This window comes from Burkholderia sp. RF2-non_BP3, from assembly GCF_001522185.1.
Classification (GTDB): domain Bacteria; phylum Pseudomonadota; class Gammaproteobacteria; order Burkholderiales; family Burkholderiaceae; genus Burkholderia; species Burkholderia diffusa.
This window is the reverse complement of sequence record NZ_LOSU01000036.1, coordinates 279,403-334,392: the sequence shown is the minus strand read 5'-3', so window position 1 is coordinate 334,392 and position 54,990 is coordinate 279,403. Positions and strand designations below refer to the sequence as shown.

Below are 54,990 nucleotides of genomic sequence, written 5' to 3'. Positions count from 1 at the left end.
GTGCTGCCGCTCGTCGAACCGGACGTGCCGCCCGAGGTACCGCCGCCCGACGTGGAGACCGAATCGCCACCGCCCGAGCTGGAGCCGCCGCTGAGCCCCTTGCTGATGGAGCCGGAGCCGCCGCACGCGGAGAGGGAAAGCATGGCTGCCACGGTGGCCGCGATCATAGTCGTCCGGAGCGTGCCATGAGGGATAACCTGAATGTCCATTTCGTCCTCGCATTGAAGTTGATGTTGTGTTGAGTGATGCGCGGATTACTCTGCAACTGTCGTGCCATTTCGATGGCCGAGAGTTCGATGATTGGTTTTAAACGAGGCAATTCCTTGTCGGAAAAGGGATTTAGGCAAATTGAAAGATTGTTGAATCTGTTTAAGAGCAGTCAAATGAGAACGGTTTCGGCCGTTTCGTAACGTAACGTCACAACATTGGCGTTACGCGTGCGGCGTAACGTGAGGGGCGGGCAGGGCTGGCGGGCGGTCTGATTGTTTTACTGGTGGATTAGGTGTGCACATCTAACCTATCGTAAATCCTATGTGTAAATCGTACCGAAACACCGTACAAATACGTTGTGCTCCCGGAAAGTTTGTTCGGCCCGGTCTTAAAAGAGGTTGGAAGTTAAATAGGAACGGATATAGAATCCGGAGCAGGTGTAAGGAAATGTACAGTTCGGTACACGACGTTCGAGGAGGGTCACTATCGCGAATGTTAACTTGCATCAAATTGTGATACGCACCCCTCGGGGTGACATATAAAGAAAGCGCACTCGGCTGTCGTTTCACATGTGTAACGAACGGCGCGAGGCAAGGGCCAGATATACGGGGACGCACAACGTATAAAAGGCCAAAGAACGTACACACAGGCACGAGGAATTAAAAAATGAAAGCACTCATCAAGCGCTTCCTTAAGGAAGAAGACGGGGTTACCGCGATCGAGTATGGTCTGATTGCGGGGCTGGTCGCTGTCGCCATCATCGCCGGTGTATCGTCGCTCGGCACCAATCTCAATTCGATGTTCTCGACCATCGGCACGTGCGTCAGCACGGTCGGTAGCTCGGGCACGGCCGCGGCGTGCAAATTGGGTTAAGCAGTCCCAATCATTGTCTTTCGGCGTGATATCGGGCGGCTTGCTGCGGCGAGCCGCTCAACTTATATCCGCGACCGGTCTGGCGCGATGGCATATCTATTTTCTATCGGGGCGTTCCTGGCCTGGGCAGTGCTCGTCACGGCCAGTGATATTCATTCCCGGCGTATTCCGAATTTGCTCGTTGTCGGCGGGTTGGTCGCCGCATTTGCAAGCGCCTTTTACGGTGCAAATCCGTTCGGCATCGGACGCGTCCAGGCGCTGTTCGGCACGTTCGTCGGTCTGGTGGGCCTTCTCCCGTTCTTTTTCCTGGGGGTGATGGGCGCGGCCGACGTGAAGGTGTTTGCCGTCCTCGGCGCGTGGTGCGGCGTTCATGGCCTGATGTGGCTCTGGATCGCCGCAAGCCTTGCGGCGGGGATTCACGCGCTTGCCGTGCTGCTGTTGTCTCGCACGTCGCTCGGTACGTTGTGGCGGCGTGGCGCACCGGCATCGACGATTGGTCGATATCGCGCGACACCTTATGGCGCGTGCCTTGCAATCCCTGCGGCTGTATGGCTCGTCTGCCTCGTCGCGGGGGGGAGCGTGCGATGAAACGGCAGAGAAAGCGGTGCGGATACGGGCGGCAGCGCGGAGCGACCGCAGTCGAATTCGCAATCATATTTCCGCTTTTCTTCGTGATCTGCTACGGGATCATTTGTTTCGGGATGGTTTTCGTGATTCAGCAAAGTTTGACGTTCGCCGCCAGTGAGGGCGCGCGCGCGGCCTTGAATTACGCCCCGGATTTGACGACTCGAACCGCGAAGGCGCAGGCCACCGCGAAAGACGTCGTCGGCTGGCTGAATATCAGCGCGCCGAATGTCGTGGTGAAGGCGCCTGCATGCAAATACGACGCGTCGCTGTATTGCCTGTCGGTAACGGTGAGCTATTCGCCGCAAGCTTGGGTAACGACCATGCCCTTCGTGGGCACCATTCTGACCCAACCGCTGACAAGCACGGCAGTCGTCCAGATTTCGCAGTCGTTGCTTCAATGAGTTGCGCATCGCGACGAGGCGGTTTTTTTGTCGTGTTAATTGTCAGACAAAAAGATTTGCACGGACCTTATCCGGTATCCATACGACAACATGGCCAATAACGTAACGAAGATCATCGCGGGGCTGCTGATCGCGATCGCCGTTCTGCTCGGAATCTATGCATGGATGCTCGGGCGCAGTTCGTCTAGTCCTGTCCCGGCGCAACCGGCAGCGGCCGCGACCCCGGTGCCGGTCGTGGTCGCGACGCGCACGCTGTCGGTCGGTCAGCCGATCGCCGCAGACGCGTTGAAGATTCAGCCGACCGCACCAGCGCCGGCAGGGGCGTTTTCCGATCCGGCCACACTGGTCGGTCGCGTACCGGCGCGCGACATTCCGGCATCGGCGCCCGTCGTCTCGGGCGCACTGGTGTCGGGCCTTGCCGAGGACGTCGAGCCGGGCGAGCGCGCAATCGCGGTTCGCGTCGACGAGACCAATGCGGTCGGCAACCGCCTTCGGCCCGGTAATTTCGTCGACGTGTTCCTGAACCTGAAGCGGGAAGGAGGTGGCGCGATGTTCGACGGTGAAGTCTCGCAGACGCAGGCGCGGCTCCTGATGTCGAAGGTTCGCGTGCTGTCGTTCGGCGACGCGACGCCGGATCGCGACAGCGGCAACAACACGAACGGCAGCAATGGCCAGCCGAGCAACGCGCGCATCGCGGTACTCGCGGTGCCGACCGCGCAGGTCGATGCGCTGACACTCGGCGAGGCGAGCGGCCGGCTGACGCTCGCGCTGCGCAACCCGCGCGACGACGAGCTTGCGACGCAGACGGTGGCGGTGCGCACGGACAACAAGCTGTCGCCGTCGGCGCTTGCCGCGGCCGGCGTATCGCTGCAACAGCTGTCCGGCACGTCGAGGACCGCTGTGGCCAACGTGAACGTGCCGCCGCTGCCGTCGCGCCTGCCGCCTGCGATGCGAGCCGGCGGCAGCGGCAACGGGGGCAGCATCGAGGTGATCCGCGGCGGCCGGTCGGAAACGGTCGCGTATTGAACAACATCGATGGCAATCGATATCGGCGACGACAAGTAAAGGCCGTGCGACGGTCCAACAAACAATGAAAAACACACTGATTGCATTCGCGATTGCGCTCTGGACCCTGACATTCGCCTCCATTGCAAGCGCGAGCGGCACGATCGAGCTCGCCGTCGGCGCGCAGCGGCAGATTTCCGCCAGCCACGCGCTGCAGCGGGTCGCCGTGGGCGATCCGGCAATCGCCGATGTGCTGATCATGAAGGGCAGTCGTTCCGGTTCGGTGTTGCTGACCGCGAAAGCGCCGGGTGCGACGAACGTGATGTTGTGGGAGCGCGGTCGCGACGAGCCGACGGTGTGGAGCGTGGAAGTCGTCGACGCGGCGGCGCAAGCGGTACTCGACGGTTCTACGCCGCAGGTGAAGGCGTACGGCGGGACGTCGGTGCTGCGGGGAACGTCGGCATCGCTCGATGCTCACGAACGGGCCGCGGCGGTCGCCAAAAACATGAGCCCCAAAGGCACGGTGATCGATCGCTCGACGCTGGCCGGCAAGAACGTCGTGCAGGTCGATGTGCGGGTGGTGGAATTCAGCCGTTCGGTGCTCAAGCAGATCGGCTTCAATTTCTTCAAGCAGAGCAACGGCTTTTCGTTCGGTTCGTTCGCACCGGGCGGCGTGCAATCGTATAACGGCGCAGCGGGCCCGGGCACGGGCTCATACATTCCGACGCTTGGCGCGCCGGTCGCGTCAGCGTTCAATCTGGTTGTGAACGCAGCAGGACGAGGCATCTTCGCCGACCTGTCGCTGCTCGAAGCGAACAACATGGCGCGCGTGCTCGCGGAGCCGACGCTCGTCGCGCTGTCCGGTCAGAGCGCCAGCTTCCTCGCGGGCGGCGAGATTCCGGTGCCGGCGCCGCAGGGACTCGGCTCGACCGCGATCCAGTGGAAGCAATACGGCGTCGGGCTGTCGCTGACCCCGACGGTGTTGAGCCCGAGCCGGATCGCGCTGAAGGTCGCACCGGAATCGAGCCAGCTCGATTTCGTGAACAGCGTGACGATCAGCGGCGTCGCCGTGCCGGGGATCACGACGCGTCGTGCCGATACGACGGTCGAACTCGGTGACGGCGAGAGCTTCGTGATCGGCGGCCTGATCGATCGCCAGACATTGTCGAACGTGAGCAAGGTGCCGCTGCTCGGCGACCTGCCGATCATCGGCACGTTCTTCAAGAACCTGAACTACCAGCAGAACGACAAGGAATTGCTGATCATCGTGACACCGCATCTCGTCGCACCGATTGCGAAGGGGGCGGTACTGCCTGCGACGCCCGGCGAGTTGTCGGAGCAGCGTGACGGGCCGGTGTGGCGATCCTATCTGGGCGGTGCGGCGTCGCCGGATGCGGCACCGGGGTTTTCGAAATGAATCTGAAGCATTGCGCGTCGCGGCACATCGCTACGCCATGCGTAATCGGGGGTGTTCGACATGAATGCACGAACCCAATCATTGTGTGAACCCGCCGTGACCGACTACTTCGTTTGTGCGTCGACAAAGGAAGCGCATGTGCGCTGGTTGGCCGATACGCTGGTTTCGGCCGGTGCGGTCGAGGCCGCGTCGCTGGAACCGGGTGTGTTGGCACAGCGCATCACCGGGCTCAATCCGGCCCTCGTGTTCATCGACTTCTCCGAACGCAGCGAAGCGGCGAGCGTCGCCGCGGCCACGGTACGTGCGGCGCATCCGGGATTGCCGATCGTCGCGCTCGGCTCGCTCACCCAGCCGGAGAGCACGCTCGCCGCACTGCGCGCGGGCGTGCGCGACTTCATCGACGTGTCGGCATCGGCCGAGGACGCGCTGCGAACGACGCGTGGCTTGCTGTCCCACGTCGGCGAGCCGACGAGCCGCCACGGCAAGGTCGTCGCGTTGCTCGGCGCGCGCGCGGGCATGGGCGTCAGCACGCTTGCCGCGAATCTCGCGGTCTGGCTGCAGAAGCGGGCGCTCGGCCCGGGCGCGACGGGCGGCCCGGACGGCGGCGTGCCGGCCGGTCGCCAGACCGCGCTGATCGACCTGGGATTGCCTGCCGGCGACGGCGCGCTGTTCCTGAACACGCGCTGCGAATTCCACTTTATCGACGCCGTGCAGAATCTGCGCCGCATCGATCGCACGTTCGTGAACACCGCGCTCACGCGACACCAGAGCGGCGTCGCACTGACGACGCTGCCGCCGGATCTCGGCGGATTGCGCGACGTGTCCTATGCGTCGTGCATCGGATTGCTGAACCGTTTCCGTGCATTCTTCGACCAGCAGGTCGTCGATCTCGGCGGGTTCTCGAATCGGGAGTTCGTCACGCAGATCGCGGCATCGGCCGACGAGGCGTGGCTTGTCTGCGACCAGGGCGTCGCGTCGATCGTTTCGGCCGCCGACCTGCTCACCGGGCTGCGCGATGCGGGCGTCGATACCGATCGCGTCAAGCTCGTGGTCAACCAGTACGATTCCGCGCTGGATCTGATGCCCGGACAGATCGCCGAGCGTCTCGGGTTGTCGCTGGTCGGCACCTTGCCGGCACGTCGCGTCGCGATCGGCCATGCGGCAAACCAGGGGCGGCTCATTATCGACGCGGCGGAGCGCGATCCGTATGTGCGCGCGCTCGAATCCCTCGCCACGCGGCTGCCCGGCGTATCGGGCGTGGCGGGCGCGTCGCGCGCGGCGCCCGGCCTGTCGGCGCTCAAACGCTTCATTCAACCCTCGTCCAAGCGGTCATAACCGATGGCACACGACATTCAATTCGCCGACGGCGCAGCGCCGTTCTCCCAGACGCAGCAATTCCACGACATCAAGAATGCGGCGCACGAGCATCTGCTGACGCGTATCGAGGAACTGGGCGCCGAGTTCGGCCGATGGTCGCGCCAGGCGATCAATCAGTTCGTCGATCTCGAGATCGACAGCTTCGTCCGCCTGCGCCGCATTCCGCTCAACGAGAACGAGGTGCGGGCAATTGCCGAGGCCCTGACGAAGGAACTCGCCGGCTTCGGGCCGATCGAGGATCTGCTCGCGGATCCGGCGGTCGAGGACATCCTGATCAACGGCTACAACGACGTGTACGTGTCGCGGCACGGGATTCTCGCGAAGCTGCCGGTGCGTTTCACCGATAACGCGCACTTGCTGCGGATCGTGCGCCGGATCCTCGCGCCGATCGGGCGTCGTCTCGACGAATCGAACCCGATGGTCGACGCGCGACTGCCCGATGGCGGCCGCGTGAATGTCGTGATCGAGCCGCTGTCGATCGACGGCCCGATCGTGTCGATCCGCAAATTCCGCAAGGATCCGCTCAAGCCCTCGGACCTGCTCGGCAACGGCACGTACAACGACGAGATCGGCGCGCTGCTCGAGGCGGCGGTCGAGGCACGCTGCAACGTGCTCGTGTCGGGCGGCACGAGTTCGGGCAAGACGTCGCTGCTCAACGCGCTCGCATTCCACATTCCGGAGGCCGAGCGCGTCGTGACGATCGAGGATACGGCGGAGCTGTCGCTGAACCACCCGCACGTCGTGCGGCTCGAAAGCCGCCCCGGCGGATTCGACGGCAGCGGTGTCGTGACGATTCGCGACCTGCTGCGCAACACGTTGCGGATGCGTCCGGACCGGATCATCGTCGGCGAAGTGCGCGGCGGTGAAGTGCTCGAAATGCTGCAGGCGATGAACACGGGCCACGACGGCTCGATGGGCACCGTGCACGCGAGCTCGCCGCGCGAGTGCCTGTACCGTCTCGAGATGCTCGCCGGGTTCGCCGGCTTCCAGGGGACCGAGTCGAGCTTGCGTCGCCAGATCGCGAACGCGATCGATTTCATCGTGCAGATCGGCCGGCTGTCGAATGGACGCCGCCGGATTCTGTCGATCACCGAGGTGACCGGCCTGTCCGACAACATCATCGCGACGCAGGAGCTGTATCGCTACGAAGCGCGCGTGACGCCGGAAGGCGAGGAAATCGATCACTGGGAATCGCTCGGCATCCATCCGCATTCGCCGAAGCTCGCGCGCTTCCGCCAGACGCTGACGAACGGCGCAATGGGCGGGGGCGGTTTCGGTGGCGGCTTTGGTGGCGGCGGTTTCGGCCGCGGCGGGGGCTTCAATGTATAGCGCGATGATCTGGGTGCTCGCGGTCGCGATGCTGTGCGTGGCATCGGCTCTGATGCTGTGGCGACATGCGGAAACCCGGCGCGTGCGCACCGATGCGAAGCGCTTCATCGACAGTCGGCTCGAACCTGGCGTGCGCGTGGCGGCACCGGCGGCACGATCGGCGGCATCCGCCGCGTCGCGGGCCGTGCCGTCGTCCGGTGGCGCGCACAATGCCGCGTCTCGTGCTTTCTGGGCGCACTGGTATGCGCTCGCAACGGAGTATCTGACCAACCTCGTGAACCGTGCGGGGATCGAAGGCGCACGCGGCAAGGCGATCGTCGCGCTGGCCGCTCTCGCCGCGGTGGCGGCAATCGCGGGCAGCCGCGGCGGCGTGCTTGCGTGTTTCGCGGCGCTTGCGTGCGGCGGCGCGATCTTCGGCGTCTGGCTCACGTCGCGAATCCAGAAGCGGCGACTGAAAATCGTCCGGCAGATCCCGTCGTTTCTCGACGGGATCGTGCGACTGGTGACGCTCGGCAACAGCGTGCCGGCCGCATTCCAGGCAGCGCTGCTGACGACGGAGGAGCCGCTGCGGGGGTGTCTCGATCACGTGTCCCGGATGCTGCGCTCGGGTGTCGAGATCGATCGCGCGATGCTTCACATCGCCAAGATCTATCGGACCGAGGAGTTCGAATTGCTCGGCTCGGTACTGCGGTTGTCGGTCAAGTACGGTGGTCGCGCGGACGTCATGTTGGAGCGGATGGCCGTCTTCATGCGCGATCTCGAGCAAGCGGAGCGCGAGCTGACCGCGATGTCGGCGGAAACGCGGCTGTCGGCATTCGTGCTCGTGATGTTGCCGATCGGGATCGGCAGCTTTGTCGTGATGACCAACCCGAAATACCTGGAAGGGATGTGGAACGATCCGAGCGGGCAAATGCTCCTCATGTTCGCGTTCCTGGCGCAGGTTGCGGGCAGCGTATGGCTGTATCGAATGGCTCGACTCAGGTGATGCGATGACAGCAACTCAGATCGGATCGGTCGCACTGGCACTTGGCGCGCTGGGCGTGCTGTTGTTTGGAATGATCGCGTTGTTGCGTGCGAGTGCCGCGTCGCGTGCAGAACGTGCGTTGGCCGATGCGCTCGATCAGCGCATGGCGGCGCTGGAGGCAGCCAAGGCGCGGACCGCGGCGGACGAGGTTCCATCCGCGAAACCGGATACGCGCGGGCGCGAGCGCATCGAGCGCATGCTTGCGCGATTCTCGGCAACAGGGATGCGCTGGCTCGATACCGGGTTCGGCAAGCACATCGTCGCGGAAGAGGACCGTCGTCTGCTCGAGCAATGCGGATACGTCGACGCGCGTACGCGCGGGCTGTTTCTGATCGCGCGAATTGCGTGCGGGATCGCATTGCCGTTGCTGTTCGCGATATTCGCGAGCGGACGAACGACGAGAGGATTCTGGATGATCGGCATGTTCGCCGCATTCGGATTCGGTTTCATGTTGCCGAAGCTCTACCTGCAGCGTCGTGCCGCCGCGCGGCGCCAGAGTGTCATCGACGAGCTGCCGTTGCTCGTCGACATGCTGCGCTTGTTGCAGGGCGTCGGATTGTCACTGGATCAAAGCCTGCAGGTCGTGACGAACGATTTCCGCGGGATGATGCCGGTGCTGTCGTCGGAGGTCGGAATCGCGCAGCGTCAATTCGCAGCGGGCCGCACGCGCGAGCAGTCGATGCAACGGTTGTCGAGCGGATTCGACAACGAGGACTTGCGCGCGATCGCGCGGCTGATGGTGCAGGTCGACAAGCACGGCGGCGCGGTTCAGGAGCCGCTCAAGCAGTTCGGCGACCGGCTTCGGGAAACGCGCCGCGCGATGCTGCGCGACCGGATCGGTCGGCTGACCGTAAAGATGACCGGTGTGATGGTGGTGACATTGCTGCCCGCACTGCTGATCGTGACGGCCGGACCGGGGTTGTTGGCCGTGATGCGTGCGTTGACGGCGCATCATCATTGACGGACGGAAGGAAAGACGATGAAGCGGATCGGCGGAATGGCGAGGCACGCTGGCGTGGTGGCGGTGGTGGTGCTGCTCGGCGCATGTGCGACCAAGGAGGGCGGGTACGGCGTGAACGCGCAGGCAGAACGCGCGGCGCTGATTCAGGCGGCCGACCAGAAGCAGGCGGTGCCGGATACGCCTGCGATGTATCTCGGTCTGATCCAGCGGATGCAGGCGCAGGGCCTCTATTACGCGTCGCTCGCGCACATCGACGCTTACGACAAGGCCTACGGCGTGTCGCCGGACACGATTCTGCTGCGCGCGGACGCGCTGCGGATGACCGACCAGCCGGCTGCCGGCGCGGCTGCGTATACGCAGTTGCTGAAGACGCCGCTCGCGTCGCGTGGTTACCGCGGGCTGGGGTTGATTGCCGGTGCGGCCGGCGATTTCGGTCTGGCTGTACAGGCACTGACGCAGGCGTCGGAGCTTGCGCCGACCGACGCGTCGCTGCTGTCCGATCTCGCTTATGCGAAATTGCGTAACGGCGATGTGGTCGGCGCGCGGGTGCCGTTGATGAAGGCAGCGGAGCTGGATCAACGCAATCCGAAGATCGTCAGCAACCTCGCACTGTATCTGCTCGCGTCCGGGCGCACGCAGGATGCGCAGCGACTGATGAATCAGCAGCGTCTACCGGCGGATATCCGCAAGGACATCATTGGCGATGCCGCAAAGATTACGGCCGCGGCGCGTGCACAGCAGCGTGCGGTCGCGACGCCGCCGGTGGTGTCGCGGCACGCCGCGAGCGCGCCGATCACGCCGATGGCGAACAATTTCGGCTATGACCAGACCGTGCCGCTGCTGCAACGGTTTGCACAATGAACAGAACGAACAGGCGGGGGAACGACATGAACAACAATGATCGTCGGAACATGCATGCGGGGCGCGTTGCGATGCTGGCGGCGGTTGCCTGCATGGCGCTGGGAACCGTCACCGCATACGCACAGCAGGATGCGGCACCGGTGGCGTCCGACGTGGGGCGCTCGACCAGGGACTGGCTCACGATGCAGGGCGAAAATCGGGCGGCAGCGCCGACGCAACCGTTGCTTGGCGACGTCGCGTCGTTGATCTACCAGCGCTATCTCGATTCGTTCAAGAACAAGATTCCTGAGTCGATGAGCACGCAGCTCGGTTCGTCAGGTGGCATGTCGGGTAACGGACAGGGTGCGCAGTAAGCGAAATGGCGATGCGCGCGGATCAATCACGGGTGGGGCGGCGACACGGTACTGACGGGCCGGCGGGGCAGCGTCAGCGCGGCTCCATCGCGATCATGGCGGCGATCTGGCTGTCGGTTGCCGTCATCGTGCTCAGCGGGATCGACATCGGCCGCTTTTATTCCGAACGACGCCATATGCAGGCGGCTGCCGATCTGGCCGCGCTCTCGTCGGTCATGAAAGCCAGCGCGGATACGACCTGTTCGGCGGCGAAGACGGCGGCCCAGCAGGTCGCCAGCCCTTCGGCGAATTCCGTACCGGCAAACGCCACCATTTCCGTGACGTGCGGCGTGTGGACTGCGCCTCAAACCAGTGGCGGTGCCGCGCTGTTTACGCCGACCGCGGGCGACCCGATCAACGGTCAATGCGGCGGCTTGTCGGCAGGGCCGGCCGGATCAACGACCGGACAGTCGGCCAACGCCGTGTGCGTGAGCGTTTCCGAACCGGTGACAGGCTTTTTCCGCGGCGGAAAGTCGATCGGTGCGTCGGCCATGGCGAAGAGCACGCCGACCGATACCTTTACGCTGACCACGTCGCTCGCCGCATTGAATGGCGGGCTGGCCAATCAATTGCTCCAGACGCTGACCGGTTCGCCCAAAACGTTGAGCCTCAATGCTGTCGATTATCAGGGGCTGGCGCAGGTCAACCTGAAGCTGGCGGGCATTCTCGCCAATTTGCCGGTCGGCTCGAGCACGGCCGTACTGAACGGCTCCGTGACCCTTGGTCAGTTGGCCAACGCGGTGGTGCAGGCGGCGACCCAACAGAACCTCGTGGGCGCGAACCTGAACGTGCTGAATGCGATCGTCGTCGCGCTTTGTTCCGGCAGTGTCTGCGGCGGGCCGCAGATCGCGCTTAACCAGCTGGTTTCGGCCGCGGTGGCCAACGGCAGCTCTGCAGTCGATGCCAGCGTCAACGCGCTCGGACTGTTGTCGACCGCGCTTCAGGTCGCGAACGGCACGAATGCCGTTGCCATCCCGAGCATCACGGTCCAGACGCCGACCGCGCTCGCGCCGCTGCTGAACGCGACGGTGTCGGGTTCCGTATCACTCGCCGGAACGCCGCCGGCCACCGCAAGCGGACCGCCCGGGCCGTCGAATTGCGGGACGTCGAATTGCTTGACCAATACGTCGACAGCGCAGGGGAACGTGTTCCTGAATACGTCGATATCGCTGCTGTCGACGTGCTCGAACGGATCCCTTGTCTATCCGGGAGGCACCTGTCCGTCAGGCAATGCGACGCCGCTGGCCGCCGTGCGACTGCCGATTACCGCGTATGTCGCGCCGGCGAAGGCCGGGCTCGCCTCCGTCACCTGTTCCGCGAACGGCACGAAGAGCGCGACGGTGAACGTGCAGACCGGCGTGGTCGCCGTTTATATCGGTGGGACGGCGAATACGCCGATCAACCTCAATGCGTCCAGCGGTTATGTTCCGAACGGCGGCGCATCGCCGATCACGTTGGTGTCCGTCAACTTGCAGAGCCTGCTGAATCTGCTCAACCTCGGCGGCTTGACATCGGCGCTGACAACCTTGCTCAGCGTCGCCACGCTCGGGCTCCTCAACGTGAACGACATCTCGGTCAACGTCAATTTGCAGCCCGGCCAGTTGACGGTTCCGGTCGCCAATCAAAATCCGACGTCGCTGGTGTTCACCTATCCTGGGCCTGGATCATCCGCGTCGCCGAGTCCGGCATCGCCGTACATGCTTTCCGTGGGAACCGATCAGTTCCTGTCGCCCGCGGTTCAGGGTATCGCCAACGGTGGCCTGACGCTGTCACTGTCTGCCCCACAGGGCAGTCTGGCAGGATTGCTGGCCGGTATATTGAATCCGGTGGTGAGCCTCATCACCGGGCCGCTTCTGACCGCACTGGCGAGCACACTCGTTCCGCTCCTGCTGCAACCGATCGATTCGCTGCTGACTTCGGTCACCGGCTTGCTCGGCTTGAGTCTGGGGAACGCCTATGTCACAAATACACCGGACTCGATCAAATGCGGCAATCCGATGCTCGTGCAATGAAAACCGCGGCGTCCACTTGCGTCGGGAGCGCGGGCAGCGCTTCGGCCCATGCCCCGCGCCTGACCCGCAGTGCCGCATCACTCGTCAATAACCGTAGCCGCACCTGAATCATGAGAACCACCTCCGCAATCGCAGAACTCGACCTGTACGTCTGGGAAGGCAAGGCGGACATCGTCGACCGCGTTGCCCGCTGCATGGCGAGCTTCGACGTCGAAGTGATCCGCGCCGACAATGCGGAAATCTCGCCGGAGCGCGCCGCGTTGCGGCCGTCGCTCGCGATCATCAGCGTGACGATGATCGAAACCGGCGCGGCATTCCTGCGCGACTGGCAGGCCAACATCGGCATGCCGGTCGTCTGGGTCGGCGCGGCGCGCGACCACGACGCGTCGCAGTATCCGCCCGACTATTCGCACATCCTGCCGCTCGACTTCACCTGCGCCGAACTGCGCGGGATGATCGGCAAGCTCGTCACGCAGCTGCGCGCGCACGCGGCCGATACGCTGCAGCCGTCCGAACTCGTCGCGCACTCGGAGTCGATGCAGGCGCTGCTGCACGAGGTCGATACGTTCGCCGACTGCGACACCAACGTGTTGCTGCACGGCGAAACCGGCGTCGGCAAGGAACGTATCGCGCAATTGCTCCACGAAAAGCATTCGCGCTACCGGACCGGCGAATTCGTGCCGGTCAACTGCGGCGCGATTCCGGATGGCTTGTTCGAATCGCTGTTCTTCGGTCACGCGAAAGGCTCGTTCACCGGCGCGGTTGTTGCGCATAAAGGCTATTTCGAGCAGGCGGCGGGCGGCACGTTGTTCCTCGACGAAGTCGGCGACCTGCCTTTGTATCAGCAGGTCAAGCTGCTGCGCGTGCTGGAGGACGGCGCCGTGCTGCGGGTCGGCGCGACGACGCCGATCAAGGTCGATTTCCGTCTCGTCGCGGCCAGCAACAAGAAGCTGCCGCAGCTTGTGAAGGATGGCCTGTTCCGCGCGGATCTTTACTATCGGCTCGCGGTGATCGAGCTCAGCATTCCGTCGCTGGAAGAGCGGGGCGCGGTCGACAAGATCGCGCTGTTCAAGTCGTTCGTCGCGGAGGTGGTGGGCGACGAGCGGCTCGCGCAATTGTCCGACCTGCCTTACTGGCTCGCGGACGCGGTAGCGGACAGCTATTTCCCCGGCAACGTGCGCGAACTGCGCAACCTTGCGGAGCGCGTCGGGGTGACGGTGCGGCAAACGGGCGGCTGGGATGCCGCGCGACTGCAGCGGCTGGTCGCGCATGCACGCAATTCGGCGCAGCCGGTGCCGGTGGAGAGCGCGGCGGAGGTCTTCGTCGACCGCAGCAAGTGGGACATGAACGAGCGCAGCCGCGTGATCGCCGCCCTCGACGCAAACGGTTGGCGGCGTCAGGATACGGCGCAGCAGCTCGGCATCAGCCGGAAAGTCCTGTGGGAAAAGATGCGCAAGTATCAGATATTCGACGAAGAGCCCGAGACTCGCGAAAGCGAATAATTAATGAGATAAAATCGCGCTGAATTACAACGACACGGGCGGGGAATCGAAATTCATGAGCCATATGACGGGGTTGGGGCGGGCGTGTGTGTTGCTCGCCATGATGGGAGGCATGCAGGGCGCGTTCGCGCAGGGGTTGGCCGGCAATGCATCGCCGGCGGTGCAGCAGGCGTCGGCGCCGGTGGCGGCAATTCCGGTGATCGATCAGCAGGTTCAGACGTCGGTACAGCCGCAGGCGGGCGAGACGACCGGGCAGAGCACGGTCGACGAACTGCAGCGCCAGATCCAGGCGCATTCGCTGACGGAAATGCGCACCAGCTATAACGGCAGCTACGGCGCGAGCCTGCTGTTCAGCGTGAAGGACGGTTCCTATTTCGTCGCGCTGTTCCAGCAGAAGGCGTTCTGGCGGGTGATCAAGACTTACGACGAAACGCGGGCCGAGACGATCTATCGCGATTTCTCGCGTCAGGCGGAACGGCTGGCCGTCAACGAACTGCGTGCGGCGAAGCTGGAATCGCAAAAGGCGCAGATGGACCGGCAGATCGAAGTCACGCAGGAACGGGCGCGGCGTCTGCAGGCGGACATCTCGATCGCACGCGAGCAGCAGGCAGCGGTCGCGGATCGCCAGAAGAGCGTCCGCACCGAAACGGCGGCGTTGCAGGCGCAACAGGCGCAGCTTCAGTCGCAACTGCGCGCATTGCAGCAGCAGGTGCGTTCGCTGCAGCGCGAGGCCGACGCAGGCTTGCCGACGACGGCGCACTGAGCGATCACGGCACGGCCGGTGCGGCGACATGCCGCGCCGACCCACCAGAAAAAAGGGCAAGCCACTTGGCTTGCCCTTTCGTTTTACTGGCCGTCCGGCACGATTCGCCGGCGGCGCGTGACGATCACCGGCCCGTTGCCGCCGCGTGCGTCGGACGGCGACGTGTTGCCCGATGCGTCGCCGGCGTCGCGCGGTGCGCCGTAGCTTTCGCGCGGGGCGCTGTAGCCTTCGCGGGGTTCGCGCGGCGCGCCATAACCCTCGCGCGGTTCGCGCGAGCCATAGCCTTCGCGCGGTTCACGGGAACCGTAACCTTCACGCGGTTCGCGCGAACCGTAGCCGCCGCCGTCGCCGCGCGATTCGCGGGCGCCGCCGTGCGAGCCGTACGGGCTGTGGCCGCCGCCTTCGCGGCCGCCCGGCCGACCGCCGGTACGCGGGCCGCGGGGGCCGCCGCCGCCCGGGCGCGAGCCGCCCGTGTCGAGCTGGATCGTGGAAATCGCACGCTTGTAGATGCCTTGCAGACCCACGGGGGTGCGCAGCATCACCAGGTACTGGTCGAACGACTCGATACACCCCGTCAGACGAATGCCGTTGACGAGATAGATTTCAACACGCTTACGTTCCTTGCGCGCCGAATTGATGAAGTCGTTTTGCGGATGGGATTCTGCGGGATTGGCCATTGAGGTGCGGCAGGAGCCTGCGTCAGAGAATATGTTGTGCGTGTGTGGCGTGGTTGCCCACCAAGTGTTTGGCGGGATTTTACCCTGTTCGTTCCACCAGTGCGCAGTCGCGATTGTGTCGAACCGTAACCCACTATAGACGTTCCCGTGCATTTTCGCGATTCGGTCGAATGGCTAACGCCGTTTCGTTACGTCGCGTTACGACTCTCGCAACGGCGTAGCACCTGGCGGCGCGCGGCGCGATTACATTCGACGCGCGTGCCGGGCTGGCCGGCGGATCCGGGAAGGGGAACATGAACAAGAGGGGATTGGCGGTGTGGATCGGGAGTGTGGCGTTGCTCGCTTCCGGCAGTGCAATGGCGGGACACGTCGACCTGTCGGTGGGCATCGGCGTGCCGGTCGCGCCGGTCTATGTCGAGCCGGCACCGGTCTATGTGGCGCCGCAGCCGGCGGTGGTCGCCTATCCGGGTTACGGATACGGCTACTACGGCGAAGAGGACGACGACGGTTACCGGAAATGGCGCAAGCACTATTACAAGCATTGGCGCAAGCATCACGACGATGACGACGATTGAGCGCGACCTGCGCGGCGCCGGTGACGTTCAGAACGCGTAATCCGGATTCTTCGGGTCGAACGCGGATTCGTCGAGCGTCACCGGCGCGATTTTCTCGATGACGATCCGTTCGAAGATCTTGCCGTCGTTGTCATACGATTCGACGGTCCTGAAGTACGGCGCGTGCAGGTCGAGCCCGAGGGTTTCCTTCTTCGCGTAGAACTGCGGGCGGCCGGTCGGCGTCTCGTAGGTGAGCGCGACGACGCGCACGCCGCCGATCGTCTTCGCTTCCACCTGCGTCGGCCGCTGCACGCCGGCTTCCTGGTATTTCTTTCCTTCGGTCAGGTACAGGTTCGTGATGAACTCGGTGCCGAGATCCTTCACCTGGTGATTCGACTGTGCGCGTGCGAGTGCGCCGTCGAGCGCCGTCCACAGCGGAATCTTGCCGAGCAGGCCGCCGAGATGGCCGTACATCTCGTCCTTGCGCTGGGTCGTGTCGTAGATCGTCTCCTGTCCGGCATGCGCGCCGCCCGGTAGCCATTTCGCATACACCCGCAACGGTTCGCGGGTCGTCTTCACGAGCATGCGGTCGGGCGTGTCGGACCATTTCCCGCTGATGCGCTCCTGGCGCACCATCGTGAACTGGTACGACGGATAGCCATTGGGACCGTTGCGGATATAGAGCGGGACGGCGAGCGGATCGAGGGTCTTGAACAGCGCCGTGAGCGTCGCGTCGTCAAGTTGTGCGAGCGCGCCGCGCTGTGCGGCCGTGCGCAGCCAGCGCGCCTGCTGCGCGACCGGCTCGCGCGTGACCTTCGCCAGGTCCGCCGGCAGTGCGGCCTCCTGGGCCGCGCTTGCGGCGGCGGCGGTTTCCTGCGCATGCAGGCCGGCTTGCGCGAGCGACAACAAGCACGCGACGGCCGCGGCGGCGTGCCGCGTGCGGCGCTTCGTTCCTTCGTTCATCGACAGCGTCTCCCGGGGCGATGGATCGTTCAGCCTTGCTTCGCGGCCTTGAGCTTGGCGAGTTCCTCGTCGCGCAGCGCGCGGCGCAGGATCTTGCCGACGTTCGTCTGCGGCAGCGCGTCGCGGAATTCGACGAACTTCGGCATCTTGTAACCGGTCAGGTTTTTGCGGCAATGCGCGAGCACGTCGTCGACCGTCAGCGTCGGGTCGCGGCGCACGACGAAGACCTTGATCCGTTCGCCCTGGACTTCATCCGGGATGCCGATCGCGGCGGCTTCGCTGATGCCCGGATGCATGACCAGCACTTCCTCGATCTCGTTCGGATACACGTTGAAGCCCGAGACGAGGATCATGTCCTTCTTGCGGTCGATCAGGCGGATGAAGCCGCGCTCGTCCATCACGCCGATGTCGCCGGTGCCGAGCCAGCCGTCGGCGTCGATCACCTTCGCCGTCTCGTCGGGCCGCTGCCAGTAGCCGCGCATCACCTGCGGGCCGTGCACGCACAGCTCGCCCGGCTCGCCGACGGCGGCCCAGGTGCCGTCCTCGCGCCGGAAGCGCACGAGCGTCGACGGGGCGGGCAGGCCGATCGAGCCGCTGAACGCGGCCATGTCGGTCAGATCCACCGGATTCATCGTGACGATCGGCGAGCATTCGGTGAGCCCGTAGCCTTCGACGACCGGCCGCCCCGTGACCTCCTGAAAGCGCTCCGCGACCGCGCGCTGCATCGCCATGCCGCCCGCCATCGCGAGCTTGAGCTTCGAGAAGTCGCGCTTGCGGAATTCCTCGTTGTCGAGGAACGCGTTGTACAGCGTGTTGATCCCGGTGATTCCGGTGAACGTTTCGTTGCGGATGATCTTCATCACCATGTTCATGTCGCGCGGATTCGCGATCAGGATGTTGCGCCCGCCGAGCCCCATGAAGATGAACGCGTTCACCGTCAGCGAATAGATGTGATAAAGCGGCAGCGGCGTCAGCACGGTCTCGACGTCGCCCGAGACCTGGTCGGCGATCCACGCCTTGGCCTGCAGCAGATTCGCGATCAGGTTGCCGTGCGTGAGCATCGCGCCTTTCGCGACGCCGGTCGTGCCGCCCGTGTATTGCAGGAACGCGAGATCGTCGCGCGTCGTCTGCACCGGTTGCGGTTTGCCGCGTGCGCCGAGCGCGAGGGCGGCGCGCAGCCGGATCGCCTGCGGCAGGCTGTAGGCCGGCACGAGCTTCTTCACGTGCTTCAGCACGAAATTGATCAGGCGTCCTTTTGCATTGAAGCCGTCGGCGAGCAGGTCGCCGAGCGCGGTGACGACGATGTTCTTCACCTGCGTTTCCGGCAACGCGTCCTGCAGCGTGCGCGCGAAGTTCTCGAATACGACGATCGTCTGCGCGCCGCTGTCCTTCAGTTGGTGCGCGAGTTCGCGCGCGGTATAGAGCGGGTTGACGTTGACGACGATCGCGCCGGCCTTCAGTGTTCCGAACAGCGCGACCGGGTACTGGAACGTATTCGGCAGCATGATGGCGACGCGGTCGCCCGGCTTCACGCCGGTGCTTTGCAGATACGACGCGAATGCATCGACTTTTTGCGCGAGCGTGCGATAGGTCATCGATGCGCCTGCGCTCACGTAGGCGACGCGCTCGGCGAAGCGCGTCGTGCATTCGTCGAAGAATTGCACGAGCGATGCGTATTGCGTGACGTCGATTTCGTGCGGCACGCCGGGCGGATACGAGGCGTACCAGATGCCGTCGGTGTTCGGCGGGAGTTGGGCCGCTGCGGTTGCTGCGGATGAGGACATGATGTGTCTCCGGTGTCGACGAGCGTTAGCGCTTCAGCGCTTACGCTCGTCCCATGCTTTTTCGTCGACGCGCGCAAGCCAGACTTGGCTCCCGCCGCATGACATTCGTTCGGCCCGGGCCAGCGTGTCAACGCCGGCCCGGGCCGCCAAAATCGTGAATCGCCGCCTGCGCGGCCTCGTGCGATCAGCTCGCCGAATGCACCGTCGCCGGATCGGCGGCCGGCGCGCTCGAGGGCAGCCCGAACGCCTCGCTCGCACCCGCATCGTCGAGCACGGCCGCGAAGATCGACAGCTGCGCGCTGTCTGGCATCGGCGCCTTCAGCGCGGCGACGATCAGCGAGGACAACCGCGCGATCATCTGCACGTCGTTCATCGTGCGGCCTTGCGAGAATTCGTCGATGAGGCTTTCGGTTTCGGCCCCGGCCAGCGCGCCGGACAGCGCACCGATCGCGAAGTGCAGCCGCCAGCCGAGCTCCGTGCGCGGCAGGTGCGGCAGCGCGCGCTGGAATGCGTCGAAGAAGCGGCCCGCGACGCTCGCGTAGTGCGCGGTCAGGAAGTTGCGCACGAACGGCGACGGGTCGGTGTACGCGCGGCCGATCAGCCGCAGGAACGCGGGGCCGCCGCGCTCGGGGTCGCGCGACGCCTTCAGCGCGGGAATGAACATCGCGCCGAGCACGTGCTCGCAGGTGATGTGTGCACCGAGCTGCGCATCGAAGCGGTCGAGAATGCCGAGACGTTCCTGGTTGAGCTGATCGAGCCGACGCGACAGCATCGCGTGGATCAACGCTTCCTTGCTGCCGAAGTGGTAGTTGACCGCGGCGAGGTTCACCGCCGCGCGCGACGTGATCTGCCGCATCGACATCGCTTCGAAGCCATGTTCGATGAACAGGTCCTCGGCCGCATCGAGAATGCGCGCCTTCGTCCCGCCGGTCTGCCGATTTCCGGATGACCGCGTCCCGGACGGCCGTCCCGCCGACGGTCGCCCCTCCTGACTGACTGCCATGTCCCGCCTCCCAATGCCGGTCGCCCGGCCGCGAACAGGTGATTTGATTATCTGATTCAAACAGCCGTTTTTATTAAGATAAAAAAACGCGGGCGGCGCGGGCAAGCGCGGAATCTGGACAAATTCCTCTAGTTCGATGTGCGAATGCGGAAAGTCTGTCGCGCGGCCCCGGCGGGATGGGGCACGCGCGATGGTGCGATGCGGCAATGCGCGGGCTCAGCCGACGGTGCTACGCGTATTGACCGATTGCGTCATGTCGATGCCGCGCCGTTCGCGGCTGAACAGGATCAGCACGGCGATCACGACGGCCACGATGCCGGCCACGAGCGCCAGCGCGAAACCGTAGTTGTCGCCCTGGGAAACCGCGAGCGACGCCTGCATCGTCGCGTTGCCGGACGCGAGCAGGTTGCCGAGCTGGTAGACGACGCCGGGGAACGTCGCGCGAATCTCGTCGGGCGAGATCTCGTTCAGGTGGACGGGGATCACGCCCCACGCACCCTGTACGGAGATCTGCATCAGGAACGCGCCGGCGGCGAGCGCGACCGGGCCGCTCGAGAACGCCCACAGCGGCAGCACCGGCAGCGCGATCAGCGCGGCGACGAAGATCGCGCGACGGCGGCCGATCTTCTCCGAGATCGCGCCGAACGACAGACCGCCGACGATCGCGCCGATGTTCAGCACGATCGTGATCCACGACACGGTATGCGGATCGAAGTGATGCTGTTCGCGCAGGAAGGTGGGGTAGAGGTCCTGCGTGCCGTGCGAGAAGAAGTTGAACGCGGTCATCAGCACGATCGCGTAGATCGTGAGTTTCCAGTTCTGCTGGATCGTGGTCGCGAGACTCGGCCGCGGACGCTTTTCCATCTGCTTCCAGGCCGGCGATTCGGGCACGTGCGTGCGCACATACAGCACGAGCAGCGCGGGCAGCACGCCGACCATGAACATGCCGCGCCAGCCGATGTACTGGTAGAACAGGCCGAACACGACGGACGCGAGCAGGTAGCCGCTCGGATAGCCGGCCTGCAGCAAGCCCGACACGAAGCCACGCGCGTGGGTCGGCACGGTTTCCATCGTCAGCGCGGAGCCGACGCCCCATTCGCCGCCCATCGCGATGCCGAACAGCGCGCGCAGCGCCAGCAGCGCGGCGAGGCTCGGCGCGAAGCCCGACGCGAGTTCGAGCAGCGAATAGCACGCGATGTTGACCATCAGCGTCGGACGGCGGCCGAACCGGTCGGCGAGCCGGCCGAAGATCAGCGCGCCGATCGGGCGCATCGCGAGCGTGAGCGTCAGCGCGAACGCGACCGCGGGGATCGTCGACGCGAATTCGGCGGCGATGTCCTTCAGCACGAAGACCATCAGGAAGAAATCGAACGCGTCGAGTGTCCAGCCCAGGTAGGCGGCGATCGTGACGTTGCGTTGTTCGCGGGTCCAGCTCATGTCCGAGGTCTCCTCGTAGGCTTGCGCGCTCACGATCCGCTGGCGGATGCCGGCCCGGCTTGCGCGCGGTGCGGGGGCATGGATCGAGTGTAGGCCGCGGCTCCGTGCGACGTGGGGTGCGATAACCTCGAATCGGGAATAATCCCTATGAAATGGATTGTTGAGAAAATGGAAATGAGCATGCGCGAGACGGGCGACAGGCGTCTGTATCATTCCGGAAGGCTTTTTGTATCAGTCATGTAATGTGCGCGACGCGCATCGCCACCGAATCAGGAGTCCAGATGACCGAACCATCCGTTGCCGCGTTGCCCGTCCTGGAGACCGGGCGGTTGTGGCTGCGCCCGCGCGTGCTGGCCGATCTCGACGCGAGCATCGAGATGGATCGCGATCCCGAGGTCACGCGCTACATCGCGGGCCCGTGGCACGACCCGGACGAACATCGCCGCTTCGTCACGCATCGGATCACGCGCGCGTATCCGCCGGGCCTCGGCTACTGGTCGATCTTCGAGAAGGCCGGCCCCGATGCGTTCATCGGATGGATCCTGCTGATTCCCGACTATGCGGGCGGCGCGCGCGACGTCGAGATCGGCTGGCGGCTCGTGCGCGCCGCGTGGGGGCGCGGCATCGCATGCGAGGCCGCCGCGGCCGTCGTGCGTCATGCGTTCGACACCGTGCGGCTGCCGCGCGTGATCGCCGATATCGCCGAGGCGAACACGGGTTCGCTGAACGTCGCACGCAAGCTCGGGATGCGCCGCGTGAGCGTCGTTCACGACGGGATTCCTTACGTGCGCCACCGTCTCGAGCGCGACGACCTGCGTGCATAGTGTTGCGTCCGGTTGTCAGAGATGGTCAAGCACAGGCATATCGAGGCCGTGACGTATTAACGGCTCGTCAGATCAGGAGTATCGTTGCCGGAAATTCGTAACATGGGGTACGACCATGGCACTCGGCAACGACGTTCATCTCATTCCCGTCCGGCTCGACGCACTGCGTCCGACGCAAATGACGGTCGGCTATCGCGAAGTGAAAGCGAAGCGCAAGCACTGGAAGACGCTCGACAAGCGCGCGCGCAAGGCCGCGATCGAGTCGCACTGGTTTCCGGCCGTCCTCGGCCCGGGCGGGCTGCACTACATCACCGATCATCACCACCTCGGCCTCGCGCTGATCGAGGAAGGGGAGACCCGTGTGAACGCGATGCTGCTGAAGGATCTGTCCTGGCTCGACGACACGATCTTCTGGCGGATGATGGAACACAACCAGTGGGTGCATCCGTTCGGCGCGGACGGTTCGCGTCGCGACTACGCGCATTTGCCGAAGGCGCTGACGGGGCTCGAGGACGATCCGTACCGGAGCCTTGCGGGCGAGCTGCGCACGGCCGGCGGCTACGCGAAGGATGCGACGCCGTTCAGCGAATTCCTGTGGGCCGACTACCTGCGCCAGCACGTGACGCTCGACCAGATCCGCAAGAACTTCTCGAAGGCGCTCGACCTCTCGCTGCGCCGTGCGCACGAGCAGGACGCGCGCTATCTGCCCGGCTGGTCGGGCGTCATTGCCGTCAAGCCCTGATACGCGCCCGGTGCCTGCCACTTCATGACGACCGTCCCGCCCCGTCCGGATGCCGGCCCGCAGCATCCCGAGCATTTCGCTGCACTCGATGCGGCAACGTCGCCGCCCATGCAGCGCATCGGCCTCGACGCGCTGGCCGGCGTATCGATCGCCGGGCTGCTGATTCCCGAGGCGGTCGCGTACGCGGGTCTCGCCAACCTGCCGCCGCAGGCCGGTCTCATCGCGCTGCTGTCGGGGCTCGTCGTCTATGCGCTGACCGGCAGCAGCCGCTTTGCGATCGTGTCGTCGACATCGTCGTCGGCGGCCGTGCTCGCCGCGACCGTGCTGGCCGAGTCCGGGATGGCGCTTGCCGCGCAACTCGCGCTGGCGGCCGCGCTCGTCGCGATGACCGGCGTGCTGTTCATCCTGGCGGGTGCCGCGCGACTGGGCGGCATGTCGGATTTCGTCGCGCGTCCGGTGCTGCGCGGTTTCACGTTCGGCCTGGCGCTGACGATCGTCATCAAGCAGGTGCCGAAGATTCTCGCGATCTCCGTGCAGCACAGCGACGCGCCGCATGTCGCGCTGGAGCTTGTCACCGGCGCGCCGCATGCGAACCTCGCGAGCGTCGCGCTCGGCGCGACCGCGCTCGCGTTGCTGTTCGTGCTCGGCCGGCGCTCGCGCGTGCCCGCGACACTGGTCGTGATCGTGCTGTCGATCGCGGCCGGATATATGGTCGACTGGCAGCACTACGGGATCGCGATCGTCGGGCACATCGATTTCCGGCACATCGAATTCGGCCTGCCGCATCTCGACCGCAATGCATGGATGCAGACGGTCGAACTTGCTTTCGCGCTGATGCTGATCCTGTATGCGGAGTCGTACGGATCGATTCGCAACTTCGCGCTGAAGCATGGCGACAGCGTGTCGCCGAACCGCGACCTCGTCGCCCTCGGCTGCGCGAACCTCGTGTCGGGGCTGCTGCACGGGATGCCGGTCGGCGCCGGATATTCGGCGACGTCCGCGAACGAGGCGGCCGGTGCGCGGTCGCGTTTCGCGGGCTTGTGGGCGGCCGGCGTGGTCGCGCTGATCGTGTGGCTGCTGCTGCCGCAGCTTGCGCGCACGCCGGAGCCCGTGCTCGCGGCGATCGTGATCTTTGCGGTCAGCCACTCGCTGCATCCGACGGTGTTCCGGCCGTACTGGGTCTGGCATCGCGACCGGCTCGTCGTGATCGCCGCGTTGCTCGCGGTGCTCGTGCTCGGCGTGCTGCACGGCCTGCTCGCGGCCATCGGCGTGAGCCTGCTGCTGACGCTGCGCAAGTTGTCGGAGCCGAACGTGAGCGTGCTCGGCCGGTTGCGCGACGGGCACGACTTCGTCGACGTCGCGAACCATGCCGATGCGACGCCGGTACCCGGCGTGCTGATCGTGCGGCCCGAGGCGCAGCTGTTCTTCGCGAACGCGGACCGGATGCTCAATCGCGTGCGTGCGCTGATGAAGGCCGCGCCCGATACGCGTACCGTGCTGCTGAGTCTCGAGGAAACGCCGGACGTGGACGGCACGACGATCGAGTCGTTGCGTACGTTCGCGGCCGAATGCGCGGCCCGTGGGCTGCAGTTTGCGATCGTGCGGCTCAAGGAGCACGCGCTGCATGCGCTGCGCCGCGCGGCCGACGAGACGCTGCGCGACGACGCGATGTCCGAACTGAGTGTCGACGAGAGCCTGCAACTGCTGCAGGCGCGCGGTAATGGCGGGAAGGGCGCGCAGGGCGGTGCGTGACGATGCGAGGCGAACGCGCCGTCCCGCGCGTTCCGGTGCCGCCTAGTGCGACAGCGCGGCGTCGGCCGCTTCGGCGGTCGCGGGGTTGGCCATCACCTCTGCCACCTCGGCAGCCGTCGGCGCATATGCGCCCGCATGCGCACAGGCGACCGCCGCGCAGGCGGCCGCATAGCGCAGATGATCGGCGGCCGATGCGCCGGGGCGCGTGAGCTGGCTGGCGAGCCAGCCACCGATGCTGGCGTCGCCGCAGCCGACGGTATCGGCGACCTCGGTCGCGAACGCCGGTTGGAACAGCGCGGAATCGCGATGCAGGAGCTGCATCCCGGCCGCGCCGCGCGTGACGAGCACGCTCGCATCGGGCGCCCACGCGCGCAATTGCGCGAGCGCGGCGGCTTCGTCGCGTTCGGGGAACAGGCCGCGCAGATCTTCGTCGGAGACCTTGATCCAGTCGGCGAGACTTGCCAGCCGCCGCAGGGTGGCGCGATACGACGGCGCGGCCATCGGCGCGCGATAGTTCGGATCGAACGAGATTCGTTTGCCGGCGGCGCGTGCAGCCTGCACGACGTCGATCAGGCGCGATGCAAGCGGCTCGCGCACGACGCCGAGCGAGCCGACGTGCACGATCTCGGCCGCGTCGAGCGCGCCGTCGGGCAAGTCGGCGGGATCGAACGCGAGATCGGCGCTGTTTTCGCCGATGAAGAAGTAATCGGGCGGCTGTTTCGACACGACCATCGCGAGCAGCGGCGCGCGATCGACCTGCCGGATGAAGCGCGGGTCGAGCCCGGCATCGGCGCTCCTGCGCATCAATTCGTCGCCGAAGATGTCGCGGCTGACCGTGCCGGCGAAGGCGGTCGGCACGCCGAGCCGTGCGCCGACGCGCGCCACGTTCCAGCACGAGCCGCCGGCGACGCTGCGCCAGTGCTGCGCGTCGTCGCGGATGAAATCGGTCAGCGCTTCGCCGAATACGATCAGGCGGGGGAACGTCATCGTCATGTCGAAACCTTGTGCCGTGGCGTGTCGCGCGGCGGTGCAGCGGTTGAGGTGAGCGGACGGGCAGAGCCGGGCGCCGCGCGCGGCGACGCGGCCCGACACCGCCCGGGATCGCGGGTGGCGTCGCGCGATCAGCGCGGGCTGCTCCAGCCCTTGTAGCCCTTCACGTTGTCGCGCGTGACGAGCGTCGGCTCGATCAGGATCATCGGATTGGCCGGCTTCTGGCCGTTCATGATCCCGTAGCCGACGTTGACGGCCTGTTGCGCCATCGCCCACGGGTCCTGGCTCGACGACGCCTGCACGAGCGTGTTGGACTTCAGCGCCACCTCGATATCCGGCGCGCCGTCGACCGACGTGATCACGATGTTCGGGCGATTCAGCTGCTTCGCCGCGAGATCGCTGCCGATCGCCTGCGGGTCGTTGATCGTGAACACGCCGTCGAGCTTCGGAAAGCGCGTCAGGTAGCCCTGCATCGCGTTCATCCCGCCTTCGCGCGAGCCCTTGCCGTCCTGGTCGCTCGACAGCAGCTTGATGCCCGGGTTTTTCGCGAGCACGGTCTTGCAGCCGTTCACGCGATCGATCACGGCCGACACCTGCGGGCCGTTCTCGATGATCACGTTGCCCTTGCCGCTGAGCTTCTTCGCGAGGTAGTCGCACGCCAGCTCGCCGGCCTTCACGTTGTTGGTCTGCACGGTCGCGTTCGCGCCGGCTGCCGCGACGTCCACCGCGACGACCGTGATGCCGGCCGCCTGCGCCTTCTTCACCGCCGGCTCGATCGCCTTCGGATCGGTCGCGTTGAGCAGGATCATGTCGACGTGTGCGGAGATGAAGTTGTCGATCTGGGTGAACTGCTTGTTCAGGTCGTAATCGGCGGAAACCGCGGTGACCTTCGCGTTCGGGTTGAGCTGTTTGGCGCGTGCTTCGGCACCCTTCACGATCGTGACGAAGTACGGGTTGCCGAGCGACCCGACCGTGACGCCGATCGATTTCAGCGGCTTGTCGGCTGCGTGGGCGGCGGCGGCGCCGAAGGCGAGCGCGCAGGCGATGGCGGTCAGGGCGGCTTTGTGCTTGAACATGTCGTTGTGTCTCCGGAAGGTCCGTTGGCGGACGGGCGCAGGAGGACCTGCCTGCGCCCTGATGGTTGAATGGTGAGGAGTGCGTGTCAGGTACGGGCCGAGTCGCGCTGTCGATAGCGGTCGAGCGCGACGGCGCCGATGATCACGAGCCCCTTGATGATGTATTGCCAGATGTCGGACACGCCGAGCAGCACGAGACCGTTGGTCAGAACCGCGATGATCAGCGCACCGATCAGCGTGCCGACGATCGAGCCGACGCCGCCGACGAAGCTCGTGCCGCCGAGGATCACCGCGGCGATCGCATCGAGTTCGTACGACTGGCCGAGCTGCAGGCCGTTGGCCGCATAGAGCCGCGCGGCCGACATCACCGCGCCGAGACCCGCGAGCAGACCCGACGCGGCATACACGAACAGCTGGATCGCCCGCACGTTGATGCCCGACAGGCGCGCGGCTTCAGGGTTGCCGCCGACCGAATAGATCCGCATCCCGAGCACCGTGCGGCGCAGGATGAACCAGGACAGCGCGATCACCGCGCACGCGATCACGACGAGCCAGGGCACGCCGAGGATCGTGCCGTTGCCGATGAACGCGAACGGCAGTTGCGGGTTGAAGACGGTCGTGTCGTTGCCGATCAGGCGGGCGACCCCGCGCACGGCCGTCATCGCGCCGAGTGTGACGATGAACGGCGGCAGGCGCAGGAACGAGATCAAGCCGCCGTTGATCGCGCCGAACACGAGGCCGACCGCGAGCGCGATCGGCACGCCGAGCCAGCCCCATCCGGGGATGGTCGACGCGAGCAGCGCGGCGACGGCCGATGCGGCGAGCACCGAACCGACCGACAGGTCGATGCCGCCCGTCAGGATCACGAAGGTCATGCCGGCGGCGAGCACGATGTTGATCGAGGCCTGCTGCGTGACGATCGACAGGTTCTGCAGCGTGAAGAAGCCGTCGGTCAGGAATCCGAAGCCGATGCACAGAACCAGCAGCACCGGCAGCATGCCGGCGGTGCGCATCAGCGATTGCATGCGCGCGCGATGATCGGCGCCGCGCATCAGCGGCGTACGGTTGGCCACCGGATGGGCCGTCGCGGAAGCGAGGTTCCGCTGCTTGGTCGGGTTGATCATGTCGGTACCTGGACGTAAGAGGGAGATGAAGGGGGCGTGGTCAGTGCGCGTCGGCGAGTTCGGCCTGCGAGCCGGTGGCGAGCGCGATGATCGCTTCCTGCGTGATGGGTGTGTGCATGTGGCCGCCGAGTTGGCCGGCGATCTCGCCTTCGCGCATCACGAGCACGCGATCGGCGACACCGATGATTTCCGGCAGCTCGCTCGAGATCACGATCACGCCGACGCCCGCACGGGCCAGTTCGTTGATGATCCGGTAGATCTCGGATTTCGCGCCGATGTCGACGCCGCGTGTCGGTTCGTCGAGGATCAGCACGCGCGGCTTCGTCTCGAGCAGGCGCGACAGCAGCACTTTCTGCTGGTTGCCGCCCGACAGCGCGCCGACGTTCACATTCGCGTTCGGCACGCGGATCGACAGCGAGGCGATCGCGTCGCGCGCGCGTTCGGCGCCGCGTGCGAGATCGAGCGCGCCGAGCCGGGCGTCGCGGTTGCACACGGAGATGTTGATGTTGTCGCGCACGCTCATGTCCAGGAACAGGCCCTGGCGCTTGCGGTCTTCCGTCAGGTAGACGAGGCCCGCGTCGATCGCGTCGCGGGGCGAATGGGCGCCGAACGTTCGATCGCCCAGCTTCACGTCGCCGCGCGTGCGCGGTTCCGCGCCGAAGATCAGCCGCGCGAGCTCGGTGCGGCCCGCGCCGACGAGCCCGGCGATGCCGAGCACCTCGCCCGCATGCAGGTCGAGGCTGCAGCCGCGCACGCGGTCGCCGTCGGCGATGTCGCGTACCGACAGCAGCAGGTGGCCGGGGTCGTACGGCGCATGTTCCTTCTTGTAGAAGCCGGAGATGTCGCGGCCCACCATCATCGCGACGAGCCGCTCGGCCGACAGCGATTCGCGCTCGAGCGTGCCGACGTACGATCCGTCGCGCAGCACCGACACGCGGTCGGACAATTCATAGATCTCGGCCATCCGGTGGCTGATGTAGATAATCGCGAGACCTTCCTCGCGCAGCTGGCGGATCAGGCCGAACAGGTGCTCGGTCTCGCGCGACGACAGCGGCGTCGTCGGTTCGTCCATCACGAGGATGCGTGCGCGGGTGTGCACGGCGCGCGCGATTTCGACGAGTTGCTGTTCGGCGATCGACAGCGTGCCGACGAGCGTGTCGGGCCCGAACGGCGCGCCGAGACGCGTGAGCACGTCCTGGCAGCCGCGCGCCATCGCCGCGCGGTCGATGGTGCCCCAGCGCCGGTTGCCGCGCCGCAGTTCGCGGCCGACGTAGATGTTTTCCGCCACCGTCAGGTTCGGCGCGAGGCACAGCTCCTGGTAGATCACCGCGACGCCCGCATCGCGCGCGGCAAGCGGGCCGTCGACGTCGATGCGCTCGCCGTCGATCAGGATTTCGCCGCCGGCGTCGGCGCGATACGCACCCGACAGGATCTTCATCAGCGTCGATTTGCCCGCGCCGTTTTCGCCCATCAGCGAGTGGATTTCGCCCGGATAGACGGTCAGGCTGACGTTGTCGAGCGCGCGCACGGCCGGGAACGTCTTGCTGATCCGGCGCATCTCGAGCAGCGGCCGGGGCGACTCAGAACGCGACATGGTTGACCTCCTGCGATTCGGTGCGGGCGCCCTTGAGGATGCCGGCCCGCGGGGAGAAGTTGAAGAACATCGGCAGCGTCGCGGCGCCGATCGCACCGGCGTCGGCGCCGAACGTGCCGCGCACGAGCGTCGGCGTGCCGCGCGCTTCCGGCGCGGTGGCGACGAGCGCCGCGCGCAGGCGGGTCGTCAGCGCATCGAGCAGGCCGGCGTCGGTATCGGCATCGAGCACGACCACCGGCGCGTCGACGACGCACAGCACCGCGCGCAATGCCGGGGCGAGTGCGTCGACGCAGTCGTCGATCCATTCGTCGACCGCCGGCAGGCCGCGCGCGATGCAGGCCTCGAGATCGGCGCGGTTCTCGACCGTCTCGCCGTGATGGCGCAGGTGGCGCACCAGCGCATGCAGCGATGCGCGGGCGAGCAGGATGTCCCACGGGCCGCGCGGCGGCGGCGCGGAGGCCAGCCGGCTCGGCGGGACGGGAATCACGGCGATGTCGCCGGCATTGCCGGTCACGCCGCGCAGGCAGTCGCCGTCGATCGCGATGCCGCCGCCGATCGCCGGACCGATGAACAGGTAGACGAAGTCGTCGCACTGCCGGCCGTACCCGTAGAACAGTTCGGCGATCGCGGCCGCGTTGCCGTCGTTTTCGCCGAACACGGGCAGCGACAGCGTGCGCCCGAGGTCGCTCGCGAAGTCGACGTCTTCCCATGCGCGGAACGTGTCGGGCGCGAGGCCGAGCTCGCGCATCCATGCGCCGAGGTTGTACGGCTGCGCGACGCCGACGCCCGCCAGGCGCGCGCGCTCATGCGCGGGAAGCAGATCCTGCATCGCATCGATGTCGCGTCGCACGATGTCGAGCACGTCGGCGGGCGGGGGGAGCAGCATGTCGTGGGAGCGGCGGCCGAGCACGTCGCCCGCGAAATTGACGAGCGCCGTCTCGATGCGCATCCGGTCGAGATGGACGCCGATGCCGAACGCGCCGCGCGGATCGAGGCGGATCAGCGATGCCGGCTGGCCGCGCTGGCCTTCGGTGCGGCCGGCGAACGCAATCAGCTTCGCATCGGCGAGCGACGCGATGATGCTGCCGACCGCCGTGCCCGTCATGTTCGCGAGACGGGCCAGGTCGGCCTTCGATGCGCTACCCGCACGGCGCAGCGTCTTCAACAGCAGGCGCTCGTTGTAACGGCGCACGTTGGCCGAGTTGCTTCCCTGGCCGATGTGCGGGCTTCTCATGGCGTCTCCTTCCATGGGGCGCGTCGATTGCGACGCATTAAATAAATCACGTTGATTTATTTAACCGCGTGAGCGGCGGCGTGTCAGCCTAGGGAAATCCCGGTTTTGCCTCTGGGGCGGGGATGGATGCTGGTGGGCAAGGGTGAGGCGAATCACGGGTGGCGAAGTGATTGTCCCCGCGCACGAGGGCGGGCGTGGATTCGGCACTCGGTGCGTGTTGGTGGCTGTGGTGAGTTGCGCTGCCGCGGTGAATTCGCAAGCGCGCCCGCAGGGATTCTGGAGTCGGAAATGAAAAAAGGCCGGCATAAAGCCGACCTTTTCAAAAACAGATGGTGCCCAGGAGAGGACTCGAACCTCCACGATGTTGCCACCGCTAGGACCTGAACCTAGTGCGTCTACCAATTCCGCCACCTGGGCACGTTTCGCTTTGCTGCATCGCGAAAGACCGCAATTATAGCGTGACTGAAGGGCGTGTCAACAGATTTTTGCGCGATCGTTTGGATCGGTGAGAAAAAGGGCGCGCCTGGTTCGTCGCGTCTGAACACATTGACCCGTCGATGCCGGCGCGAGGAATTACTGCCGGAAAGGATCGAGCGAATTTCCTGAATGCGCATTCACGTTTGTCGCCGGAGAAATTATTCTCGACGACATCCTGTCGTCCGGGCTGCCCCCGCGGCTACAGGATGCAATCGCAACGATTGCCCGCTGGCCCGGCGGGCCGTGTGCATCGCGCAGGCGCCGACACGCAATGGCGCGTGCGGCACCTGTGGGTGAAGTCGCTTGTATCGCGACTTTTTATGTTACCGTAGCAGTAACGTTTATTGCGGAGCGGTCCGCGTCAAGGAGTTCGTCATGTCTGAAATTGCAGTGGTTTTTCACAGCGGCTACGGCCACGCAGCCGTTATTGCGGACGCAGTTGCTCGCGGCGTCGAGAAAGTCGACGGCGCGTCGGTCAAGTTGATCCCCGTCGACGCGATCGACGAACACTGGGAGTACCTGGAGCGCGATGCGAAGGCGATCATCTTTGGCTCGCCGACCTACATGGGCAGTGCGTCCGCTCAGTTCAAGGGCTTCATGGACGCATCGTCGAAGCATTGGGGCAAGTGGCGTGACAAGCTGGCAGCCGGTTTCACGGTGTCGGCTTCGCAAAGCGGCGACAAGCTGTCGACGCTGCAACAACTGGCGGTCTTCGCTGCCCAGCATCAGATGCTGTGGGTCAGCCTCGGCCTGATGCCCGGCAACAACAGCAGTGCGGGTTCGGTCAACGATCTGAATCGGCTCGGGTCGTTCCTCGGTGCGATGGCGCAGGCAAATGCGGACGAGGGCGGCGATGCGATTCTTGAGAGCGATCGCAAGACGGCGGAAGTGCTGGGCGAGCGTGTCGCGATTGCCGCGAAACGCTGGAACGGCGCCTGACATCGACAGCCGGGGCGAGTCTTGATGAAGCGTTCGGCTGCTGAATCGGTGAAGGGGCGAGGTGTGCGTCGCGTATCCATCGAGTTCGCCGGGCATCTCGAAATTCGCGCGCCCGATTCCGCTTCGTTGCTTGAGTCGGAGATGACAGAAGGCCGGGATAGGCCGCCCGTTTCTGGAAAGCGGAGGGGGCTTGGTAACGCGGGCGCGTGCCCCGAGTTGCGGTTGCAAGCGCAGCGCTTTGCGCCTGAAAAAGAAAAAGGCCGGCTAAAAGCCGGCCTTTCTTAAATAAGTGGTGCCCAGGAGAGGACTCGAACCTCCACGGTGTTGCCACCGCTAGGACCTGAACCTAGTGCGTCTACCAATTCCGCCACCTGGGCACGTTTCGCTTGCTGCGATGCGAAGACCGCTATTTTAGCGTGTCTTGAAAGTCTGTCAATACAATTTGTGCGACGGCCATAAAAATTTCGCGCGTCGCATATTCAGGGCGTCACGCGCAGATCGGAATCGCACGCGTTGCCGCGAAATTCCTGCGCAGCGCATCAGCTGTGTCGACGCAGGTGTGCAGCAAACCAGCTGCGCGAAACGTATCGGCGTTCTTCTGCTGCTCACCGACGTTCTGAGGGACTACGGAATCCTCGCGGCGGGATTCGTGTCGACCGATGCGCAGCGTGTATGGTGAGTTCTCGCGTGCGCCGCGATGCCGGCGGCCGGCATCGCACATGCGAACGTGCGGCGGATGCATCGACGTCATGGATCGTGTTCCTCGCCGGATTCGTCGAAAGCAAAGCGGCTAACGTACCAACGGGGAGGGCAATCGATCACCGATCAATTCTGCTATCGATCGGCGTGACGGGCATATGGCGCGGCCAGCGCGCGTAATGCGAGGCTTGAAATGAAAAAAGGCCGGCATAGAGCCGACCTTTTCAAAAACAGATGGTGCCCAGGAGAGGACTCGAACCTCCACGATGTTGCCACCGCTAGGACCTGAACCTAGTGCGTCTACCAATTCCGCCACCTGGGCACGTTTTGCAGTAGCTGCTTGCTGCAAAGAAGCGAAATTATAGCGCCCCAATTAATCGTGTCAACACTTTTTTGCGATGCACCGCAAACCGGCCGCTGCAGCGCCCGCACGCGGCATTCGCGTCATTTGGCGGCACAGGCGGGTGATAGAATGGTCCGCCGCCGTCACTATAGAACTGTCTGACGGACACTTCTATGTTGATGCCGTGCACCATCAGTCAACGCAACGAGAACAATCATCGACAAACCCTTGAGCAAATATCCGTACCCCATTCCGAGCCGTGAAGAAATTCTCGGCGTGCTGCGTACGAGCGACGCGCCGCTGGCAGCCAACGACATCGCCGAAGCGTTGTCGATCAAGCGCCAGGAGCGCGAAGGGTTCTTCCGGCGTGTCGCCGCGATGGAACGCGACGGCCAGATCCGCCTCGACAAGCGCGGCCACTATCAGCTTACCCATCCGTCGAATTTCGTCGCCGGCCGCGTGCAGGGGCATCGCGACGGCTACGGGTTCGTGATCCGCGACGACGGCCAGGACGACCTGTTCCTGCCGAACGGCGAAATGCAGAAGGTCATGCACAACGACCGCGTGCTCGCGCGGATCGTCGGCTACGATCGCCGCGGCCGCCCGGAAGGCCATGTCGTCGAAGTCACCGAGCGCGCGAACAAGCGCGTGATCGGCCGCCTGCTCAACGAGAACGGCGCGCTGATCGTCGCACCCGAAGACAAGCGCATCGGCCACGACATCCTGATCACGCAGAACGTGAAGAAGGCAAAGGTCGGGCAGGTCGTCGTCGTCGAATTGACCGATTTCCCGAGCCGCCATTCGCAACCGCTCGGCCGCGTCGTCGAAGTGCTCGGCGACATCGACGATCCGGGCATGGAAATCGAGATCGCGGTGCGCAAGTACGGCGTGCCGCATGAATTCAGCCAGCCGGCGCTCGATGAAGCCGCCGCGCTGCCCGACAAGGTGCGGCCGGCCGACCTGCGGTTCCGCGTCGATCTGCGCGACGTGCCGCTCGTGACGATCGACGGCGAGGACGCCCGCGACTTCGACGATGCCGTCTACTGCGAGCCGACCAAGGTCGGTCGCGGCGACGGCTACCGCCTGATCGTCGCGATCGCCGACGTGTCGCACTATGTGCAGCCGGGCAACGGCCTCGATGCCGACGCACTGGAACGCAGCACGTCGGTCTATTTCCCGCGCCGGGTGATCCCGATGCTGCCGGAGAAGCTGTCGAACGGGCTGTGCTCGCTGAATCCGCAGGTCGACCGCTGCGTGCTCGCGTGCGATATGGTGATTACGGCGCGCGGCGAGATCAAGGCGTACCAGTTCTACCCGGCCGTGATCCATTCGGCTGCGCGCCTGACGTACACCGAAGTCGCCGCCGTGCTGTCGAACACGAAGGGGCCGGAGGCCGCGCGCCGCGCGGACCTGCTGCCGCACCTGCAGGATCTGTACGGCGTCTACAAGGCGCTGTTCGCCGCCCGCCAGAAGCGCGGCGCGATCGACTTCGACACGACCGAGACGTACATCGTCTGCAACTCGCAGGGCAAGATCGAACAGATCGTGCCGCGTCAGCGCAACGATGCGCACAAGCTGATCGAGGAATGCATGCTGGCCGCGAACGTCTGCGCGGCCGACTTCCTGAAGCGCAACAAGCACCCGGGCCTGTACCGCGTGCATGCGGGCCCGACGCCGGAGAAGCTCGAGAACCTGCGCGCGTTCCTGCGCGGCATGGGCCTGTCGCTCGGCGGCGGCGACAAGCCGCATGCGAGCGACTACGCCGCGCTGATGGCGCAGATCCGCGACCGGCCCGACGCGCAGATGCTGCAGCCGATGCTGCTGCGCTCGATGCAGCAGGCCGTCTACAGTCCGGACAACATCGGTCACTTCGGTCTCGCGTATGAGGCGTATGCGCACTTCACGAGCCCGATCCGCCGCTATCCCGACCTGCTCACGCACCGCGCGATCTACTCGATCCTGTCGGGCAAGAAGTACGTGCCGAAGGCACCGGAAGGCTTCGAGCTGAACACCGCGCTCTCGCCGCGCGCCCGCGCGATGCAGCAGGCCGACGACGAAGCGCGCGGCCGTTCGCGATCGAACACCGCGATCTGGGAAGAACTCGGCCTGCACTGCTCGGCGAACGAGCGCCGTGCCGACGAAGCGTCGCGCGACGTCGAGGCCTGGCTCAAGTGCTACTTCATGCGCGACAAGCTCGGCGAGGAGTACGGCGGGATGGTGAACGGCGTCACGTCGTTCGGCATCTTCGTGCAGCTCGATACGCTGTTCATCGAAGGGCTCGTGCACGTCACGGAACTCGGCTCGGACTACTTCCAGTACGACGAGATCAAGAACGAGCTGCGCGGCGAGCGCACGGGTATCCGCTATCGCCTGTCCGATCGTGTGCGCGTGCAGGTGAGCCGCGTCGATCTCGACGCGCGCAAGATCGATTTCCGCCTCGTGCGCGACACGCCGGTGAAGGCGCCTCGTACGGTACCGGCGCCGGCTGTCGCCGGTAACGGTAACGATCGCGGTGGCCCGCGCGTGCGCTCGTTGCCGCCGGTGGAGGAAGCCGCGCCGCGCCGCAAGAAGGCGGCGAGCGCGCCGACCGTCGCGGTGAAGGAGGCGCGTGCGGCGCGTGCCGCGAAGAAGAAGGGCGGCGTGGCGGCGAAGACGGCCGCGAAGAAGGTTCACGCCCGCAAGAAGTATTGAGCGTTCGGGGCGGTGCATGCACACGCCCCTGCAGTATCGAGAGACGCCGCGTTCTACCGGTCACCGGCCGGCAACGCGGCGCTTTCCTTTTCCATGAATCGCGGCTGCGCCCATCGCGCGGCCGCACGTTTGATCGAAGGTTGTTCCAGTCATGTCACGTCTGAAGGTTCTTTACGGTTTTCACGCGGTGACCGCACGTTTGCGGCACGATGCGTCGACGGTTGCGGAGGTGCTGTACGACCAGACGCGCCGCGACCGCCGCATGCAGGACTTCCTGCACGCCGCGAAGGAAGCGGGCGTGCGGCTGATCGCAGCCGACGAAACCCGCCTGTGGGGCCTCGCGCATACCGAGCGCCATCAGGGCGTCGTCGCGCGCGTCGAAGACGTTCCGCTCGCGCAGAACCTGTCCGAGCTGCTCGACGGCATCCAGGGCCCGGCGCTGCTGCTGGTGCTCGACGGCGTCACCGATCCGCACAACCTCGGCGCGTGCCTGCGCGTCGCCGATTCGGCCGGCGCGCATGCGGTGATCGCGCCGCGTGACCGCGCGGTCGGCCTGAACGCGACCGCGGCGAAGGTCGCGAGCGGCGCGGCCGACACGGTGCCGTACATCACGGTGACGAACCTCGCCCGCGCGCTGCGCGAGCTGAAGGAGGCAGGCGTGTGGATCATCGGCACGTCGGACGAGGCGCCGGGCACGCTGTACGACACGAAGCTCGACGGCCCCGTCGCCATCGTCATGGGTGCGGAGGGCGAAGGCATGCGCCGGCTCACGCGCGACACCTGCGACGAAGTGATGAGCATCCCGATGGCCGGCAGCGTCGAAAGCCTGAACGTGTCGGTCGCGAGCGGCGTGTGCCTGTACGAAGCGGTGCGGCAGCGGCGCGTGAAGGGCTGACCCGGGCTGACGCACGCGGGCTCGCGCGATGCGCGGGCCGTCACGACCCGAACGACGCGTGCCGCGACTGCGCGCGGCACGCGGCTCCCGGAACTCGCGGACCATGACCCTGTTTCGCCTCGGCGCATCGTGCGCCATCCTCGGCCTGCTGGCCGCCTGCACATCGCCGTCGCTGGTCGGGCGCGGCACCTACTACGCCGATACGAGCCTGCAAGCGCACGGCGCCGATTCGCGGATCCGCTTTCTCGTGATGCATTACACCGAAAGCGACGAAGCGAAATCGCTGCGCACGCTGACGGGCGACTCGGTCAGCGCGCACTACGTCGTGCCGCCGCAACCACGCGTCGAACACGGGATGCCGGTCGTCTACCAGCTCGTTCCCGAATCGAAACGCGCATGGCATGCGGGTATCAGCGAATGGCAGGGCACGACCGAGCTCAACGCGGCGTCGATCGGCATCGAGAACGTGAATCGCGGCCCGCTCGATCCGCAAAACCGCACGTGGCAGCCGTATCCGCCCGAACAGGTCGATGCGCTGATCCGCCTGTCGAAGGACATCGTCGCACGCTACGGAATTCCGCCAACGCGCGTGGTCGGGCACAGCGACATCGCGCCACAACGCAAGATCGATCCGGGGCCGCTGTTCCCGTGGCATGCGCTCGCGCAAGCCGGCGTCGGCGCATGGCCGGACGATGCGACTGTGGCCGCGCGACTGGGCGGCCGCGATCCGCACGCGCTCGTCGACGTGCGGGAATTGCAGCTGAAGCTTGCACGCTACGGCTATGACGTGGCGACCGACGGCGTGCTCGACACGCGCACGCAACGCGTTTTCGCGGCGTTTCAGATGCATTTCCGACCATCCGACTATGCGGGCAACCCGGACGCCGGGACCGATGCGATCGCGCAAGCGTTGCTCGACAAGTATTTTCCCGGCACGCCGCCGGCCGAGGAGGGTGCCGCAACCGGCGCGCCCTGACGATCGATCGGCGCGCGAGGCGCTGCAACACGCGCCGAAAAAGCCCGGGTCGTCATCCGAGTCCGGTAAACTGCCGGTTTTCCGCAATCCCGCTGTATTCCCACCCCATGACTCAAGACGAACTCAAACGCCTGGTCGGCCAGGCAGCCGCCGATTATGTGATCCAGAACGTGCCGGAAGGCGCCGTGATCGGCGTCGGCACCGGCTCGACCGCCAACTGCTTCATCGACGCGCTCGCGGCCGTCAAATCGCGCTACCGCGGCGCCGTGTCGAGCTCCATCGCGACGACCGAACGCCTCAAGTCCCACGGCATCAAGGTGTTCGACCTGAACGAAGTCAAATCGCTGCAGGTGTACGTCGACGGTGCCGACGAGATCGACGCAAGCGGCGCGATGATCAAGGGTGGCGGCGGTGCGCTGACGCGCGAGAAGATCGTCGCGTCGGTGGCCGATACGTTCGTCTGCATCGCGGATGGCAGCAAGCGCGTGCCGGTGCTCGGCGCATTCCCGCTGCCGATCGAAGTCGTGCCGATGGCGCGCACGGCGATCGGCCGGCGCGTGACCGCGCTGGGCGGCGTGCCGGTGCTGCGCGTGACGAAGGACGGCACGCCGTACATCACCGACAACGGCAACGAAATCATCGACGTGAAGGGGCTGCAGATCGTCGATCCGCGCGGTTTCGAAGCGCAGGTCAACGCATGGCCGGGCGTCGTGACGGTTGGCCTGTTCGCCGAGCGCGGCGCGAATCTGTGTCTGCTCGGCACGGAAAACGGCGTTGAGACGATCGTTTATCCCGATTAATCGAAACTGAATGAGAAGCAGTCCGTAATGGCGTCAGGATGCCGTAATGGATTGCATCTTCAAACTCGACGGAAAGCCCGGCCCGGCAAGCGCAGCGCGCTTCCCGGGCTTTTTTTGAAGCCGTATAAATCACCACGTCAAAAAGAGGGATAACCCTGTCAGGTGTTTACCAGATAGCGAAATATCCCCGAACTCATCAACTTATAGATCATAAGAACAGTCGTAACCAGGGCCGGCGGAACTGCGGAGCAGGTGTTCGCAAATCGACGCACGGGGAGGTGTCATGGAGCAGGGCAAAGACCGGTCACTGGTCGCCAAAGTGATGGATGGGCTTGTCGCGGGTATCGTCGAGGACAAGTACGGCGGCATTTTGCCGCCGCAGGACGTGCTGTCGAAAGAGTTCGACGTGAGCCGGACGGTGATGCGCGAAGCATTGTCGATGTTGCTTGCGCGCGACATGCTCGACGTGCGTCCGAAAGTCGGTACGCGCGTTCGACCGATGCGCGACTGGCGCATGATCGATGAAGACGTGGTGAGCTGGCGGTTTCGTGCGAAGCCGGATCCGCAGTTCATGCGCGACGTCATCGAATTCCGGATGCTGATCGAACCGCGCGCGACCGCGCAGGCGGCCGTCCGTGCGACGGCGGTCGACATCGCGGGCATTCGCGAGGCATTCGAAGCGTTCAAGGTGTTGCAACCGGGCGACCCCGGATACGACACGGCGGACGAGTTGCTGCACACGCGGATCGTCCAGGCGAGCGGCAACCAGTTCTTCCAGCAGATGGCGGCCATCGTGCGCGGTGCGGTGCGTCTCGTGAATCCGCGCGTCGCGCAGAAGGACGGTGCGCACGACGTCGCGGTGAAGGCGCATGCGCGCGTCGTCGACGCGATCGAACGCCGCGATCCGCGCGAAGCCGAAGCGGCATCGCTCGCGCTGATCGATTTCAGCGCCGACGAGATTTCGCGCGATTTCTCCGTCGACGTGCCCGTGCGCGCCTGAATCGGCGCGCGTCGCTTATCCGTGCGCCGGCGAGCCGTTTATCATGACGGCCGGCCGGCAGCGTGCCGGCCCCCGTCATACGACCGACACGGAAGATCCGGATGAACGACCTCGACAACCGCCCGGTGCGCTTCGGCATCGTCGGCGCAGGCAGCATCGCACGCCGATTCGCGCAAAGCCTCGCTCACGTGCCGGGTGCCACGCTCGCCGGCGTATGGGCACGCCGCGCCGACGCGGCAACCGCCTTCTGCGACAGCTGCGGCGGCACGCCTGCCGCCAGCCTCGACGCGCTCCTCGCGAGCGACATCGACGCGGTCTATATCGCAACCCTCCACGACAGTCACGCACGCTACGCGCAAGCGGCGCTTGCCGCCGGCAAGGCTGTGCTGTGCGAAAAACCCGCGACGCTGAACGCGACGCAACTCGACGCCGTGCTGGATGCGGCACGCGCTGCCGGACGGCTCTTCATGGAAGCGATGAAGCCGCCGTTCTTTCCGTTGTATCGTCAGTTACGCGCGCACCTGCACGACGACCCGATCGGCGAAATCCGGCTCGTGCGCGCGGGCTGCGCATCGTCGTCGGTGCCGGACGATCATTCCGTCTATCGACTCGACCGCGCCGGCGGCGCGCTGCTCGACATCGGGATCTACGAAGCGTTTCTCGCGGTCGACTGGCTCGGCGCCGCAGTCGACGTGCAGACGCTCGGCCGTATCGGCGCGACGGGTGTCGACGTGTTCGCGAGCCTGAACAGCCGTCACGCGAACGGCGGCATCGCGCAGCTCTTTTGCGGGCTCGACATGATGGGACGCGGTGACGCGCTGATCGCCGCCGCAGGCGGGCACGTGACGATTCACGAGAAGTGGTGGAACCCCGCGCGGGCGACGATCCGCTACGCGGACGGGCGCACGGTCGAACTCGATGCGCCGGTCGACGGCGGCGGCCTGAACTACGAGACCGCGCATTTCTGCGACTTGTTGCGCGCGGGCGAACGCGAGAGCCCGATCATGACGCACGACCACTCGCGCCGGATGATCGCGATGACCGACGCAGCACGTGCGGCACTCGGCGTGCGCTATTCGGGCGAATAGGCGGGAAGGAAGGGAAGCCGGGCGCCGGGCGCGCGACCGCGGCCCGGCGGGAGATGCCGCGCTCAGTGCCGCGCGGGCAGCGACAGGCGCTTTTCGTACCAGCGCTGGACCCATTCGAGGATCTGGCACAGCACCCAGTAGACAGCGGCGGCGGCCAGGTACAGCGGCAGCGGCTGGTAGGTCGCCGCGATCATTTCCTGCGCGCTGCGCAGCAGTTCGGTCACGGTGATCACCGACACGAGCGACGTGTCCTTGATCAGGCTGATCAGGCTGTTCGACAGGCTCGGCACCGCGATGCGCAATGCCTGCGGTCCGATCACGTAGCGCAGCGTCTGCCCCCACGACAGCCCGAGGCTGTATGCGGCCAGCCATTGGCCGCGGGCAATCCCGTTGATCGCGCCGCGCATGCTTTCCGACATGTAGGCGGCGACGTTCGCGGACAGCGCGATCACGCCGGCGGGCGTCGGATCGAGCGAGATGCCGAGGCTCGGCAGCCCGTAATAGATGACGAAGATCTGCACGAGCAGCGGCGTGCCGCGCATCAGGCTCACGTATGCGCGCGCGAGCCACGCGAGTGCATTGACCCAGATGCGTTCGAAGCCTTCGAGCGCCTCGCTTTGCCGGATGCCCATCATCGCGAGCACGACGGCGCCGAGCAGGCCGAACACCATTGACAGCACGGCGAACTTGACGGTCAGCACGGCACCCTGGGCGAGCACTGGCAGCGATTGGACGAGCAGGGACGTTGTCGACATGGAATACGAAGCGAATGCGTGCGCGAAAGCGCAATCATAAACCGGACCGATAAAACAAAGGGCGGCATCGTTTCGGATGCCGCCCTTTCCGGCCCGCCGTCAGGCGGGAAACAGAGGCGTGCTTACTTGATCGGCTTCGTCACGTCGATGCCGAACCACTTGTCCGAGATCTTCGTGAACGTGCCGTCGGCTGCGAGTTGCGTCATCGCGTCGTCGATCGCCTTCTGGAACTTCGGGTTGCCCTTCTTGAACGGGATGCCCGACGGGTTCGCCGAGCCGACGTTCGCGCCCGGGCGCAGCGGCAGCTGCGAATTCTTCGTCAGGTACGCGAGCATCAGGCGGTCGTTCAGCGCCGCGTCGAGACGGCCGGCCGCGAGGTCGCGCAGGTACTCGGGCGCGCCCGGGTACGTCTTCACGTCGACGCCGGGCACCGACTTCGCCATGTCCATGTAGTTCGTGCCGAGCGCGACGCCGAGCTTCTTGCCCTTCAGGTCCTCGAGTGACTTGAACTCGCGCGTGTCGTCCTTGCGCTGGATCAGCTGCGCGGACGAGTACGTGTACGCGGGCGAGAAGTCGAGCGTTTCCTTGCGCTTGTCGGTGATGCCGACCTGGTTGGCGATCACGTCGAACTTGCCGGCCTGCAGGCCCGCGATGATGCCGCTCCATTCGGTCGTGACGAACTCGGCCTTCACGCCGAGCTTCGCGGCGACGGCCTTCGCGATGTCGACGTCGAAGCCGACGAGTTCGCCTTGCGGGTTCTTCGAGTTGAACGGCGGGAACGTACCTTCGAGGCCGACGCGCAGCGTGCCGCGTTGCTTCACCTGGTCGAGGAGGTCGGCCGCATGCGCGGTGGCGGCAGCGAACGACGTACCGATCAGGCCGGCGACTAGCAGCTTCTTCAGCAGCGAAATTTTCATCGTGTGGGCTTCCTTGCCCCAGCGGGGCGCTTGATTCTGGATGTGAGGCCGATCATAGCAAAAATACAATCGGCCGCTAAATATCGTTTGTTTATGGCTATATTACGCGGCGCGATCGCGCGCGATCGCCTTCACGCATTCGGCGACGAGCGCGGGGCCGCGATAGATGAAGCCCGTGTACAGCTGGACGAGCGACGCGCCGGCCGCGAGCTTCGCGCGTGCGTCCTCGCCCGAGAAGATGCCGCCGACGCCGATGATCGGCACCGCGCTGCCGACTTCGGCATGCAGCTTGCGGATCACTTCGTTCGATGCGTCGAATACCGGGCGGCCCGACAGGCCGCCGGCCTCGTCCGCGTGCGGCAGGCCCTGCACGGCTGCGCGCGACAGCGTCGTGTTGGTGGCGATGACCGCTTCGATCTTGTGGCGCAGCAGCGTGTCGGCGATTTCCTTGACCTGTTCGTCGTCGAGATCGGGCGCGATCTTCAGCGCGAGCGGCACGAGCTTGCCGTGCAGGTCGGCGAGGCGCTGCTGCTTGTCCTTCAGCGCGGCGAGCAGCGCATCGAGCTCGCCCGCGCCCTGCAACTGGCGCAGGTTCTTCGTGTTCGGCGACGAAATGTTGATCGTCACGTAGCTCGCGAACGGATACACGCGCTCGAGGCAGTAAAGATAGTCTTCCGCCGCGCGTTCGATCGGCGTGTCGGCATTCTTGCCGATGTTCAGGCCGAGGATGCCGCGATAGCGGGCCGCCTGGACGTTCTTCACGAACTGGTCGACGCCGTGGTTGTTGAAGCCCATCCGGTTGATCAGCGCTTCCGCCTGCGGCAGACGGAACATCCGCGGGCGCGGGTTGCCCGGCTGCGGGCGCGGCGTGACCGTGCCGACCTCGATGAAGCCGAAGCCGAGCGCCGCGAGGCCGTCGATGGCCGCGCCGTCCTTGTCGAGGCCGGCGGCGAGGCCGACTGGATTGCGGAACGTGAGCCCCATCACGGTGCGCGGCGCATCGGGCACGCGGGACGACAGCGCGCAGGCGAGGCCCGTGCGGCCGGCCGCGCCGAGCGCGCGCAGCGTGAGGTGGTGAGCGTCTTCCGCATCCATCTTGAACAGGGATGCGCGGGCCAGCGGATAGAGGGAACTGAACACGGGAATTGGGCGGACAGCCGGGTTGAATGACAACCCGCTATTTTACCGGGAGTTGCGCGGCACGGGCGGGCTTTGCTTCGCAGCGGCCCGCGGCGACGGTTGCCGCGCCGCGCGTCGGCCGCTTCACGACCGGGACGGACGCTCGCCGCTCGCGAGCAACCGCGCCGGTGACGTTCGCGTCAGCCAGACCCGGAATGTCCGCCGGGCAGCGGCGCGCGGGCGAGTGCCGCGTCGACCGGCGGCAGGTCGACCCGATCCGGATCGAGTACTTTCCAGCGGCCGTCGAGCAACCCTTCCAGCGGATGGAAGTTTGCCTTGTAGGCCATCTTCGGGCTCTCGCGGATCCAGTAGCCGAGATACACGTACGGCAGGCCGAGGCTCTTCGCCTGCTCGATCTGCCACAGGATGTTGTACGTGCCGTAGCTCGTGTGCTGCTCGTCCGGCTCGAAGAACGTGTAGACCGACGACAGCCCGTCGCCGAGGATGTCGATCATGCTGACCATGCGCAGCTTGCCGGGCTCGCCGCCCGGCGCGTCGAGATCGCGGAATTCGACGAGGCGCGAATTGATCCGGCTCTGCAGCAGGAACTGCTCGTACTGGTCGCGGCTGTCGCGGTCCATGCCGCCGCCGGCGTGGCGCGCCGACTGGTAGCGCATGTAGAGCGCGTAGTGCTCCTCGTCGTAGTGCAGCGGCGAGACCGTCGCGACGAGCGCGCGGTGCCGCTTCCACATCCGGCGTTGCGTGCGCGACGGCGTGAACGCGCCGACCGGCACGCGCACCGGCACGCAGGCGCGGCAGCCGTCGCAGTATGGACGATAAGTGAACACGCCCGAGCGCCGGAAGCCGGCCTTCACGAGTTCGGTATAGATGTCGGAATTGATCAGGTGGCTCGGCGTCGCGACTTGCGAGCGCGCGACGCGGCCGTCCAGATAGCTGCACGGATAGGGCGCCGTTGCATAGAATTGCAGCGCCGAAAGCGGTGAAAGCGGCAGCTCAGTCGGGTGAGTCATGGGCAGCTCTCGATGCAGGGAGGGAGTGCCGCGCTAGCGCTCGATCCCGGAGGGGGCGGCCGGTTCCGCAGGGCCCGTCAGCGCGGCGAGCGCGCGCTTGTCGAACTGCCACGGAATCGGCGGTTCGGCTACCGCGCGGCGCACGTGAGCGACAAAGGCCTTGCGTGCGATCTCGCGGCCGCCGAGCGACGCTAGATGCGACGTATTCTGCTGGCAGTCTATCATCTCCAGCCCCTGCTCGCGAAGATGGGCGACGAGCGTCGCCAGTGCGATCTTCGACGCATCGGTGGCATCCGCGTACATCGATTCGCCGAAGAACATTCGTCCGAACGCGACGCCGTAGAGGCCGCCGACGCGGCGCCCGTCATGCCACGTCTCGATGCTGTGCGCGTTGCCGGAACGATAGAGCGACGTATACGCGTCGATGATTTCGGCCGTGATCCAGGTGCCGCGCTGCCCGCGACGCGGCGCCTGCGCGCACGCGCGCATCACACCCGGAAAGTCGTGGTCGACGCGCACTTCCCATGCGGGGTCGCGCAGCACGCGCCGGAGTGTCTTGCGCAGCGACGGGGACACCTTGAATTCGGCTGGCACGAGGACCATCCGCGGGTCGGGGCTCCACCACAGCACGGGTTGACCGTCCGAATACCACGGGAAGATGCCGCGCAGGTAGGCTTCGATCAGGCGCGACGGCAGCAGGTCGGCGCTCGCGGCGAGCAGCCCCGGCGCGCCGGTCGCCGGACCGAGCGCGCGTTCGATGGGCGGAAACGGATCGTCCGGGCCGAGCCAGGGGACCATGGGGCGCGGGCTCAGCCGTTGCGCAGCGAGCGGAAGATATCGCCGGTATGGACGCCGTAGTCGCCGGCGGCGCGATCGGCGAAAAAGAAGCGCAGCGTCTGGCTGACGGTCGGGAACGCGATTTCGTCCCACGGAATGTCGGCTTCGTCGAACAGCTTGACTTCGAGGCTTTCCTCGCCGGCCTCGTAAGCCGGATCGGTGAGCCGCGCCAGATAGAACAGGTGGACCTGATGCACGTGCGGCACGTTCAGCAGCGTGAACAGGTTCTGCACCTCGACGCGTGCGCCGGCCTCCTCGAGCGTTTCGCGCGCGGCGGCCTCGGCCGTCGTCTCGCCCATCTCCATGAAGCCCGCCGGCAGCGTCCAGAAGCCGTAGCGCGGTTCGATCGCGCGGCGGCACAGCAGCACCTGATCGCCCCAGACCGGCACCGTGCCGACCACGTTACGCGGATTCTGGTAATGGATCGTGCCGCAGTGATCGCAGACGAAGCGCTCACGGTTGTCGCCCTGAGGAATGCGCGCGATGACTTCGTGACCGCAGACGGAGCAGAATTTCATGTCGAGTGGAAGGGACGAGGTGATGCGAGTGTATCACCGGGGCGGGGCATTCTTGAACGCGCGCGCATGCGCGCGGCGTGCGGCGCGAAGCGCAACGTGCGATGCGCGGAATCGGGCGCCGAAAAACAAAAAGCCCGGCGTTGAGCCGGGCTTTTTGCATGAATCGGGACGTTGGTTGCGGGGGTAGGATTTGAACCTACGACCTTCGGGTTATGAGCCCGACGAGCTGCCAGACTGCTCCACCCCGCGTCCGTCGAAGAAATGAATTATATGGACTAACCAGAATGCTTGCAAGCACTTTCTGACAATCGCGTCGCAATCGCCGGCGGGGCGCTTGCAGGGCCGGTACGGCAGGCGCGTGAGCTAGAATCGAGCGGTTTGCTTGTGTCGTTCATTCCTGCAGCGGAGTCGCGCGCGAATTGCGTCGGTGCCGTTGCAACACTCACTACTGCATCGACGGATTCATGGACATCGCTCACGATCTGCAATCGATCGGCGCGCAGGAACAGGCGCTCGTGTTTCCCCATTTCGACCCGGCTCGCGCCTGGGCGCTCGGCAACCGGATGCATGCGCTCGCGACGTCGCGCGGCCATGCGATCGCGATCGACATCGTCACGTTCGGCCAGCCGCTGTTCTATGCAGCGCTCGCCGGTGCGACGCCCGACAACGCCGACTGGGTGCGCCGCAAGCGCAACGTCGTCGCGCATTTCCGCCGCAGCTCGTATGCGATCGGCCTGCGCATGCAGCAGGCCGGCGCGACGCTCGCCGACAAGCACGGACTGCCGATCTCGGAATATTCGCCGCACGGCGGCGCGTTTCCGCTGACCGTCGCGGGGGCCGGCGTGATCGGCTCGATCACCGCATCGGGCCTGCCGCAGCGCGCGGATCACGAGTTCGTCGTCGAAGCGCTGTGCGCCGAGCTCGGGCAGAACTATGCCGTGCTGGCACTTGCAAGGAGCTGAGCGATGCAGCTTCCGGGTTACGCATGGCTCGCGATCGCGATCGTCGCGGAAGTGGTCGGCACGTCCGCGCTGCGCGCGGCGGACGGCTTCACGCGCTTCTGGCCGTCGGCGCTCGTCGTGACCGGTTACGGCATCGCGTTCTACTGTCTGTCCCTCACGTTGCGCACGATGCCCGTCGGCATCATCTATGCGGTGTGGTCGGGTGCCGGCATCGTGCTGATCACGCTCGTCGCGATGCTGCTCTATCGCCAGGTGCCGGACCTGCCGGCCGTGATCGGCCTCGGGCTGATCATCTCGGGCGTCGTGGTGCTGAACCTGTTCTCGAAGATGCAGGCGCACTGAGCGTGCGCCCGCGATACGCCGGATGGCTCACATGACCGATTCCATTTCCGCTTCCGCGGAATCCGCCCAGCCCGACGTTCGCGCGTATGTCGCGAACCGCATCGGCTATCTCGAACTGAACCGGCCGAAGGCGCTGAATGCGCTGTCGGTGGGAATGATCCGGCTGATGCAGCAGGCGCTCGATGCATGGCGCGACGACGCCGACGTGGTCGCCGTCGTCGTGCACAGCCCGCATCGTCGCGCGTTCTGCGCGGGCGGCGACGTGCGCTTCTTCCACGATGCGTGGCAGCGCGGCGACCGCGATGCGGTCGACACGTTCTTCATCGAGGAATACACGCTCAACCATACGATCTTCACCTATCCGAAACCGTACATCGCGTTGATGCACGGTGTCGTGATGGGCGGCGGCATGGGCATTTCGCAGGCGGCACGGCATACGGGCGGCCTGCGTGTGGTCACCGACTCGACGAAGATGGCGATGCCCGAAACGCGCATCGGCCTGTTCCCCGATGTCGGGATGGGCTGGTTCCTCGCGCGCGCGCCGGGTGCGATCGGCCGCTATCTCGCGGTGACCGGCGCGACGCTCGACGCGGCCGGCGCACTGTATGCACAGCTCGCCGACGTGTACCTGCCCGACGCCGCGCTGCCGGCACTGCTCGATACGCTGCGCAGCGCACGCATCGACAGCGGCGCGCAGGCCGTCGCGTGCGTGGTCGACGCGGCCGCGTCACACAAGGTCGTGCCGACGCCCGACACGTCGGCGCTGGCCGACGCGCGCGCCGGGATCGATCGTCATTTCGCGCGAGCCGATATCGGCGCGATCCTCGCATCGCTCGACGCCGAGCAGGATTGCGCCGCGGTCGACGGATGGGTCGAGAAGGCGACCCACGCGATGCGCAGCCAGCTGTCGCCGCTGTCGATGGCCGTGTCGCTCGAAGTCGTCGAACGGGCGCGCGGGGCGACGATGGCCGATTGCCTGCGGCGCGACCTCGACCTCACGCGTTCGACGTTCGCGCACGGCGACGTGATCGAGGGCGTGCGCGCGCTGATCGTCGACAAGGACCATCAGCCGGCCTGGCGCTTCAAGTCGATCGCCGATATCGACCGCGCCGACGTGCTCGCGATGTTCGACAGCCCGTGGACGCCCGACACGCATCCGCTGCGCAATCTGAAGGACTGACGCGCCGCGGTTTCGACGCGAAAAGCAAAAAGGCCGCCTGCATTGTGTGCAGGCGGCCTTTTCATTCGAGGATGCCGATCCGCCTTGGCGGGCAGTGAGGCGGAGGCCTCGCGGCAGGACGTGCGTTATTCGTCGCCGGCGTCGTCCGACATGAACGCGCGCATGAACACGAGCGCGCCGAAGCCCCAGACCGCGTTCGCTGCGAAACCGGCGGCGAGCACCGGCATCATGTTGCCCGACGGCCAGATCCCGCGCAGTGGATCGATCGCGAACACGCGGGCGGCCGTCAGCACGATGCCGCCGAACACCAGCGCGCCGATCCACGGCGCCTCGCGATCCGGCGTCACGCGCAGCAGCCACGCCATCGGAATTGCGCAGCACGCGCTGATCAATGCGTTCGCAACAAATTCAGGAATGCCGAGCGGCGCGAACGGTTGCGTGGAGAAGCCGGCGGCGGCGATCAGGTCGGCCGTATGCAGGAGCGCGAGCGTCGCTTCGCGAAAGAAGAGGGCGGCCAGGAAGCCGGACAGGAACGGCAGGATGACTTTCTGCATCGATGAGTGCATTGCAGGCGCGGCCGGCCGGGGCCGTCCGCGCGAAGTTATTCGGATAGGTGCGTCATTATAGGGCCCGGCCGACGCGATATTCGCTGGAGCGTCGTGCTAATCACGAAAGCGGAAAACCTAAGCTCAAAAAAATCGTTCCAAAGCCCTGCAGCGATCCATAGACTGATTTCCCAGAAACAGCCGTGCAATCGCGTACTCGCCCGCGGCACGGCCTGACCGGCGAGCCATCCCGATTCGAACGCACACCATGCATGCGTCGCTCATTCGCGACGCGAGCAGGGCCTCGTTTTGTCCAGATTCCGGCAAGAACAGTCAAGCAGGAGCAGCAGATGAACGTTTTCTGGTTTATTCCCACGCACGGCGACAGCCGCTACCTCGGCACCGCCGAAGGCGCGCGCGCCGCGGATTACGATTATTTCAAGCAGATCGCCGTCGCGGCCGACACGCTCGGCTATGAAGGCGTGCTGCTGCCGACCGGCCGTTCCTGCGAGGATGCGTGGGTCGTCGCGTCGAGCCTGATTCCGGCGACGCAGCGCCTGAAGTTCCTGGTCGCCGTGCGTCCCGGCATCGCATCGCCCGGCCTTGCGGCACGGATGGCCGCGACGTTCGATCGTCTGTCGGGCGGGCGTCTGCTGATCAACGTCGTGACCGGTGGCGATGCCGCCGAGCTCGAAGGCGACGGACTGTTCGCCGACCACGACACGCGCTACGAAATCACCGACGACTTCCTTAATATCTGGCGCGGGCTGCTGTCCGCATCGCACGACAACGGCGGGTTCGACTACATCGGCAAGCACCTTCAATCGAAGGGTGGCAAGGCGCTGTATCCGCCCGTGCAGCGCCCACATCCGCCGTTGTGGTTCGGCGGATCGTCGCCGGCCGCGCACGCGATCGCCGCCGATCACATCGACACCTATCTGACCTGGGGCGAGCCGCCCGAGGCCGTCGCGAAGAAGATCGCCGACATCCGCGCCCGCGCCGAGGCGCGCGGCCGCAAGATCAAGTTCGGTATCCGCCTGCACGTGATCGTGCGCGAGACCGAGGACGAAGCCTGGCGCGATGCCGAGCGCCTGATCAGCCGCCTCGACGACGAGACGATCGCGCGTGCGCAGAAGGCCTTCGCGAACATGGATTCGGAAGGCCAGCGCCGGATGGCCGCGCTGCACGGCGGCAAGCGCGGCGGCCGCGAGGCGCTCGAGGTGTATCCCAACCTGTGGGCCGGTGTCGGTCTCGTGCGCGGCGGCGCGGGTACCGCGCTCGTCGGCAACCCCGAGCAGGTCGCGGAACGCATGCGCGAATACGCGGATCTCGGCATCGAGACGTTCATCCTGTCCGGCTATCCGCACCTCGAGGAGTCGTACCGTTTCGCCGAGCTCGTGTTCCCGCTGATCAAGGGCAAGGGTGCGGTGCGGTCGTCCGGTCCGCTGTCGGGTCCGTTCGGCGAGATCGTCGGCAACAACTACCTGCCGAAGGCGAGCCAGAGCTGAACGAAGGAGGCGTGTGATGACAACGAAAACGTCGACGACCGGCGCGGCCGTGGCCGCCCGCGCCTGGCGCGGCATCGCGCCGTGGCTCGTGCCGCTCGCGCTGCTGGCCGCATGGGAGGTCGGCGCGCGCGTCGGCTGGCTGTCGACCCGTGTGCTGCCCGAGCCGGTTGCGGTCGTGCGTGCCGCGTGGTTGCTCGTGACGTCGGGCGAGATGTGGGCGAACGTCAAGGTCAGTACCTGGCGCGCGCTGTTCGGCTTTGCGATCGGCGGCGGCGTCGGCCTGGCGCTCGGGCTCGCGACCGGCTTGTCGAAAGCAGCGGAGGTCGCGCTCGATTCGACGATCCAGATGATCCGCAACATTCCCGCGCTCGCGATGATTCCGCTCGTGATCCTGTGGTTCGGCATCGACGAGAAGGCGAAGCTGTTTCTGGTCGCGCTCGGCGTGTTCTTTCCGGTCTACATCAACACGTATCACGGGATCCGCTCGGTCGACGCGAACCTGATCGAGATGGCGAAGAGTTACGGCGTGCGCGGCTTCGCGCTGTATCGCGACGTGATCCTGCCAGGCGCATTGCCGTCGATTCTCGTTGGCGTGCGCTTCGCGCTCGGGCTGATGTGGGTGATGCTGATCGTCGCGGAAACGATCTCCGCGCAGTCGGGCATCGGCTACATGACGATGAACGCGCGCGAATTCCTGCAAACCGATGTGGTGGTGGTCGGCATCCTGCTGTATGCGGTGCTCGGCAAGCTGGCCGACGTGCTGGCGAAATGGATCGAGCGCGTGACGCTGCGCTGGCACCCCGCTTATCAATCTGGAGCAAAGGCATGAATGCGACGACTTCGGCGGCCGCCTACGGCCCGCTCGCCGGCGCAGACCTCGAGGCCGAACTGGCGCAGGCACGCGTGACGGACGACGACGCACGTCATGCGGCGATCGTCGATCGGGACGGCGGCGCATCCGTCGTTCCGCTTGCCCGGCGGCGCACGGGCGGCCCGATACAGGACGACGCGGTGACGCTGTCTGGCGTCAGCAAGCGCTTCGGCGCGCGCACCGTGCTCGACAACGTCGAACTCGGCATCGCGCGCGGCAGCTTCGTCGCGATCGTCGGCCGCAGCGGCTGCGGGAAATCCACGCTGCTGCGCCTCGTCGCGGGACTCGAGGCGCCGAGCAGCGGTGCGCTCGTGACGCGCGGCGAGGGGGGCGGCACGCTCGACACGCGAATCATGTACCAGGATGCGCGATTGCTGCCGTGGAAGACCGTGCTGCAGAACGTGATGCTGGGCCTGGGCCGCGGGGCACGCGATCGGGCGCGCGCGGTGCTCGACGAAGTCGGGCTCCTCGAGCGCGCGAACGACTGGCCCGCGCAGTTGTCGGGCGGCCAGCGGCAGCGTGTCGCGCTCGCCCGGGCGCTCGTGCACCGACCGCAACTGCTGCTGCTCGACGAGCCGCTCGGTGCGCTCGACGCGCTGACCCGTATCGAGATGCATGCGCTGATCGAGCGTTTGTGGCGCGAGCACCGGTTCACCGCGCTGCTCGTCACGCACGACGTGCAGGAAGCCGTCGCCCTCGGCGACCGGATCCTGTTGATCGAGCAAGGTCGCGTCGCTCTCGATCAGCCGGTGCCGCTCGACCGGCCGCGTGCACGCGCGTCGGCCGCGTTCGCGGCGCTCGAAGATCGCGTACTGCAACGCGTGCTCGCCGGCGGGCAAGGTGGCGCCGAGCAGGACGCGGCACATGAGGTCGATCACGTACGACCGGTCGGGCAGATTCGCTGGGCCGTTTAACTCCGGGCGGCACCGGCCGCCCGCTCTCAGACTTTTTTCTTCGGAGCGATCAACCCGATGAGCATCACTGCAATCAACGTGCGTAACCAGTTCAAAGGCAAGGTGAAGGAGATCATTCGCGGGCCTGTGGTCTCCGAGGTCGACGTCGAGACGCCGTTCGGCATCGTCACGTCGGTGATCACGACGCGTTCGGTCGACGAACTTGAACTGAAGGTGGGCGCGGAAGTCGTCGCGCTCGTGAAATCCACCGAAGTGTCGATCGCGCGCCTCTGAGCGTGTCTCCGATGCCGGGCGCCGCGGACGGGCCATCCGGCCATCCGTCGCGCCCGGCATTTTCGTCGCGTGTTTGCCTCGGTATTCGCCGTCCGGACGAAGTGCTAGGATGGAACGACACCGACGCCGGAGGCCAACGCATGACCCCCATCCTTTCTCCCGAAGCCATCGAGGCGCTGAAGTGGATCGACCAGTTCGGCGACACCCGGCCGGTTCCCGCCGCGTTCGACGACGTCGTCTATGCGTTGCTGAACGAAGGGCTGATCTATCAGGCGGCGGCCGACCGCGTCGACCTGACCGCCGACGGCAAATCCGTTTTGTCTAACGAATACGATTGAGCGCACGGCGCCGGCCGCCGAGGCGGCCCGGCGTGCGTCGCCACGGAGCGAGCGATGGAACCGAGAGGCAGCGATCTCGGCGATTTCAGCGAGCCGTACCGCGGCTACGAGATCGAGGTGAAGACCGAGCAGGTGTGGGACGGCGAGCATGCGCACTATCGTGTGTTGCAGGGCGCGGCCGTGCGGATTGACTGGCGGCTCGTGAAAGTCGACGGGATGCTGCTGACCGAACGCCGCGTGATCGAGCGCGTACTCGAGGAGGCGCGGCAGGCCGTCGACGCCGAACTGGGCGAGGGCGGGCCGGTCTAGTCAGGCTGCCGGGCCGGCCTGGTCGCGTTGCGGTAAAATGTCGGGTTGTTTCCCGCGCCGCTTGCTGCCCCGAATTCCATGTCCGCTTCGTCCTCGCTTCCTCCCCGCCGCGTTTCCGTGGCGCCCATGCTCGACTGGACCGACCGTCATTGCCGGTCGTTCCATCGCACGCTGACGCGCGACACGTGGCTGTATACGGAAATGATCACGACGGGCGCGCTGCTGTTCGGCGACGCCCAGCGGCATCTCGCGTTCACGCCGAACGAATCGCCGGTCGCGCTGCAGCTGGGCGGCAGCGAACGGGACGATCTCGCGCGTGCCGCGAAACTCGGCGAGCAGTGGGGCTATGACGAGATCAACCTGAATTGCGGCTGTCCGTCCGAGCGCGTGCAGCGCGGTGCGTTCGGCGCGTGCCTGATGAACGAGCCGCAACTCGTTGCCGATTGCGTGAAGGCGATGCGCGATGTGGTGTCGGTGCCGGTCACGGTCAAGCATCGGATCGGGGTCGACGCGGTCGAGGACTATGCGTTCGTGCGGGACTTCGTCGGCACGGTGGCTGAGGCCGGCTGCGAGACGTTCGTCGTGCACGCGCGCAACGCGATCCTGAAGGGGCTGTCTCCGAAGGAGAACCGCGAGATCCCGCCGCTCAAGTACGACTATGCGTATCAGTTGAAGCGCGATTTCCCGTCGCTGGAGATCGTGATCAATGGCGGGATCAAGACGCTCGACGAAGTCGCGCAGCATCTCGAACATGTGGACGGCGTGATGCTCGGCCGCGAGGCATATCACAACCCGTACGTGCTCGCGGGCGTCGATGCGCGCTTCTATGGGTCGACAGCGGCGATGCCGACGCGCGAGGAGGCCGAGGCGAAACTGATCGAATACTGTGCGGCGGAACTGAAGCGCGGCACGTATCTCGGCGCGATCGTCCGGCACGCACTCGGGCTGTATCGCGGCGTCGCGGGGGCACGCGGCTGGCGTCGCGTGCTGTCGGACAACAAGAAGCTCGCGCGCGGCGATCTGGCCGTGTTCGACGAGGCGCGCACGCATCTGAACGACGCTCTCGAAAATTTTGAAAAAAATGCTTTGCAAGACGGAAAAGTCTTCGTATAATCTTGTTCTTCGCTGCTGAACACGAAACGAAACAGCGAAGAAACAAAGCAGTATCAGTGGTGGCTGTAGCTCAGTTGGTAGAGTCCAGGATTGTGATTCCTGTTGTCGTGGGTTCGAGTCCCATCAGCCACCCCAACAAATTCAAGCACTTGCAGCAGAATCGAGCTGCTGTGTTACAAGTTTTGGAAGATGAGATTCCAAAACTTGGAAGATGATCAAAGAAAGGCCCGCCACTGAGCGGGCCTTTTTGCGTCTCATCATTGGTGTCAACGGGGTGTTTATGGCAGAAGTCCTGAGCTGGATTGCGGAATACCCGCGCTTCTTCGTGTCTAACCCAGTCGCGATGCTATTGGCGCTCGCAGTTGGCGCATTTGCTGGCTATTGGTTTCGCTCGCAAGTTGTCGAATCGCAGCTCAAGGCTCGGGATAATCGAATCGCGGTATTCGCCGGCGAGCGCAAGCGATTTACGTGTGATATTGACAGCCTGAAAGTCCGCCTGAATGATGCGCACAAGCGCCTAGGCATTGAGCCTCACGGGACAAACATGTACGCAGCGCCGGGCTTTGACCGAGAGCGACTACGTGGAGTGTTTCGGTACGGCGGTTGTGGAGATGTGCTCTCGGCTGCCTAGTCAAACGACCGCGCACTTACTCTAATTTTCGAACTGATTCCGAAAAGGGCCACTGTGCGTCTACTCTATAGCCATATCATCCGGTTCCGCAAATTTTCCGATTTAACCATCCGAGATATCCCAGCGAGTGCCAAGTTGGTCGTTCTAGCTGGGCCAAATGGGTCAGGCAAGTCGTCATTCTTCGACGCTCTCCTGCTGAGATACCGGATGGACACTGGATATGGGTGGAACAGCGATACCAAGTACTACGATCGGCCGCAGGAACAGGTCGTCGACCTTGGCTCTAGAACCTCTATCACTACCGATGCAGGCGAGCGATTTGCTCGAGGAAACCTCTACGTCCGCAGCGCATATAGGAGCGACACTGAGTTCATTACCAGTAGCCTCTCCCGACAGGGAGCCATCCTCGAC

At 65.6% G+C, this 54,990-nt stretch carries 57 protein-coding genes, 5 tRNA genes and 1 pseudogene (2 of these 63 cut by a window edge); 40 read left to right on the top strand and 23 right to left on the bottom strand.

Translation table 11 applies throughout. The features are described from left to right. Nucleotides 1-209 carry the start of a collagen-like triple helix repeat-containing protein gene (locus WS45_RS20820; RefSeq protein WP_059701451.1) on the bottom strand. 1,402 nt of this gene lie to the left of the window's left edge, so only the first 209 of its 1,611 coding nucleotides appear in the window; its start codon is at nucleotides 207-209; its stop codon lies beyond the left edge, outside the window. Nucleotides 210-876: 667 nt separating this feature from the next. Between WS45_RS20820 and WS45_RS20815 the strand changes: the two genes are divergently transcribed. The 14 genes from WS45_RS20815 to WS45_RS20750 all read left to right on the top strand — a co-directional run bounded on the left by WS45_RS20815 (nucleotide 877) and on the right by WS45_RS20750 (nucleotide 14,754). Further along, nucleotides 877-1,083, top strand: coding sequence for a Flp family type IVb pilin (locus tag WS45_RS20815; RefSeq protein WP_059533012.1), 207 nt, complete (start codon nucleotides 877-879; stop codon nucleotides 1,081-1,083). Between the two features lie 87 nt (nucleotides 1,084-1,170). Continuing rightward, complete coding sequence (locus tag WS45_RS20810; protein ID WP_059701449.1) at nucleotides 1,171-1,671, top strand: A24 family peptidase; 501 nt, start codon at nucleotides 1,171-1,173, stop codon at nucleotides 1,669-1,671. Beyond that, on the top strand, nucleotides 1,668-2,111 hold the full coding sequence (locus WS45_RS20805) for a TadE/TadG family type IV pilus assembly protein (protein WP_059533005.1): 444 nt from the start codon (nucleotides 1,668-1,670) through the stop codon (nucleotides 2,109-2,111). Before WS45_RS20810 ends, WS45_RS20805 begins: the two co-directional genes overlap by 4 nt. Nucleotides 2,112-2,201: 90 nt before the next feature. Then, nucleotides 2,202-3,137 (top strand): Flp pilus assembly protein CpaB, encoded by a 936-nt coding sequence (gene cpaB, locus WS45_RS20800; protein ID WP_059701447.1) that lies wholly within the window; start codon nucleotides 2,202-2,204, stop codon nucleotides 3,135-3,137. Between the two features lie 64 nt (nucleotides 3,138-3,201). After that, entirely contained in the window at nucleotides 3,202-4,533 is a 1,332-nt protein-coding gene (locus WS45_RS20795; RefSeq protein ID WP_059701445.1) for a type II and III secretion system protein family protein, read from the top strand. 60 nt (nucleotides 4,534-4,593) lie between these two features. Continuing rightward, nucleotides 4,594-5,868 carry a fimbrial protein gene (locus WS45_RS20790; RefSeq protein ID WP_059533120.1) on the top strand — a complete coding sequence of 425 codons (1,275 nt, stop codon included), beginning with the start codon at nucleotides 4,594-4,596 and terminating at the stop codon, nucleotides 5,866-5,868. Between the two features lie 3 nt (nucleotides 5,869-5,871). After that, nucleotides 5,872-7,239, top strand: coding sequence for a CpaF family protein (locus WS45_RS20785; RefSeq protein ID WP_059701442.1), 1,368 nt, complete (start codon nucleotides 5,872-5,874; stop codon nucleotides 7,237-7,239). Further along, nucleotides 7,232-8,224 (top strand): type II secretion system F family protein, encoded by a 993-nt coding sequence (locus WS45_RS20780; RefSeq protein WP_059691802.1) that lies wholly within the window; start codon nucleotides 7,232-7,234, stop codon nucleotides 8,222-8,224. The genes WS45_RS20785 and WS45_RS20780 overlap by 8 nt, the downstream gene beginning before the upstream one ends. A 4-nt stretch (nucleotides 8,225-8,228) precedes the next feature. Next, entirely contained in the window at nucleotides 8,229-9,224 is a 996-nt protein-coding gene (locus WS45_RS20775; protein WP_059532990.1) for a type II secretion system F family protein, read from the top strand. Nucleotides 9,225-9,242: 18 nt separating this feature from the next. After that, nucleotides 9,243-10,085: a pilus assembly protein gene (locus WS45_RS20770; protein WP_059701440.1), complete on the top strand. Its 843-nt coding sequence runs from the start codon at nucleotides 9,243-9,245 to the stop codon at nucleotides 10,083-10,085. 26 nt (nucleotides 10,086-10,111) lie between these two features. Then, the gene (locus WS45_RS20765; protein ID WP_059691800.1) at nucleotides 10,112-10,438 is read left to right on the top strand and encodes a DUF3613 domain-containing protein; all 327 of its coding nucleotides are present in this window, start codon (nucleotides 10,112-10,114) and stop codon (nucleotides 10,436-10,438) included. Between the two features lie 11 nt (nucleotides 10,439-10,449). Beyond that, entirely contained in the window at nucleotides 10,450-12,489 is a 2,040-nt protein-coding gene (locus tag WS45_RS20760; protein WP_257140570.1) for a pilus assembly protein TadG-related protein, read from the top strand. Between the two features lie 110 nt (nucleotides 12,490-12,599). After that, nucleotides 12,600-13,991, top strand: a complete 1,392-nt coding sequence (locus tag WS45_RS20755; RefSeq protein ID WP_059532978.1) for a sigma 54-interacting transcriptional regulator — start codon at nucleotides 12,600-12,602, stop codon at nucleotides 13,989-13,991. Nucleotides 13,992-14,046: 55 nt separating this feature from the next. Then, on the top strand, nucleotides 14,047-14,754 hold the full coding sequence (locus WS45_RS20750; RefSeq protein WP_059701437.1) for a DUF2968 domain-containing protein: 708 nt from the start codon (nucleotides 14,047-14,049) through the stop codon (nucleotides 14,752-14,754). Nucleotides 14,755-14,837: 83 nt separating this feature from the next. Here the strand turns inward: WS45_RS20750 and hfq are convergent, their stop codons facing one another. Continuing rightward, nucleotides 14,838-15,431 carry an RNA chaperone Hfq gene (gene hfq / locus WS45_RS20745; RefSeq protein WP_059701435.1) on the bottom strand — a complete coding sequence of 198 codons (594 nt, stop codon included), beginning with the start codon at nucleotides 15,429-15,431 and terminating at the stop codon, nucleotides 14,838-14,840. Nucleotides 15,432-15,724: 293 nt separating this feature from the next. On the opposite strand from hfq, the gene WS45_RS20740 reads away from it, so the two are divergent. Continuing rightward, entirely contained in the window at nucleotides 15,725-16,006 is a 282-nt protein-coding gene (locus WS45_RS20740; RefSeq protein WP_059533118.1) for a PXPV repeat protein, read from the top strand. 27 nt (nucleotides 16,007-16,033) lie between these two features. On the opposite strand, the gene WS45_RS20735 is transcribed toward WS45_RS20740, so the two are convergent. The 4 genes from WS45_RS20735 to WS45_RS20720 all read right to left on the bottom strand — a co-directional run bounded on the left by WS45_RS20735 (nucleotide 16,034) and on the right by WS45_RS20720 (nucleotide 21,172). After that, nucleotides 16,034-16,948 (bottom strand): DUF1571 domain-containing protein, encoded by a 915-nt coding sequence (locus WS45_RS20735; RefSeq protein WP_059532969.1) that lies wholly within the window; start codon nucleotides 16,946-16,948, stop codon nucleotides 16,034-16,036. Between the two features lie 29 nt (nucleotides 16,949-16,977). After that, nucleotides 16,978-18,732 carry an AMP-binding protein gene (locus WS45_RS20730; protein ID WP_059691796.1) on the bottom strand — a complete coding sequence of 585 codons (1,755 nt, stop codon included), beginning with the start codon at nucleotides 18,730-18,732 and terminating at the stop codon, nucleotides 16,978-16,980. 184 nt (nucleotides 18,733-18,916) lie between these two features. Further along, nucleotides 18,917-19,735 (bottom strand): TetR/AcrR family transcriptional regulator, encoded by an 819-nt coding sequence (locus WS45_RS20725; protein ID WP_059532963.1) that lies wholly within the window; start codon nucleotides 19,733-19,735, stop codon nucleotides 18,917-18,919. Nucleotides 19,736-19,951: 216 nt separating this feature from the next. Then, entirely contained in the window at nucleotides 19,952-21,172 is a 1,221-nt protein-coding gene (locus WS45_RS20720) for an MFS transporter (protein WP_059701433.1), read from the bottom strand. A 281-nt stretch (nucleotides 21,173-21,453) separates the two neighbouring features. On the opposite strand from WS45_RS20720, the gene WS45_RS20715 reads away from it, so the two are divergent. The 3 genes from WS45_RS20715 to WS45_RS20705 all read left to right on the top strand — a co-directional run bounded on the left by WS45_RS20715 (nucleotide 21,454) and on the right by WS45_RS20705 (nucleotide 24,490). Beyond that, a complete protein-coding gene (locus WS45_RS20715) occupies nucleotides 21,454-21,996 on the top strand; it encodes a GNAT family N-acetyltransferase (protein WP_059701522.1) in 543 nt (180 codons plus the stop codon). A gap of 115 nt (nucleotides 21,997-22,111) precedes the next feature. Then, entirely contained in the window at nucleotides 22,112-22,738 is a 627-nt protein-coding gene (locus WS45_RS20710; RefSeq protein WP_059691792.1) for a ParB-like protein, read from the top strand. Between the two features lie 24 nt (nucleotides 22,739-22,762). Beyond that, the gene (locus WS45_RS20705) at nucleotides 22,763-24,490 is read left to right on the top strand and encodes a SulP family inorganic anion transporter (protein ID WP_059701431.1); all 1,728 of its coding nucleotides are present in this window, start codon (nucleotides 22,763-22,765) and stop codon (nucleotides 24,488-24,490) included. Between the two features lie 42 nt (nucleotides 24,491-24,532). Here WS45_RS20705 and WS45_RS20700 read toward each other — a convergent pair whose 3' ends face one another. From WS45_RS20700 to WS45_RS20675, 6 genes are all read right to left on the bottom strand, one after another. After that, a complete protein-coding gene (locus WS45_RS20700; protein WP_059701429.1) occupies nucleotides 24,533-25,483 on the bottom strand; it encodes a carbohydrate kinase family protein in 951 nt (316 codons plus the stop codon). A gap of 128 nt (nucleotides 25,484-25,611) precedes the next feature. Beyond that, nucleotides 25,612-26,556, bottom strand: coding sequence for an ABC transporter substrate-binding protein (locus WS45_RS20695; RefSeq protein WP_059701426.1), 945 nt, complete (start codon nucleotides 26,554-26,556; stop codon nucleotides 25,612-25,614). A gap of 86 nt (nucleotides 26,557-26,642) precedes the next feature. Further along, nucleotides 26,643-27,680, bottom strand: a complete 1,038-nt coding sequence (locus WS45_RS20690) for an ABC transporter permease subunit (RefSeq protein ID WP_059532942.1) — start codon at nucleotides 27,678-27,680, stop codon at nucleotides 26,643-26,645. Nucleotides 27,681-27,720: 40 nt separating this feature from the next. Beyond that, a complete protein-coding gene (locus WS45_RS20685) occupies nucleotides 27,721-29,274 on the bottom strand; it encodes a sugar ABC transporter ATP-binding protein (protein ID WP_059532939.1) in 1,554 nt (517 codons plus the stop codon). Further along, a complete protein-coding gene (locus WS45_RS20680; protein ID WP_059691837.1) occupies nucleotides 29,261-30,508 on the bottom strand; it encodes an ROK family protein in 1,248 nt (415 codons plus the stop codon). Before WS45_RS20680 ends, WS45_RS20685 begins: the two co-directional genes overlap by 14 nt. 330 nt (nucleotides 30,509-30,838) lie before the next feature. Beyond that, nucleotides 30,839-30,925, bottom strand: a tRNA-Leu gene (locus tag WS45_RS20675). A gap of 435 nt (nucleotides 30,926-31,360) precedes the next feature. Between WS45_RS20675 and WS45_RS20670 the strand changes: the two genes are divergently transcribed. Then, nucleotides 31,361-31,924 (top strand): flavodoxin family protein, encoded by a 564-nt coding sequence (locus tag WS45_RS20670; RefSeq protein WP_059532936.1) that lies wholly within the window; start codon nucleotides 31,361-31,363, stop codon nucleotides 31,922-31,924. 24 nt (nucleotides 31,925-31,948) lie between these two features. Then, a complete protein-coding gene (locus tag WS45_RS35160; protein WP_156437244.1) occupies nucleotides 31,949-32,209 on the top strand; it encodes a hypothetical protein in 261 nt (86 codons plus the stop codon). A 5-nt stretch (nucleotides 32,210-32,214) separates the two neighbouring features. Here the strand turns inward: WS45_RS35160 and WS45_RS20665 are convergent. The 3 genes from WS45_RS20665 to WS45_RS20655 all read right to left on the bottom strand — a co-directional run bounded on the left by WS45_RS20665 (nucleotide 32,215) and on the right by WS45_RS20655 (nucleotide 32,945). Next, nucleotides 32,215-32,301: transfer RNA gene (locus WS45_RS20665), tRNA-Leu, on the bottom strand. 110 nt (nucleotides 32,302-32,411) lie between these two features. Beyond that, entirely contained in the window at nucleotides 32,412-32,675 is a 264-nt protein-coding gene (locus WS45_RS36560) for a hypothetical protein (protein WP_059701424.1), read from the bottom strand. A gap of 183 nt (nucleotides 32,676-32,858) precedes the next feature. After that, nucleotides 32,859-32,945 (bottom strand) — tRNA-Leu (locus WS45_RS20655). Between the two features lie 249 nt (nucleotides 32,946-33,194). Here WS45_RS20655 and rnr point away from each other — a divergent pair. From rnr to WS45_RS20625, 6 genes are all read left to right on the top strand, one after another. Next, entirely contained in the window at nucleotides 33,195-35,657 is a 2,463-nt protein-coding gene (gene rnr / locus WS45_RS20650; RefSeq protein ID WP_059532933.1) for a ribonuclease R, read from the top strand. Nucleotides 35,658-35,808: 151 nt separating this feature from the next. Further along, nucleotides 35,809-36,552, top strand: coding sequence for a 23S rRNA (guanosine(2251)-2'-O)-methyltransferase RlmB (gene rlmB / locus WS45_RS20645; protein ID WP_059467602.1), 744 nt, complete (start codon nucleotides 35,809-35,811; stop codon nucleotides 36,550-36,552). A gap of 103 nt (nucleotides 36,553-36,655) precedes the next feature. Next, nucleotides 36,656-37,528 carry an N-acetylmuramoyl-L-alanine amidase gene (locus WS45_RS20640; RefSeq protein WP_059701422.1) on the top strand — a complete coding sequence of 291 codons (873 nt, stop codon included), beginning with the start codon at nucleotides 36,656-36,658 and terminating at the stop codon, nucleotides 37,526-37,528. Between the two features lie 107 nt (nucleotides 37,529-37,635). Continuing rightward, on the top strand, nucleotides 37,636-38,328 hold the full coding sequence (gene rpiA, locus WS45_RS20635; protein WP_059701420.1) for a ribose-5-phosphate isomerase RpiA: 693 nt from the start codon (nucleotides 37,636-37,638) through the stop codon (nucleotides 38,326-38,328). Nucleotides 38,329-38,611: 283 nt separating this feature from the next. Further along, nucleotides 38,612-39,328 carry a FadR/GntR family transcriptional regulator gene (locus WS45_RS20630; protein ID WP_059691784.1) on the top strand — a complete coding sequence of 239 codons (717 nt, stop codon included), beginning with the start codon at nucleotides 38,612-38,614 and terminating at the stop codon, nucleotides 39,326-39,328. Between the two features lie 101 nt (nucleotides 39,329-39,429). Further along, nucleotides 39,430-40,416, top strand: coding sequence for a Gfo/Idh/MocA family protein (locus tag WS45_RS20625; protein ID WP_059701418.1), 987 nt, complete (start codon nucleotides 39,430-39,432; stop codon nucleotides 40,414-40,416). Nucleotides 40,417-40,478: 62 nt separating this feature from the next. Here WS45_RS20625 and WS45_RS20620 read toward each other — a convergent pair whose 3' ends face one another. The 7 genes from WS45_RS20620 to WS45_RS20590 form a co-directional block, all read right to left on the bottom strand. Continuing rightward, complete coding sequence (locus tag WS45_RS20620) at nucleotides 40,479-41,171, bottom strand: amino acid ABC transporter permease (protein WP_009695834.1); 693 nt, start codon at nucleotides 41,169-41,171, stop codon at nucleotides 40,479-40,481. A gap of 122 nt (nucleotides 41,172-41,293) precedes the next feature. Then, nucleotides 41,294-42,088 carry a cystine ABC transporter substrate-binding protein gene (locus tag WS45_RS20615; RefSeq protein ID WP_059691782.1) on the bottom strand — a complete coding sequence of 265 codons (795 nt, stop codon included), beginning with the start codon at nucleotides 42,086-42,088 and terminating at the stop codon, nucleotides 41,294-41,296. 102 nt (nucleotides 42,089-42,190) lie between these two features. Next, entirely contained in the window at nucleotides 42,191-43,228 is a 1,038-nt protein-coding gene (locus tag WS45_RS20610; protein ID WP_059532916.1) for a quinone-dependent dihydroorotate dehydrogenase, read from the bottom strand. A gap of 179 nt (nucleotides 43,229-43,407) precedes the next feature. Further along, nucleotides 43,408-44,238: an arginyltransferase gene (locus tag WS45_RS20605; protein WP_059532913.1), complete on the bottom strand. Its 831-nt coding sequence runs from the start codon at nucleotides 44,236-44,238 to the stop codon at nucleotides 43,408-43,410. A 33-nt stretch (nucleotides 44,239-44,271) separates the two neighbouring features. Then, entirely contained in the window at nucleotides 44,272-45,036 is a 765-nt protein-coding gene (gene aat / locus WS45_RS20600; RefSeq protein WP_059532910.1) for a leucyl/phenylalanyl-tRNA--protein transferase, read from the bottom strand. 11 nt (nucleotides 45,037-45,047) lie between these two features. Beyond that, nucleotides 45,048-45,593: an NUDIX hydrolase gene (locus tag WS45_RS20595; protein ID WP_059532907.1), complete on the bottom strand. Its 546-nt coding sequence runs from the start codon at nucleotides 45,591-45,593 to the stop codon at nucleotides 45,048-45,050. Between the two features lie 172 nt (nucleotides 45,594-45,765). Beyond that, nucleotides 45,766-45,842: transfer RNA gene (locus WS45_RS20590), tRNA-Met, on the bottom strand. Nucleotides 45,843-46,057: 215 nt separating this feature from the next. Between WS45_RS20590 and WS45_RS20585 the strand changes: the two genes are divergently transcribed. From WS45_RS20585 to WS45_RS20575, 3 genes are read left to right on the top strand one after another with little or no spacing between them, the layout of a single operon-like run. Further along, complete coding sequence (locus WS45_RS20585; protein WP_059524536.1) at nucleotides 46,058-46,555, top strand: heme-degrading domain-containing protein; 498 nt, start codon at nucleotides 46,058-46,060, stop codon at nucleotides 46,553-46,555. Between the two features lie 3 nt (nucleotides 46,556-46,558). Next, nucleotides 46,559-46,897 (top strand): DMT family transporter, encoded by a 339-nt coding sequence (locus WS45_RS20580; RefSeq protein WP_059701416.1) that lies wholly within the window; start codon nucleotides 46,559-46,561, stop codon nucleotides 46,895-46,897. A gap of 31 nt (nucleotides 46,898-46,928) precedes the next feature. After that, on the top strand, nucleotides 46,929-48,077 hold the full coding sequence (locus WS45_RS20575; protein ID WP_059701414.1) for an enoyl-CoA hydratase/isomerase family protein: 1,149 nt from the start codon (nucleotides 46,929-46,931) through the stop codon (nucleotides 48,075-48,077). Between the two features lie 125 nt (nucleotides 48,078-48,202). Here the strand turns inward: WS45_RS20575 and WS45_RS20570 are convergent, their stop codons facing one another. After that, nucleotides 48,203-48,631, bottom strand: a complete 429-nt coding sequence (locus WS45_RS20570; RefSeq protein ID WP_059524561.1) for a hypothetical protein — start codon at nucleotides 48,629-48,631, stop codon at nucleotides 48,203-48,205. Nucleotides 48,632-48,972: 341 nt separating this feature from the next. Between WS45_RS20570 and ssuD the strand changes: the two genes are divergently transcribed. From ssuD to WS45_RS20520, 11 genes and pseudogenes are all read left to right on the top strand, one after another. Beyond that, nucleotides 48,973-50,130 carry an FMNH2-dependent alkanesulfonate monooxygenase gene (gene ssuD / locus WS45_RS20565; protein WP_059691778.1) on the top strand — a complete coding sequence of 386 codons (1,158 nt, stop codon included), beginning with the start codon at nucleotides 48,973-48,975 and terminating at the stop codon, nucleotides 50,128-50,130. A gap of 16 nt (nucleotides 50,131-50,146) precedes the next feature. Next, entirely contained in the window at nucleotides 50,147-50,959 is an 813-nt protein-coding gene (gene ssuC, locus WS45_RS20560; protein WP_059701412.1) for an aliphatic sulfonate ABC transporter permease SsuC, read from the top strand. Further along, nucleotides 50,956-51,915, top strand: coding sequence for an ATP-binding cassette domain-containing protein (locus tag WS45_RS20555; protein ID WP_059524528.1), 960 nt, complete (start codon nucleotides 50,956-50,958; stop codon nucleotides 51,913-51,915). Before ssuC ends, WS45_RS20555 begins: the two co-directional genes overlap by 4 nt. 57 nt (nucleotides 51,916-51,972) lie before the next feature. Further along, the gene (locus WS45_RS20550) at nucleotides 51,973-52,188 is read left to right on the top strand and encodes a TOBE domain-containing protein (RefSeq protein ID WP_006400187.1); all 216 of its coding nucleotides are present in this window, start codon (nucleotides 51,973-51,975) and stop codon (nucleotides 52,186-52,188) included. Nucleotides 52,189-52,328: 140 nt separating this feature from the next. Continuing rightward, nucleotides 52,329-52,526, top strand: coding sequence for a hypothetical protein (locus WS45_RS20545; protein WP_059467585.1), 198 nt, complete (start codon nucleotides 52,329-52,331; stop codon nucleotides 52,524-52,526). Between the two features lie 54 nt (nucleotides 52,527-52,580). Beyond that, nucleotides 52,581-52,835, top strand: a complete 255-nt coding sequence (locus tag WS45_RS20540) for a hypothetical protein (RefSeq protein WP_059701410.1) — start codon at nucleotides 52,581-52,583, stop codon at nucleotides 52,833-52,835. Between the two features lie 126 nt (nucleotides 52,836-52,961). Next, nucleotides 52,962-53,948, top strand: coding sequence for a tRNA dihydrouridine(20/20a) synthase DusA (gene dusA, locus WS45_RS20535; RefSeq protein ID WP_059691775.1), 987 nt, complete (start codon nucleotides 52,962-52,964; stop codon nucleotides 53,946-53,948). 59 nt (nucleotides 53,949-54,007) lie between these two features. After that, nucleotides 54,008-54,083 (top strand) — tRNA-His (locus WS45_RS20530). A gap of 76 nt (nucleotides 54,084-54,159) precedes the next feature. Further along, nucleotides 54,160-54,579, top strand: a complete 420-nt coding sequence (locus WS45_RS20525) for a hypothetical protein (protein WP_059701408.1) — start codon at nucleotides 54,160-54,162, stop codon at nucleotides 54,577-54,579. A gap of 54 nt (nucleotides 54,580-54,633) precedes the next feature. After that, nucleotides 54,634-54,762: pseudogene (locus tag WS45_RS36555) on the top strand (AAA family ATPase); the annotation flags it as partial. Nucleotides 54,763-54,786: 24 nt separating this feature from the next. Next, nucleotides 54,787-54,990 carry the beginning of an ATP-binding protein gene (locus WS45_RS20520; protein WP_257140558.1) on the top strand. The gene runs 1,239 nt beyond the window's last position, so the window shows 204 of its 1,443 coding nt (coding positions 1-204); it begins with the start codon at nucleotides 54,787-54,789; its stop codon lies beyond the right edge, outside the window.

Excerpts from the sequence above, each read along its gene's own strand:
- WS45_RS20815 (WP_059533012.1), top strand. The coding sequence starts at position 877 with ATGAAAGCACTCATCAAGCGCTTCCTTAAGGAAGAAGACGGGGTTACC.
- WS45_RS20810 (WP_059701449.1), top strand. The coding sequence starts at position 1,171 with ATGGCATATCTATTTTCTATCGGGGCGTTCCTGGCCTGGGCAGTGCTC.
- WS45_RS20805 (WP_059533005.1), top strand. The coding sequence starts at position 1,668 with ATGAAACGGCAGAGAAAGCGGTGCGGATACGGGCGGCAGCGCGGAGCG.
- cpaB (WP_059701447.1), top strand. The coding sequence starts at position 2,202 with ATGGCCAATAACGTAACGAAGATCATCGCGGGGCTGCTGATCGCGATC.
- WS45_RS20795 (WP_059701445.1), top strand. The coding sequence starts at position 3,202 with ATGAAAAACACACTGATTGCATTCGCGATTGCGCTCTGGACCCTGACA.
- WS45_RS20790 (WP_059533120.1), top strand. The coding sequence starts at position 4,594 with ATGAATGCACGAACCCAATCATTGTGTGAACCCGCCGTGACCGACTAC.
- WS45_RS20785 (WP_059701442.1), top strand. The coding sequence starts at position 5,872 with ATGGCACACGACATTCAATTCGCCGACGGCGCAGCGCCGTTCTCCCAG.
- WS45_RS20780 (WP_059691802.1), top strand. The coding sequence starts at position 7,232 with ATGTATAGCGCGATGATCTGGGTGCTCGCGGTCGCGATGCTGTGCGTG.
- WS45_RS20775 (WP_059532990.1), top strand. The coding sequence starts at position 8,229 with ATGACAGCAACTCAGATCGGATCGGTCGCACTGGCACTTGGCGCGCTG.
- WS45_RS20770 (WP_059701440.1), top strand. The coding sequence starts at position 9,243 with ATGAAGCGGATCGGCGGAATGGCGAGGCACGCTGGCGTGGTGGCGGTG.
- WS45_RS20765 (WP_059691800.1), top strand. The coding sequence starts at position 10,112 with ATGAACAACAATGATCGTCGGAACATGCATGCGGGGCGCGTTGCGATG.
- WS45_RS20760 (WP_257140570.1), top strand. The coding sequence starts at position 10,450 with ATGCGCGCGGATCAATCACGGGTGGGGCGGCGACACGGTACTGACGGG.
- WS45_RS20755 (WP_059532978.1), top strand. The coding sequence starts at position 12,600 with ATGAGAACCACCTCCGCAATCGCAGAACTCGACCTGTACGTCTGGGAA.
- WS45_RS20750 (WP_059701437.1), top strand. The coding sequence starts at position 14,047 with ATGAGCCATATGACGGGGTTGGGGCGGGCGTGTGTGTTGCTCGCCATG.
- hfq (WP_059701435.1), bottom strand. The coding sequence starts at position 15,431 with ATGGCCAATCCCGCAGAATCCCATCCGCAAAACGACTTCATCAATTCG.
- WS45_RS20740 (WP_059533118.1), top strand. The coding sequence starts at position 15,725 with ATGAACAAGAGGGGATTGGCGGTGTGGATCGGGAGTGTGGCGTTGCTC.
- WS45_RS20735 (WP_059532969.1), bottom strand. The coding sequence starts at position 16,948 with ATGAACGAAGGAACGAAGCGCCGCACGCGGCACGCCGCCGCGGCCGTC.
- WS45_RS20730 (WP_059691796.1), bottom strand. The coding sequence starts at position 18,732 with ATGTCCTCATCCGCAGCAACCGCAGCGGCCCAACTCCCGCCGAACACC.
- WS45_RS20725 (WP_059532963.1), bottom strand. The coding sequence starts at position 19,735 with ATGGCAGTCAGTCAGGAGGGGCGACCGTCGGCGGGACGGCCGTCCGGG.
- WS45_RS20720 (WP_059701433.1), bottom strand. The coding sequence starts at position 21,172 with ATGAGCTGGACCCGCGAACAACGCAACGTCACGATCGCCGCCTACCTG.
- WS45_RS20715 (WP_059701522.1), top strand. The coding sequence starts at position 21,454 with ATGACCGAACCATCCGTTGCCGCGTTGCCCGTCCTGGAGACCGGGCGG.
- WS45_RS20710 (WP_059691792.1), top strand. The coding sequence starts at position 22,112 with ATGGCACTCGGCAACGACGTTCATCTCATTCCCGTCCGGCTCGACGCA.
- WS45_RS20705 (WP_059701431.1), top strand. The coding sequence starts at position 22,763 with ATGACGACCGTCCCGCCCCGTCCGGATGCCGGCCCGCAGCATCCCGAG.
- WS45_RS20700 (WP_059701429.1), bottom strand. The coding sequence starts at position 25,483 with ATGACGATGACGTTCCCCCGCCTGATCGTATTCGGCGAAGCGCTGACC.
- WS45_RS20695 (WP_059701426.1), bottom strand. The coding sequence starts at position 26,556 with ATGTTCAAGCACAAAGCCGCCCTGACCGCCATCGCCTGCGCGCTCGCC.
- WS45_RS20690 (WP_059532942.1), bottom strand. The coding sequence starts at position 27,680 with ATGATCAACCCGACCAAGCAGCGGAACCTCGCTTCCGCGACGGCCCAT.
- WS45_RS20685 (WP_059532939.1), bottom strand. The coding sequence starts at position 29,274 with ATGTCGCGTTCTGAGTCGCCCCGGCCGCTGCTCGAGATGCGCCGGATC.
- WS45_RS20680 (WP_059691837.1), bottom strand. The coding sequence starts at position 30,508 with ATGAGAAGCCCGCACATCGGCCAGGGAAGCAACTCGGCCAACGTGCGC.
- WS45_RS20670 (WP_059532936.1), top strand. The coding sequence starts at position 31,361 with ATGTCTGAAATTGCAGTGGTTTTTCACAGCGGCTACGGCCACGCAGCC.
- WS45_RS35160 (WP_156437244.1), top strand. The coding sequence starts at position 31,949 with ATGAAGCGTTCGGCTGCTGAATCGGTGAAGGGGCGAGGTGTGCGTCGC.
- WS45_RS36560 (WP_059701424.1), bottom strand. The coding sequence starts at position 32,675 with ATGACGTCGATGCATCCGCCGCACGTTCGCATGTGCGATGCCGGCCGC.
- rlmB (WP_059467602.1), top strand. The coding sequence starts at position 35,809 with ATGTCACGTCTGAAGGTTCTTTACGGTTTTCACGCGGTGACCGCACGT.
- WS45_RS20640 (WP_059701422.1), top strand. The coding sequence starts at position 36,656 with ATGACCCTGTTTCGCCTCGGCGCATCGTGCGCCATCCTCGGCCTGCTG.
- rpiA (WP_059701420.1), top strand. The coding sequence starts at position 37,636 with ATGACTCAAGACGAACTCAAACGCCTGGTCGGCCAGGCAGCCGCCGAT.
- WS45_RS20630 (WP_059691784.1), top strand. The coding sequence starts at position 38,612 with ATGGAGCAGGGCAAAGACCGGTCACTGGTCGCCAAAGTGATGGATGGG.
- WS45_RS20625 (WP_059701418.1), top strand. The coding sequence starts at position 39,430 with ATGAACGACCTCGACAACCGCCCGGTGCGCTTCGGCATCGTCGGCGCA.
- WS45_RS20620 (WP_009695834.1), bottom strand. The coding sequence starts at position 41,171 with ATGTCGACAACGTCCCTGCTCGTCCAATCGCTGCCAGTGCTCGCCCAG.
- WS45_RS20615 (WP_059691782.1), bottom strand. The coding sequence starts at position 42,088 with ATGAAAATTTCGCTGCTGAAGAAGCTGCTAGTCGCCGGCCTGATCGGT.
- WS45_RS20605 (WP_059532913.1), bottom strand. The coding sequence starts at position 44,238 with ATGACTCACCCGACTGAGCTGCCGCTTTCACCGCTTTCGGCGCTGCAA.
- aat (WP_059532910.1), bottom strand. The coding sequence starts at position 45,036 with ATGGTCCCCTGGCTCGGCCCGGACGATCCGTTTCCGCCCATCGAACGC.
- WS45_RS20595 (WP_059532907.1), bottom strand. The coding sequence starts at position 45,593 with ATGAAATTCTGCTCCGTCTGCGGTCACGAAGTCATCGCGCGCATTCCT.
- WS45_RS20585 (WP_059524536.1), top strand. The coding sequence starts at position 46,058 with ATGGACATCGCTCACGATCTGCAATCGATCGGCGCGCAGGAACAGGCG.
- WS45_RS20580 (WP_059701416.1), top strand. The coding sequence starts at position 46,559 with ATGCAGCTTCCGGGTTACGCATGGCTCGCGATCGCGATCGTCGCGGAA.
- WS45_RS20575 (WP_059701414.1), top strand. The coding sequence starts at position 46,929 with ATGACCGATTCCATTTCCGCTTCCGCGGAATCCGCCCAGCCCGACGTT.
- WS45_RS20570 (WP_059524561.1), bottom strand. The coding sequence starts at position 48,631 with ATGCAGAAAGTCATCCTGCCGTTCCTGTCCGGCTTCCTGGCCGCCCTC.
- ssuD (WP_059691778.1), top strand. The coding sequence starts at position 48,973 with ATGAACGTTTTCTGGTTTATTCCCACGCACGGCGACAGCCGCTACCTC.
- ssuC (WP_059701412.1), top strand. The coding sequence starts at position 50,147 with ATGACAACGAAAACGTCGACGACCGGCGCGGCCGTGGCCGCCCGCGCC.
- WS45_RS20555 (WP_059524528.1), top strand. The coding sequence starts at position 50,956 with ATGAATGCGACGACTTCGGCGGCCGCCTACGGCCCGCTCGCCGGCGCA.
- WS45_RS20550 (WP_006400187.1), top strand. The coding sequence starts at position 51,973 with ATGAGCATCACTGCAATCAACGTGCGTAACCAGTTCAAAGGCAAGGTG.
- WS45_RS20545 (WP_059467585.1), top strand. The coding sequence starts at position 52,329 with ATGACCCCCATCCTTTCTCCCGAAGCCATCGAGGCGCTGAAGTGGATC.
- WS45_RS20540 (WP_059701410.1), top strand. The coding sequence starts at position 52,581 with ATGGAACCGAGAGGCAGCGATCTCGGCGATTTCAGCGAGCCGTACCGC.
- dusA (WP_059691775.1), top strand. The coding sequence starts at position 52,962 with ATGCTCGACTGGACCGACCGTCATTGCCGGTCGTTCCATCGCACGCTG.
- WS45_RS20525 (WP_059701408.1), top strand. The coding sequence starts at position 54,160 with ATGATCAAAGAAAGGCCCGCCACTGAGCGGGCCTTTTTGCGTCTCATC.